The following is a 56165-nucleotide window of genomic DNA, read 5'->3' on the forward strand; positions in this document are numbered from 1 at the left end:
GGCCGCGCCAGGTACATCGCGTGGCCCCTCGGACACTGGACCAGCCTGGAGGAGCCGGGCACGTACGCGTCCGTGGCCGACGCGCCTGGAGGGTCGACCTCCGTTCTCGCTCAGTCGCATAGGGTGGCCCCTGCGGATCCAGACGGATTGACCCCGCTCCCGACCCCTGCGGAACTCCCGCTCGTTATGGGAGTGGTGGGCCTGCGCCGAATACGGCGTGGGCGGCGGCACGGAGTGAGGAGTGGATGTGGGGGATGTGGCGGTCGGCGCACGGTCCGGACAAGACGGTCCCGAAGGGAAGCCGGAGCGGTCCGACGATTCGGCTTCCCCGGCCGTAGAGGACGCGTCGAATCCCGGGAGTGACGCCGAGGACGGTGGAGCCGCGGCCGAGCGGGACGCGAAGTCGAAGAAGCAGCGCTCCTTCTGGAAGGAGCTGCCGATCCTCATCGGCATCGCCCTGGTCCTCGCGCTGCTCATCAAGACCTTCCTGGTGCAGGCGTTCTCGATCCCCTCGGACTCGATGCAGAACACGCTTCAGCAGGGTGACCGCGTCCTGGTCGACAAGCTGACCCCGTGGTTCGGTTCCGAGCCGGAGCGCGGCGAGGTCGTCGTCTTCCACGACCCCGACAACTGGCTCGCGGGTGAGCCCACGGCGAACCCGAACGCTCTGCAGACGGTGCTCAGTTGGATCGGCCTGATGCCGTCGGCCGAGGAGAAGGACCTCATCAAGCGCGTCATCGGCGTCGGGGGCGACACCGTCGAGTGCAAGGGCTCCGGCCCGCTGACCGTCAACGGCAAGGCGCTGAACGAGGAGTCGTACGTCTACCCGGGCAACACCCCGTGCAGCGTCGACGAGGACGGCGGCCAGTTCAAGGTCAAGGTGCCCAAGGGCATGATCTGGGTGATGGGTGACCACCGCCAGAACTCGAAGGACTCGCGCTACAACCAGATGGACAAGCACCACGGCATGGTCCCCGTCGACAAGGTCGTCGGGCGCGCCATCGTGAAGGCCTGGCCCATCAACCGCTGGGGCACCCTGCCCGTTCCGGACACCTTCGACCAGGACGGTCTGAGCGGCCGGGCCGCCGCGGCCGTGACCTCACCCGACGCCGTGGCGCTGGTCGGAGCCGTACCGCTGGTGCTGCTCGGGCGGCGTCGCAAGGCGTCCGAGCGGAAGACGGACGCGTCCTAGCAGGGGCGCAGCGGCCGGCAATGGTGCGTCCCGGGGCGTCTCAGCCGGTGTGGACGTGTCCCGGAGGTGTCGCGGCCGGTGCGGACCGGTCTCGGGAGGCTTTGGGACGACGCACCCGAGGGCAGCGAAAGGCTGTTTCGCTGCGCGGGCGGACGGACGGCACGACCCGAGTCCGCCCGCGTGGTCCCGGAGCCGGTGATCGTGATCCCCGGCCTGGGCTGACCGCGGACCGTACCCCCGGGTAAGGTGCGGACCCATGGGTGGCGAGAGCACGACGCGTACGGCCCCGCGCAGCGGTGGCACAGACAAGGGCCCGGCGGGCGGCCGGACCGGACAGGTGCTGTCCGGACTGGCTGTCGCGCTGGGCATTGTGCTGTTCCTCGGAGGGTTCGCCTGGGGGGCGGTGGTCTATCGGCCGTACACCGTGCCCACCAGTTCGATGACGCCGACGATCGACGCGGGCGACCGCGTGCTGGCACAGCGGGTCGACGGGGGCGAGGTCAAGCGCGGCGACGTCGTCGTCTTCAAGCAGTCGACGTGGGGCGACGTGCCCATGGTCAAGCGCGTGGTCGCCGTCGGCGGCGACAAGGTCGCCTGCTGCACCGACGGCAAGCTCACCGTCAACGGCAAGCAGATCGACGAGTCGTATCTGCCCAAGGGGTCGGCGGCCGAGCTGACGAAGATCCCGACGGTCACGGTCCCGGACGGCAATCTCTTCCTGCTCGGTGACGAGCGCAGCGGCTCCCTGGACTCCACCGCCCACCTGACCGACGCCGCCAACGGCACCGTGCCGCGCAAGGCCGTCAAGGGACGTGTCGACGCCGTCGTGTGGCCGATGAACGGCATGCTGGAGCGGCCGGCCGGCTTCGAGCCCCTGGGCAGCCTCTCCGAGCCGGGGCCCCTGCGGCTGATCGTCTCGGCGGTGATCGCCGGCGCGGTGCTCGTCCTGGGCGGCGCGGCCTACGGCCCGATCGCCAACCGGGCGCGCCGGCGGGCCGGGGCCCGCACGGAGCTCGCCGGTGCCCGCTGAGGTGCCGTACGACGCGAGTGGCGAGCACGGGCAGGACCCCTCGACCGCCGGCGCCCCCTCACCCGCCGTCGCCGACGAGGAGTACCGGGGCGGGCTGCGGAAGGTGGCCCGCGTGGTGCTGCTCGACCCCGAGGAACGCATTCTGCTGCTGCACGGGCACGAGCCAGGTGACCCCGCCGACGACTGGTGGTTCACCCCCGGCGGCGGCCTGGAGGGCGACGAGACCCGGGAGCAGGCCGCCGTCCGCGAGCTCGCGGAGGAGACCGGCATCACCGAGGTCGAACTGGGCCCGGTGCTGTGGCGGCGCATGTGCTCGTTCCCGTTCGCGGGCCGCCGCTGGGACCAGGACGAGTGGTACTACCTGGCCCGTACGACCCAGACGGTGACGGCGGCCGCCGGTCTGACGGAGCTGGAACGGCGCAGCGTCGCCGGAGCGCGCTGGTGGACGTGCCAGGAACTGACCGAGGCACATGAGACGGTGTATCCGACCAGGCTCGCCGAGCTGCTGCACAGGCTGCTCGACGAGGGTCCCCCGGCCACGCCCGAGGTCCTCGACACGGAAATCGTCTAGGGGCCCGCGGGGCTGGCGCACAATAGGGGGACGCACGGCTGAAGGGGAACATGCCATGAGCGCCGAGGACCTCGAGAAGTACGAGACCGAGATGGAGCTGAAGCTCTATCGGGAGTACCGCGATGTCGTCGGTCTGTTCAAATATGTGATCGAGACCGAACGGCGCTTCTACCTCACCAATGACTACGAGATGCAGGTGCACTCGGTCCAGGGAGAGGTTTTCTTCGAGGTGTCCATGGCGGACGCCTGGGTGTGGGACATGTACCGACCCGCACGCTTCGTGAAGCAGGTCCGCGTCCTCACGTTCAAGGACGTGAACATCGAGGAGCTCAACAAGAGCGACCTGGAGCTTCCGGGCGGCTGATGACGGGGCGCCGGCACGCTGGAAGCCGTCGGCGGTCACCCCTTGGAGTGACGTGGGGCGGTCGCCCCCGCGGGTGACGGAGTTTTCCACAATCGCACGTTCGTCCACCAAGATCCACAAGCGGGGCGGGACGGCCGCAGTGTTGGCGCCGGAGGTGGTGCCGACATGAACTCGTCCCAGGCACGCAATGCACTCGGCAGGTACGGAGAGGACCTCGCCGCCCGCCGGTTGACCGAGGCCGGCATAACGGTCCTGGCGCGCAACTGGCGCTGCGGCAGGACCGGAGAGATCGACATCGTGGCCCGTGACGGCGACGCGCTGGTGATCTGCGAGGTCAAGACCCGCAAGGCGGGCTCCTTCGAGCACCCGATGGCGGCCGTCACACCGGCCAAGGCCCAGCGCCTGCGGGGCCTCGCCGAACGCTGGGTCCAGGAACACGGAGGGGCGCCCCCCGGCGGCGTCCGCATCGATCTGATCGGCGTCGTCCTGCCCGGCCGCGGCGCGCCCGCCGTCGAGCACGCGCGGGGAGTGGCCTGATGGGATTCGCGCGTACGTGTGCGGTGGCACTGGTGGGCGTCGAGGGCGTCGTGGTCGAGGTCCAGGCCGACCTGGAGCCAGGCGTCGCGGCCTTCACCCTGGTCGGCCTTCCCGACAAGAGTCTCACCGAGAGCCGCGACCGGGTCCGGGCGGCGGTGGTCAACTCGGGCGCCGACTGGCCGCAGAAGAAGCTCACGGTGGGCCTGAGCCCGGCGTCCGTCCCCAAGGCCGGATCGGGCTTCGACGTCGCCGTCGCCTGCGCGGTGCTCGGCGCCGCCGAACGGATCGACCCACGGGTGCTCGCCGACATCGTGATGATCGGCGAACTGGGCCTGGACGGCCGGGTCCGGCCGGTGCGCGGTGTCCTGCCCGCCGTCCTTGCGGCGGCGGACGCGGGATACGAGCAGGTGGTGGTGCCGGAGTGCGCCGCCGCCGAGGCCGCGCTCGTCCCCGGGGTCTCGGTGCTCGGGGTCCGCAGCCTGCGCCAGCTGATCGCGGCCCTCACCGACGAACCGATGCCCGAGGAGGACCCGGACGAGCAGGGCCGCCCCGATCCGCTGCTGGCCGGACTGCGCGTACCCGGCACGGGGGAGGCCACCGGTCTGTACGGCACCACCCTCCCCGACCACGACCAGGGGCACGATCTCGCGGACGTCGTCGGCCAGCTGTCGGCGCGCACCGCGATGGAGGTGGCCGCGGCGGGCGGACACCACGTCTTCCTGCAGGGACCACCCGGCGCGGGCAAGACCATGCTCGCCGAGCGCATGCCGTCCCTCCTGCCGGCCCTGAACCGTCAGGAGTCCCTGGAGGTGACGGCGATCCACTCGGTCGCGGGCCTGCTGCCGCCCGGCAAACCCATGGTGGACATCCCGCCCTACTGCGCACCGCACCACTCGGCGACGATGCAGTCGCTCGTCGGCGGCGGCAGGGGCCTGGCACGACCCGGCGCCGTGTCGCTGTCGCATCGCGGCGTGCTCTTCCTCGACGAGGCGCCCGAGTTCAGCGGCTTCGTCCTCGACGCCCTCCGCCAGCCCCTGGAGGCGGGGCACGTCGTGATCGCGCGCAGCGCCGGGGTCGTGCGGTTCCCGGCGAAGTTCCTGATGGTGCTGGCGGCCAACCCCTGCCCGTGCGGACGCTTCAGCGCGATGAACGACTGCTGCGAATGCCCGCCCTCCGCCATCCGCCGCTACCAGTCCCGGCTCTCCGGACCCCTGCTCGACCGGGTCGACCTGAGGGTCGAGGTCGAGCCGGTCACCCGCTCGGAGCTGACGGCGCTCGGCGCCCGGGGCGAGTCGACGCGCACGGTGGCCGACCGGGTGCGAGCCGCCCGCGACCGGGCCGCCGGCCGTCTGTCCGGCACGCCGTGGCACACCAACGCCGAAATGCCCGGACGCGAGCTGCGCAGCCGCTGGCAGGCGCTACCCGGGGCGATGGACGAGGCGGAGCGCGGACTGGAGCGCGGCCTGCTGACCGCGCGCGGCCTGGACCGTGTGCTCCGCGTCGCGTGGACCGTAGCGGACCTGTCGGGGCACGACCGGCCCGACGCCGGTGACGTCGCCCTGGCGCTCCAGTTGCGCACCGGCGTCCCGCGCGGGGTGCCGATGACGATCGGCTCGCCGGCATGAGCGACGAGGCGCGTATGGCCCGCGTCGCCCTCGCCCGCATCATCGAACCGGGCGACGAGGTGGGCGGACGATGGCTGCGCGAGTTCGGGCCCGTGGAGGTGGCCCGGCGGCTGCTCGAAGGGGGCAGACCGCTGCCGGGGGTGACCGGGAAGCGATGGGCGGGACTGCGGGGACGGGCCGGGCGGGTGCGCCCCGAGCAGGACCTCAGCCAGGCCCGGGCCGCCGGGGTGAGGTACATCTGCCCCGGCGAGCCCGAATGGCCCGCGCAGCTCGACGACCTGGGCGATGCCCGGCCCACGGGCCTGTGGGTGCGCGGGAGCCCCAGCCTGCGGATGTGGGCGCTGCGCTCCGTCGCCGTCGTCGGCGCCCGGGCCTGCACCGAGTACGGCGCCCACATGGCCGCCTGCCTCGGCGCGGGCCTCGCGGAGCGGGGCTGGGTGGTGGTCTCCGGCGGCGCCTACGGCGTGGACGGCGCCGCGCACCGGGGAGCACTCGGGGCGGGCGGAGCCACCATCGCCGTGCTGGCCTGCGGCGTCGACCGGCCCTACCCGCGCGGACACGCCACCCTGATCACGAGAATCGCGGAACAGGGCCTCGTGGTGGGGGAGTTGCCACCCGGCGACCATCCGACACAGAGCAGATTCCTCCTGCGCAACCGTGTCATCGCCGCGCTCACCAGGGGCACGGTGGTCGTCGAGGCGGCGTATCGCAGCGGCGCACTGGTCACGGCCCGTGCGGCGCAGCGCCTCGGACGGTTCACCATGGGGGTGCCGGGCCCGGCCACGAGCGGAGCGTCGGCCGGAGTGCACGAACTGCTGCGCGGCGACGCGGTCCTCGTCTCCGACGCCGCTGACGTCGTGGAGCTGGTGGGTGACATCGGCGAGCTGGCCCCGGACCGGCGCGGGCCCGTGCTGCCACGAGATCTGCTGGACCCGGGCGCCGGACGCGTCCTGGCGGCGCTGCCGGCGCGCGGCCGGGCCGGGGTCGAGGAGATCGCCCGGGGCGCGGCGACCACGCCGGACGACGCGCTCGGGAGGCTGTACGAACTCCGAGCACTTGGTTTCGTCGAACGACACGGCGACGGCTGGAAGTTGACACGCCAGGCGATGATCCTCGTCCATGAAGATCGCCGAGGCTGCTGACCGAGCGTGTTCGGCCGTCCGGGCTAACGCCGACAGCCTTGGGATTTCCCGCAGTTGGCGTCTCGCGACAGTCACGCAGGGCGACCACCGTCACGCGGGGGCGGGTCACGTCAAGTGACTCCGCGTGAGGGTGATCCCCCTTCCTTCGCGCACTGCGACACCTCAGTCACGCTACGCTCACGAGGATTCCGGCTCAGACAGACGATTCTCGACACCAGACCGACAGGTCACTCAGGCAGCCCCAGTTCACGGCAGAACGGCACAAGGCGACGAATGCCCCAGCACACCTCCGGGTCCGACCGGGCGGCGATCCCGCCAGCCGCTCGCGACGGCGGCAGCGTGCGCCCGCCCGCTCCCGCGACACTCGACGAGTTGTGGCGGTCGTACAAGGCGACGGGTGACGACCGGCTGCGGGAGCAGTTGATCCTGCACTACTCACCGCTGGTGAAGTACGTCGCGGGTCGGGTGAGCGTCGGACTGCCCGCCAATGTCGAACAGGCGGACTTCGTCTCGTCGGGGGTGTTCGGGCTGATCGACGCGATCGAGAAGTTCGACATCGAGCGGGAGATCAAGTTCGAGACGTACGCGATCACCCGGATCCGTGGCGCGATGATCGACGAGCTGCGGGCGCTGGACTGGATCCCGCGCTCGGTGCGGCAGAAGGCCCGCAATGTGGAGCGGGCCTACGCGACGCTGGAGGCACGCCTGCGCCGCACCCCGTCGGAGGGCGAGGTGGCCTCCGAGATGGGCATCGCGGTGGAGGAACTGCACGCGGTGTTCAGCCAGTTGTCCCTGGCGAACGTGGTGGCCCTGGAGGAGTTGCTGCACGTCGGCGGCGAAGGCGGTGAACGCCTGAGTCTGATGGACACGCTGGAGGACACAGCGGCCGACAATCCGGTCGAGGTGGCCGAGGACCGAGAGCTGCGCAGATTCCTCGCGCGGGCCATCAATACGCTGCCCGACCGGGAGAAGACCGTGGTCACGCTCTACTACTACGAAGGACTCACACTCGCGGAGATCGGCAACGTGCTCGGGGTCACCGAGAGCAGAGTGAGCCAGATCCACACCAAGTCGGTGCTTCAGCTGCGGGCGAAGCTGGCGAGTTTCGGCCGCTGACGGGTGGCGGGAGCACGTCGAATCGTCCCTGCCCCGCCGGTGTCGGGGCCCCGCCACCACCGCCGGGTGGGCGGAGTGGCTGCCGTCCGGGGCGGTCCGTCCGTACAGTGGTTGACGTGCCAAGGATTCGAGCGGCCTCCGTGGCCGAGCACCGGTCGATGCAGCGAGCCGCCCTGCTGGACGCGGCGCGGTCCCTGCTGTCCGAAGGTGGGACGGAGGCGCTGACCTTCCCTGCCCTCGCCGAACGCACGGGACTCGCGAGATCGTCCGTCTACGAGTACTTCCGCTCCCGCGCGGCCGTCGTCGAGGAGCTGTGCGAGGTCGACTTCCCCGTGTGGGCGGCCGAGGTGTCCGCCGCGATGGAGCGGGCGGACACCCCCGAGAACAAGGTCGAGGCCTACGTCCGCCAGCAGCTCGCTCTGGTCGGCGACCGGCGGCACCGCGCCGTGGTCGCCATCTCCGCGAGCGAGCTCGACGCCGGAGCGCGGGAGAAGATCCGCGCAGCTCACGGCGGCCTGGTCGCGATGATCGTCGAGGCGCTCGGCGACATGGGACACGCGGAACCACGGCTGGCCGCGATGCTCCTCCAGGGGGTGGTCGACGCCGCCGTGCGCCGCATCGAGCTGGGCGCCGCGGAGGAACCCGGCGCGATCACCGACGCGGCCGTTTCCATGGTTCTGCGGGGCGTGCGGGGCTGAGCCCGGCGCCTGCCGGCGGAGGCGACGCCGGGAGTCGTGGCGCGCTGAGGCGATGCTGGGACCGGTGGCGCGCTGAGGCGACGCCGGGGCCGTTGGCGTGCGGAGGCGGTGCTGGGACCGGTGGCGCCGCGTGGACTCGACGCCGGGACCCGTCTCCCTCACGCGGCGGGTGTCCGCGGCACCCCCGCCACCGGCAGCAGGCGTGACGGGCCCGCGCGCAGCAGCCAGGGCGGGAGCAGCGACAGCGGGTCCAGATACGTACTGCCTCTCAGCAGGCCCCAGTGCAGGCACGACCTGGCACAGTGCGAGCCGCCGCCTTCGACAGTGCCGAGCAGGTCGCCTGCCGCGACCTCGTCGCCCTTGCGCACGGACGCGAGCACCGGCTCGTACGTCGTCCGCAGCGGCGGAGTGCCCGTGCCCGGCAGTTCGACGGAGACCACACCTCGGCCCGCGACCCGGCCCGCGAAGGACACCCGGCCCGCGGCGACGGCACGGACCGGCACCCCCGGGGCCGCCCCGAGGTCCACGCCGCGATGGCCCCGGGAGTACCTCGTCGCCGGCGGCTCCCAGCCCCGTACGACCGGAGGGCGCGTGCCCACGGGCCAGGCGCGGCCGACCTTCGGCACCGGGTCGGCGGCAGAAGCGTCTCCCGGATCCGAGCCGGAGTTCGAGGCCGAGACCGAGACCGAGACCGAGACCGAGACCGAGGTCGGGTCTTGGCCCGGGTCTCGATCAGGACGCGACTCCTGATCCGGCCGCGACTCCTGATCCGGGCCCGGGACTTGGCCCGGGGCTGAGTCCGGCACGCGGTCCCGGTCCCGGTCCGGGGCCGAGGCAGTGGACACGGCCGGCGCCGGGGGCGCGGGGCCGTTGGCCCGGGCGGGGGCCGACGGGCCCGCTGCGCCCAGGGCGGTCGCCACCAGGCCCAGCAACAGCCCGAGCCGCGTACGCACACATCGTTTCGCTCGCATGCCGCCACCGTGCCGCAACCAGCCGACCAGGGCCGGGATCTGTGGAGTACCGGCCGGTTGTGGACAGCGGCGTCACCCGGCGCCTCTCGGGTCCCGTACACTTCTGATGGCGATCCGGGTCACCGGGTCGACTTCGCACGCCCCGACACCTGGTCGTCAGCGACCGGTGTCAGCGCCTCTCGGTCCCTTGTGGCAAGGCGCATCGCGGGCGTCAGGCGCGCGTGCCGTCCGGCACACGCGGCACAACCGAGAACACCAAGGAGAACGGCCATGGCCGTCGTCACGATGCGGGAGCTGCTGGAGAGCGGCGTCCACTTCGGTCACCAGACCCGTCGCTGGAACCCGAAGATGAAGCGCTTCATCTTCACCGAGCGCAACGGCATCTACATCATCGACCTGCTCCAGTCGCTGTCGTACATCGACCGCGCCTACGAGTTCGTCAAGGAGACCGTCGCCCACGGCGGCACGGTCATGTTCGTCGGCACGAAGAAGCAGGCGCAGGAGGCCATCGCCGAGCAGGCCACCCGCGTCGGCATGCCGTACGTCAACCAGCGCTGGCTGGGCGGCATGCTCACCAACTTCTCCACCGTCTACAAGCGTCTGCAGCGCCTCAAGGAGCTCGAGCAGATCGACTTCGAGGACGTCGCCGCTTCCGGTCTCACCAAGAAGGAGCTTCTCGTGCTCTCGCGCGAGAAGGCCAAGCTGGAGAAGACCCTCGGTGGTATCCGCGAGATGCAGAAGGTGCCCAGCGCCGTCTGGATCGTGGACACCAAGAAGGAGCACATCGCGGTCGGCGAGGCCCGGAAGCTCAACATCCCGGTCGTCGCCATCCTCGACACCAACTGTGACCCCGACGAGGTCGACTACAAGATCCCGGGCAACGACGACGCGATCCGCTCCGTCACCCTGCTCACCCGTGTGATCGCCGACGCCGTCGCCGAGGGCCTCATCGCCCGCTCCGGCGCCGGCAAGGCCGAGGGTGACAAGGCCGCGGGCGAGCCGCTCGCCGCGTGGGAGCGCGACCTGCTCGAGGGCGAGAAGAAGGCCGACGAGGCCGAGGTCCAGACCTCCGCCGAGACGGAGAAGGTCGCCGACGCCGAGCAGGCCGACGCTCCGGCCGCCGAGGCCGAGGCTGTCGAGGCCCCCGCCGCCGAGGCTCCGGCCGCGGACGCCGAGCAGGCCTGACCCCTCACCCCTTCGGGTTTGTGAACGGCGGGGGCCCACGAAGCCCCCGCCGTTCACCCCGTAGATCTTCAGACTCCGAGAGAGATTCCAGGAATCATGGCGAACTACACCGCCGCTGACGTCAAGAAGCTCCGTGAGCTCACCGGCGCCGGCATGATGGACTGCAAGAAGGCCCTGGACGAGGCCGACGGCAACGTCGACAAGGCCGTCGAGGCGCTGCGCATCAAGGGCCAGAAGGGCGTCGCCAAGCGCGAGGGCCGCTCCGCCGAGAACGGCGCTGTGGTTTCCGTCATCGCTGACGACAACACCTCCGGTGTCCTGGTCGAGCTGAAGTGCGAGACGGACTTCGTCGCCAAGGGCGAGAAGTTCCAGGCCGTCGCCAACCAGATCGCGCAGCACGTCGCCGCGACCTCCCCGGCCGACCTCGACGCGCTCCTCGGCTCCGAGATCGAGTCCGGCAAGACGGTTCAGGCGTTCGTCGACGAGGCCAACGCCAACCTGGGCGAGAAGATCGTCCTGGACCGCTTCGCCCAGTTCTCCGGCGCCTACGTCTCGTCGTACATGCACCGCACCATGCCCGACCTGCCCCCGCAGATCGGTGTCCTGGTCGAGCTGGACAAGGCCGACGCCGACCTCGCCAAGGGCATTGCGCAGCACATCGCCGCCTTCGCGCCGAAGTACCTCTCCCGTGAGGACGTCCCGGCCGAGGTCGTCGAGTCCGAGCGCCGCGTCGCCGAGGAGACCACCCGCGCCGAGGGCAAGCCCGAGGCCGCCCTCCCGAAGATCGTCGAGGGTCGCGTCAACGCCTTCTTCAAGGAGGCCACCCTGCTGGGCCAGCCCTACGCGCTGGACCAGAAGAAGTCCGTCCAGCAGATCCTGGACGAGGCCGGTGTCGCCCTGAAGCGCTTCTCGCGCATCAAGGTCGGCATCTGAGTCCGTACCGCGATCGACGCGCGACCCCGATAGGGTCGACAGCAGTCGTCCCGGTGCGCCGGCACCCACGCGTGCGTGCCGGACGACAGCAGATCTGACGAGGAGGCCATTGCCGAGCATGGGATGCGAACGACACCCCACCGGCAATGGCCTTCTTCGTATGTGCGACACGTAAAAGAGGCGAGATCTCCATGACCACCACCCAGGCCGACAAGGGCGAGAAGACCGACGACAGCAAAGGCGCGGGACGCTTTCTGCTGAAGCTTTCCGGTGAGGCGTTCGCCGGTGGCGGCGGGCTGGGCGTCGACCCCGACGTGGTGCACAAGATCGCCCGCGAGATCGCGGCCGTCGTGCGCGGCGGCGCCCAGATCGCCGTCGTCATCGGCGGCGGCAACTTCTTCCGCGGCGCCGAACTCCAGCAGCGCGGCATGGACCGGGCCCGCTCCGACTACATGGGCATGCTCGGCACCGTCATGAACTGCCTCGCCCTCCAGGACTTCCTGGAGAAGGAGGGCATCGACAGCCGCGTGCAGACCGCCATCACCATGGGGCAGGTCGCCGAGCCGTACATCCCGCTGCGCGCCGTGCGCCACCTGGAGAAGGGCCGCGTCGTCATCTTCGGCGCCGGTATGGGCATGCCGTACTTCTCCACCGACACCACCGCCGCACAGCGCGCCCTGGAGATCGACGCCGAGGCGCTGCTGATGGGCAAGAACGGTGTGGACGGGGTCTACGACTCCGACCCCAAGACCAACCCCGAGGCAGTCAAGTTCGACTCGCTCAGCTACGGCGAGGTCATCACCCGTGACCTCAAGGTCGCCGACATGACGGCCATCACGCTGTGCCGGGACAACAAGCTGCCCATCCTGGTCTTCGAGCTCCTGGCCGAGGGCAATATCGCGCGGGCCGTCAAGGGTGAGAAGATCGGCACACTCGTGGGCGACCAGAGCGGCCGGGCCTGACGGGGACCGTCCCGGACGGGGAACCGGCCCCGGGACGGGGACGGACCCCGGCCGAGGACGGACCCTGACCGGGGGATGGACAATGTCCTGCCGGTCCGGAACCGTGCAGGAATAAGACGCGACGCAGCCGGCCGCCGACCCGATGAGGAAACAGCTGCCGGGCCTACTCAAGACACGCAGGAGCAAGTGGTGATCGAAGAGACCCTCCTCGAAGCCGAGGAGAAGATGGAGAAGGCCGTCGTGGTCGCCAAGGAGGACTTCGCCGCGATCCGCACCGGCCGTGCGCACCCGGCGATGTTCAACAAGATCGTGGCCGACTACTACGGCGCACTGACGCCGATCAACCAGCTGGCCTCGTTCGCGGTGCCCGAGCCGCGCATGGCCGTGGTGACCCCGTTCGACAAGAGCGCGCTGCGCAATATCGAGCAGGCGATCCGCGACTCCGACCTGGGCGTCAACCCCAGCAACGACGGCAGCATCATCCGGGTGGTGTTCCCCGAGCTGACCGAGGAGCGCCGCAAGGACTACATCAAGGTCGCCAAGACCAAGGGCGAGGACGCCAAGGTCTCGATTCGTTCCGTGCGCCGCAAGGCCAAGGACGCCATCGACAAGCTGATCAAGGACGGCGAGGTCGGCGAGGACGAGGGCCGTCGTGCGGAGAAGGAGCTCGACGACACCACCGCGAAGTACGTCGCACAGGTGGACGAGCTCCTGAAGCACAAGGAAGCGGAGCTGCTCGAGGTCTGATGAACGACTCTTCCTGGGGAGCACCGCCACAAGCCGGGTACTGGGGGCCGTCCGAGCAGGGGCCTGCCCAGGGGGCAGGTCCGGCGGGTCCCACGTACGATGCGCATGACGCGCAGCAGACTCGCCCCATGCCCATCGTGCCCGACGAACCCGCACACGGCGGAGACCAGGATGACGACCCGGGGGCCGCTCGGCTGAGTGGCCCCCTGTTCCGCGACGACCCATCGTCGGCGGTGCCCCTCGGGGAGCCGCCGCGCCGCCCGCAGAGCCCGCAGGAGCCCATGCCCAGCGCCGCCCCCCAGCCCGCCCCCGCACCACAGAAGAAGAGTGCGGGACGCGACCTGGGCGCGGCCATAGGTGTGGGCGTCGGGCTCGGCGTCGTGATCGTCTCGTCGTTGTTCATCGTCAAGGCCGTCTTCGTCGGCGTGGTGGCGGTCGCCGTGGTGGTGGGGCTGTGGGAACTCACCTCGCGGCTCGATGAGCGCAAGGGCATCAAGGCGCCGCTCGTTCCGCTGGCGCTCGGCGGGGCGGCCATGGTCGTCGCCGGTTACGTCCGCGGCGCCGAGGGTGCCTGGGTGGCGATGGCGCTCACCGCGCTGGCCGTCCTGGTCTGGCGGATGACGGAACCGCCCGAGGGCTACCTGAAGGACGTCACGGCGGGGGTCTTCGCGGCTTTCTACGTGCCGTTCCTGGCCACGTTCGTGACCATGATGCTGACCGCCGACGACGGGCCGCGCCGCGTCCTGACGTTCCTGCTCCTGACGGTCGTCAGTGACACGGGCGCGTACGCGATCGGCTGGCGCTTCGGCAAGAACAAGCTGGCGCCGCGCATCAGCCCCGGGAAGACCCGCGAGGGCCTGTTCGGAGCGGTCACCTTCGCGATGGCGGCCGGCGCGCTGTGCATGCAGTTCCTGATCGACGGCGGCAGCTGGTGGCAGGGTCTGGTCCTCGGCCTCGCGGTCGCGGCCAGCGCCACCCTCGGCGACCTCGGCGAGTCCATGATCAAGCGGGACCTGGGCATCAAGGACATGGGCACGCTGCTGCCGGGGCACGGCGGCATCATGGACCGGCTGGACTCCCTGCTGCCGACGGCTCCGGTGGTCTGGTTGCTCCTGGTGATATTCGTGGGCTCCGGCTGACCCCCACATCCGTCAGCGGCCTGCTGTTTTGAGGGCGTGGGCCCGCCGTTCCACGGAACGGCGGGCCCTTTGCGTGCCGTGCCGTGTGCTGCCGCCGTGCCGAGTTGTGCGCCGCCGCGAACGGTGCCTGCCGGCTCGCGGCCAACCCGCCGTGACGGCCCGCCTCCCCACCGGCCGAGGCCGTTGCGAGGTGAGCGTCGAACGCGGCGGCTGATCGCCCCGGCCGCCACGAACGGGGGGCGCATGCCACGGCCACGGTGCTCGCCGCGGCGGTTGTCGGTCCCGGCCCCAGCGATCGATGGGGTGGCCGTCCGCCAGGGCCGCCGCGTTCCGGCGGCCGCACGTGAGTCCCGCCGTCAGCAGTGGCAGAGCAGATCGACGACGACGGCCTCGGCCTGCAGGTCGTCGAGGTACGCGTTGGCCCGCTCCCAGTAGCCGTCACTCTGCCCGTCCGACCACGTGCCGTCGAGGGCGAGCAGGGCGAAGCCGGGCACGGCGCACCGGACCGCCGCCCGCCGGGCTTCCTCGTGCTCCTGCGCGAAGTACGCGATCGGATCGTTCAGCAGGAACGACATGTCGAAGTGCGGGTCGCCGGCGACGGCCCGCTGTGCCACCTCCTGCACCAGCGGCTGCGCAAGGTGGTCCTTCTTGGCGTCCTCACGGGAGTAGCCGTCGGGGTCGGAGTCGTGGCGGGCGACGAAGTGGGACAGCGGCTGGGCCTCGGGGTGCCGCGCGGTCAGTTCGTCCCAGGCGGCGAGCAGCGCGTCGTACCTGTGCGCCGACCGTCGCCGCATCGCGTCGAAGTCGAGCATTCCTCGTGGCCCGCCGGAGCACTCCAGCGGTCCGAGCGGATCGAGGTCGGCCTTCCTGCGGGGGACGGTGGAGGCCGTGAAGAGCCTGCGGTCGCCGTCGTTGGCCGGCAGGACGAGGTACGGGGTCCTCGCATCGGAGCGGATCGTCCACCAGTCCCACTCGCCGACCGGATTCCACTCGTCGGTGAGGTTGATGTCGTAGGGCGCCATGGCGGTGGCTATCGCTTCCGGAAGCTTCCGTGGCTTGGTCGGTGGCAGGCACACCGTGGCGATGAACTTGGTCATACGCGGGATCGTAGAGCCGGGGCATTCCCCGAGGTCGTGCGCCCCGCGACGCCCGCGGTCGGCCCCGCGCCGCCGCGGTGCGCGGCGGTGTACGGCGGTGCCGGCCCGGCTCAGTCGAGGACCCCGAGCTCGCTGTCCGGCCGGCAGTGCGAGCAGGCGTCGACCCCCTTGGTGAGGGCCCGCAGCGCATGGTCGCGCGGGATGCCGCGTACGCGCTTGCCGGCCATGTGGCAGCCGCCCACGTGCACCGCGACCGGCGGCCTCTCGCTGCCGATGCCCACTTCGAGCAGCCAGTCGGGCACCGGTGGCCGTGCCTGCCGGCCGCGGTCCCGCTCCACCTCGAGCCGCTCGATGTCGGCGATGCGTCGCTGTACCCGGGTGAGCGAGAGGATCAGCCAGGTCTCCAGCGTGCGGAGCCTAGGCAGGTCGGGCGGCAGGTCATCGTGCACGTGTTCGATTCTATGACCGCATCGGGTCGGGGGCACTCCTCGCCCCCGAGGGCGGTGGGCGCTGGTCTTTGTGGCCGAGCGGACGATGACGGCCGCGGTCGAAGCCGCGGCGCGCTCCACCTCGACGCCCGAACCACGCCCGCTCCACGGTGTGTGGGCCGAAGGCGGACGGGGGTGGGAGCCGGGGAAGGTGGTGGCCCGAGGCGAGAAGGCACCGGTACGCCGCGCGTGAACACCGAGCCCGTAGGGCCACTAGTCCGACTCGTTGATATATGGGCGTGTTACCCCGAACGTGCCAAATGATCCCGTGTGGCCAGTTCAAGCTCGCATCGGATGTAGGAGACATCCGAAACGCTTGACACAAGGAGCACACATGAGTCCTGAGCACAGGACACCTACGCCGTCCGGGCCCCCGCTGCGAGGCAAGCGCAGGAAGATCGGCGGGCTCGCCACAACCGCGCTGCTGGTGGCGATCGGACTGGTCACCCCCGCCGCCGCCATCGCGCACAACATGACCGGCCACGCGTCCGCCGCCGACGGTAAGTGCGACAGGCCTGGCATGGGGGCGCTGGACAAGTGCAGGGGGCCGAGGCCGCCGACCCCGACGCCGACCCCGCCCCCGCCGACGGGCTGCGACGACATCGACTCAGCGGTTCAAGGGATGACCAAGTACGTCTCGGCGGTCTGTAACGGGCAGGTGCGGGTCCTGTCCGTCAATGAGGCTGGTCCGAATCCGCCGACCCCTGTCGCCAACGGAAGCAACGTCTTCTGGCAGCTGGTGGGAGGCCCGACCAACGTATTCGACGCCACGCTGGCTACATTCGATGATGGCCTCCTGGTCACCGAGCTGACGTCAACAGGAGAGGTGTGGCAGGGGGTGTGCACCTCGACGCTGCCGCTCACGGTGCCGTGCACCTTCACGCAGATGCCCACGCCACCGAACACGTAAGAACCTGCTCGCGGCGATCGTGCGGCCGGTCGGAAGCATGCGGCGTCCGCTCACTACCGTGGCGACGTCGGCCGGCCGGGCGACACCGGGCCCCTGGCGTGCCCGTTCGACAGGCACGCCAGGGGGGCACGGGGAGCGGCCCGCCCCTGAACCCCGGAGGCCTCGTGCTTGCCGGACGGGACGACGGCGGTCGACGCGCTTGCCGATCGCCGTGGAGATGCGCCGGCGAGCATGTCTGGTGGAAGTGGTCCGACCGGCCGGATGAGCCCGTCGAGACCTGCTCGGCGCCGCAGCTGTTTCGCTGATCTCCCTCGCATCCACGACTACGGACGGTGGTAGCAGTCGACGACCGTGCATCGCTCGGGGTGGATCGAACTGCTTCAGCAGTGATCACGGCAGTCGGGCCCTGGTCCGTCCCCGGGCCGTGCGAGGTCGACCAAGGCTGACAGACGGCACCCATGGGTGACCGCCCCCACCCCGCTCTGGCCTGGGCCGGTGGAGTTGATCTGCGACACTGAAAGGGTTATGCCGAAGCCCGGAGAACTCACTTTCGTTGCCCCGCGCGGAGCCAAGAAGCCGCCGCGGCACCTTGCCGATCTCACGCCCGCCGAGCGCAAAGAGGCTGTCGCCGCCATCGGCGAGAAGCCGTTTCGCGCCAAGCAGCTCTCGCAGCACTACTTCGCGCGGTTCGCGCACGACCCCGCGGAGTGGACGGACATCCCGGCCGCGTCGCGCGGCAAGCTCCAGGAAGCGCTGCTTCCCGAGCTGATGACCGTCGTGCGGCACCTGTCCACCGACCAGGACACCACCCGCAAGACCCTGTGGCGGCTCTTCGACGGCACGCTCGTCGAGTCCGTGCTGATGCGGTACCCGGACCGGGTGACCATGTGCATCAGCTCCCAGGCCGGCTGCGGGATGAACTGCCCGTTCTGCGCCACCGGCCAGGCCGGCCTCGACCGGAACCTGTCGACCGGCGAGATCGTGCACCAGATCGTGGACGGCATGCGCGCCCTCAGGGAGGGTGAGATCCCGGGCGGCCCGGCGCGGCTGAGCAACATCGTCTTCATGGGCATGGGCGAGCCGCTCGCCAACTACAAGCGGGTGGTCGGAGCGATCCGTGCCCTCACCGACCCCGAGCCGGACGGGCTCGGACTCTCGCAGCGCGGCATCACCGTGTCGACGGTGGGACTGGTCCCCGCCATCCACCGGTTCGCCGACGAGGGCTTCAAGTGCCGGCTGGCCATCTCGCTGCACGCACCCGACGACGAGCTGCGCGACACGCTCGTGCCCGTCAACACGCGGTGGAAGGTGCGCGAGGTGCTGGACGCCGGCTGGGAGTACGCGGCCAAGTCCGGGCGCCGTCTGTCCATCGAGTACGCCCTCATCCGCGACATCAACGACCAGGCATGGCGCGGTGACCGGCTCGGGCGGCTGCTCAAGGGCAAGCCGGTGCACGTCAACCTCATCCCGCTGAACCCGACCCCGGGATCGAAGTGGACCGCCTCGCGGCCCGAGGACGAGAAGGCGTTCGTCGATGCGATCGCCGCCCACGGCGTGCCGGTGACCGTCCGGGACACCCGCGGTCAGGAGATCGACGGGGCGTGCGGACAGCTCGCGGCCACCGAGCGTTAGACCTCGGGCACGACGGCGGCCCGGCCACCGGGCGCGCCACGATCCGGGCCGCGGGGCGCCGCGATCCGGGTGGTCGGGCGCGCCACGATGCGGGCCGCCGGGCGGCACGCCGGCCGCCGCGCGACGACCCCGGAGGCCGGGCGTCGGCCCCGCGGTCACCGCGCGTCGGGCCCGCAGGCGTCAGACGGTACGCTGAGGTCTGTACGTACATCTTCATATTCCGACAGGGGAGCGCCACAGCGCTGAGAGTGCGGGACAGACCGCAGACCCTCTGAACCTTGCCCAGGTCATTCTGGGTAGGAAGTTCGGTCACCACTCAAGCTGTTGCGCCCTGCCCGGGAACTGTCAGAGGTCCCGGGCAGGGCCGCGTCTCTTCCTGGTCACCCAGGAGGAAATCAGTGAGCACCACCAGGAAGTTCGCAGCCGTGGCCGTAGGCCTGGGCCTGGTCACGCTGTCCGCGTGCGGGTCGTCGGGCGGCGGCGGCTCGGCGGACCCGAAGACCGTCACGCTCGTCAGCCACGACTCGTGGGCCGTGTCGAAGAGCGTGCTCAAGGACTTCGAGAAGCAGTCCGGCTACAAGGTCAGGGTCCTCAAGGACGGTGACGCCGGGCAGGCCGTGAACAAGGCGATCCTCACCAAGGACAACCCGCAGGGCGACGTCTTCTTCGGCGTCGACAACACCCTGCTCTCCCGCGCCCTCGACAACGGGCTCTTCCAGCCGTACGAGGCGAAGGGATCGGACCAGGTGCTTCCGCGGTACCGCGTCGATCAGGGCAAGCACCGGGCCACTCCCGTCGACTCGGGCGACATCTGCGTCAACTACGACAAGGCCTACTTCAGCGAGCACAAGCTGACGCCCCCGCAGTCCTTCGACGACCTGATCAAGCCCGAGTACAAGAACCTCCTCGTCACCGAGAACGCGTCCACGTCCTCGCCCGGCCTCGGCTTCCTGCTGGGCACCGCCGCGAAGTACGGCGACGGGGACACCTCCGGCTCGAACGGGGGAGGCTGGCAGGACTACTGGAAGAAGCTCAAGGCCAACGGCGTGAAGGTCGTCGACGGCTGGGAGCAGGCCTACGACGAGGAGTTCTCCGGGTCCGCCGGCGGCAAGAAGGCCGAGGGCGACCGGCCGCTGGTCGTCTCGTACGCCTCGTCCCCGCCCGCCGAGGTGATCTACGCCAGCCCGAAGCCGAAGACGGCGCCCACCGGGGTCGCCACCGGCACCTGCTTCCGCCAGGTCGAGTACGCGGGGCTGCTGAGCAACGCCCAGAACGCCAAGGGCGGCAGGGCGCTCATCGACTTCATGCTCACCGAGGAGTTCCAGGACGACATGCCGCTGAACATGTTCGTCTACCCGGTGCGGGAAGCCGCCCAGGTGCCCGCGGAGTTCGACCGGTACGGCCCGCAGGCCAAGAACCCCGAGACCATGGCGCCCGACAGGATCGCCGCCAACCGTGACCAGTGGGTCAAGTCGTGGACCTCGCTCGTACTGAAGTAGCCGACGCGTCCGAAGCCGCGGCCAAGGCGCCGACGCCCCGGGAGACCGGGAGCGGGCGGCACGGAGGCGGCGGCTTCGGAGGCGAGGGACGCGGCCGACGCCGCGGGGCCGGCGGGCGCGCGAACGCGGCCCGGCTCGGCCTCATGGCCGTGCCCGTCGCGTTCTTCGCCGTCTTCTTCGCCTACCCCGTCGCCGCCATCGTGGCCCGCGGTCTGAAGACCGACGGGCAGTGGAGGCTGGGGCGGATCGCGGACGTGCTCACGCAGTCCGACGTCCGGCACGTGCTCTGGTTCACCACCTGGCAGGCGCTCGCCTCGACGGCGCTCACGCTGCTGATCGCGCTCCCTGGCGCGTATGTGTTCGCGCGCTTCGATTTCAGGGGCAAGCAGGTCCTCAGAGCCGTGGTGACGGTGCCCTTCGTGCTGCCGACCGTCGTCGTCGGCACGGCGTTCCTGGCGCTGGTCGGCCGAGGCGGCCTGCTCGACGAGCTGTGGGGCGTGCGGCTCGACACCACGGTCTGGGCGATTCTGCTCGCGCACGTCTTCTTCAACTACGCGGTCGTCGTACGGACCGTCGGCGGGCTGTGGGCGCAGCTCGACCCCCGCCAGGAGGAGGCCGCGCGGATGCTCGGCGCCTCGCGGTTCGCGGCCTGGCGCAAGGTGACGTCTGCGGCGCTGAGCCCGGCCGTGGCCGCCGCCGCGCTCATGGTGTTCCTCTTCACCTTCACCTCCTTCGGCGTGGTGCAGATCCTCGGCGGCCCCACCTTCTCCACCCTCGAAGTCGAGATCTACCGGCAGACCTCGCAGATCTTCGACCTCGCCACCGCGGCGGTGCTGACGCTCATCCAGTTCGTGGCGGTGGGCGCGATCCTCGCCGTGCACGCCGGGACGGTGCGGCGCCGGGAGACCGCGCTGCGCCTGGTGGCCCCGGAGACGACCGTGCGCAGGCCGCGGGGAGCGGGCCAGTGGGCGCTGCTCTGGGGAGTGCTCGCGAGCGTCGCCGGCCTGCTCGTGCTCCCGCTCGGGGTGCTCGTCCAGCGTTCGCTCGACACCCCGGGCGGCCATGGGTTCGCCTACTACAGGGCGCTGGCCTCCGACGACGGAGGTGCCTTCCTCGTCGCGCCGGTCACGGCGATCGGCACCTCGCTGGAGTACGCCCTCGCCGCCACCGCGATCGCCGTCGTGATCGGCGGACTGGCGGCCGCCGCCCTCACCCGCCGTGACGCGGGCCGTCTCGTGCGGGGCTTCGACGCGCTGCTCATGCTGCCGCTCGGCGTCTCCGCCGTGACGGTCGGTTTCGGATTCCTCATCGCGCTCGACGAACCGCCGTTGGACCTGCGGAGCAGCTGGATCCTGGTGCCACTCGCGCAGGCGCTGGTCGGGGTCCCCTTCGTGGTGCGGACGATGCTGCCCGTGCTGCGGGCGGTGGACGGACGGCTGCGCGAGGCGGCGGCCGTGCTCGGGGCCTCGCCCTGGCGGGTGTGGCGCGAGGTCGACCTGCCGCTGGTGCGGCGGGCGCTGCTGATCGCGGCCGGGTTCGCCTTCGCCGTGTCGCTCGGCGAGTTCGGGGCGACCGTGTTCATCGCGCGGCCGGACAACCCGACGCTGCCGGTCGCGGTGGCACGTCTGCTGGGGCGGGCGGGCGATCTCAACTACGGCCAGGCGATGGCCCTTTCGACGATCTTGATGGTGGTGTGTGCGGTGGCGCTGCTGCTCCTGGAGCGGGTACGGACGGACCGGACGGGGGAGTTCTGACCATGCTCGAACTCGCAGGCGCGACCGTGCGCTTCGGCGCGCGGGCCGCGCTCGACGCCGTCGGTCTCGACGTGGCGGAGCACGAGATCGTCTGCGTGCTGGGCCCGAGCGGCAGCGGCAAGTCGACACTGCTCCGGGTCGTCGCGGGACTTCAGGTGCTGGACGCCGGGCGGGTGTGCCTGGACGGCCGGGATCTCGGCGGTGTCCCCGCGCACAAGCGGGGCGTGGGCCTGATGTTCCAGGATCACCAGCTGTTCCCGCAGCGGGACGTGGGCGGCAACGTCGCTTTCGGGCTGCGGATGCATGGCGCACCGAGGAGTGAACAGGTCGCACGGGTACGGGAGTTGCTGGAGCTCGTCGGCCTTCCGGGGGCCGCGTCCAGGCCCGTCGGGGAGCTGTCCGGCGGTGAGCAGCAGCGGGTCGCGCTGGCCCGCGCGCTCGCCCCGCGCCCTCGTCTGCTGATGCTGGACGAGCCCCTCGGCCAGCTGGACCGATCCCTGCGCGAGCGGCTCGTCGTCGAACTGCGCCAGCTGTTCGGTGAGTTGGGCACGACGGTGCTGGCCGTCACGCACGACCAGGGCGAGGCCTTCGCGCTGGCCGACCGGGTCGTGGTGATGCGGGACGGCCGCATCGCCCAGTCCGGTACGCCGCTGGAGGTCTGGCAGCGCCCCGCGGACGCCTTCGTGGCCCGCTTCCTCGGCTTCGACAACGTCGTCGAGGCGACGGTGAGCGGCGAGGCCGCGGACACGCCGTGGGGCAAGGTGCCGGTCCCGCAGGGCTCCCGGCAGGGGGCCGGCACGCTCCTCGTACGGCCCGCGGGCGTACGGCTCGTGGACCGCGCCGACGGGCTGCGCTGCACCGTCGCCGCACGCACCTTCCGGGGCACCCATGTCGCCGTACAGCTGCAACCGCAGGGCGCGCCGCGGCTCGAGGCGGCGTGCGCGCTGCGCGACGCGCCGGCGCCCGGTGACGTGGTCGGAGTGGCGTTCGACGCCGCCGAGATCGCCGTGCTCGGGGGGCCGGGCGGCGCGTAGGGTGCGCCGCGCGCCGTCGCCCGGACACCGATCCCCTGCGCCGTCGGCCGCCCCGCGGAAAGCCCGCAGACCGCGTGCGACCCGCAGACGCGCGTGTGGCCCGCCCCCGGGAAGGGGACGGGCCACACCTGCGTACGGTGGTGCGTCAGCTGGTCTTCGAGGCGCGACGGCGCATGCCGAAGAAGACCGCTCCGCCGCCGACCACGACGAGCGCGCCGGCGATACCGGCGATCATGCCGGTGTTGGAGTTCGCACCGGTCTCGGCGAGGTTGGAGTCACCGGTCGCGGGCGACGGCGAGTTGTCACCGGTCGTCGCGGGAGCGGTGGTGCTCTCGGAGGCCGACGGGGTCGGCTCGTCCGAAGGCGTCTTCGAAGGAGCGGGAGTCTCCGACGGCTCGGGGGTCTCCGAGGGCGACGGCGTCTCCGTGGACTTGCAGGCCTCGGAGGGCGCGGTCAGGTTCGGGGAGATGTCCTCGTCGACGATGTTCCCGGCCTTGATGTGCACGCGGTACACGGCCTTGGGGGACCAGTCCTCCGAGAACGTCACGGTGGCGCCCTCGCGGGTGCCGGTGACCGTCTTGGTGCCGACCAGCTTCTCGTCGGCGCCGTTCGACTCGAGGTAGACCGAGACCTCTGCGTCCTTGCCCGAGGCGTCGGTGTCGGTCACGGTGATGATGCCCTTCCCGTTGTCGTCGCAGGAGGCGACGGCCGAGAAGTCACGGATGTTGCAGGCGAGTGCGTTGCCCGCGACACCGAGCGCGAGCGCGGCCGAGGCGGATGCAACTCCGAGGATGCGCACGGAACGTGCGGTACGGCGAGATATGGACACGATTGCCCTTCACAGATTGCGCAACTGCGGGGGGTGAGGGGGGATTTGTTGTGAAGCATGCTGCGACAACAGCACCCCCAGGAGTCTCACAGGTTTATAAGCGTCACCTAAGGGCTGTCAATGCGTAGGCCCTGCCCGGACGTCGGCTTTGCCTTGTCATTAACCACCGAGGCGTTTGAGTGCCTCCGGAACGTCCTCGATACGGTCCACGAGTGTGATGCGCGACTCCATCGAGCGGTCCCGGGCCAGCGACTGGAGCAGCGGCCAGGTGGGGTACGTCTCGGTCCAATGCGCCTGGTTCACCAGGACCATGGGGGTCGGCTCGCCCCGCGACTCGTAGTAGTTCGGGGTCGCGTTGTCGAAGATCTCCTGTACGGTTCCGGCCGCGCCCGGCAGGAAGACGACGCCGGCGTTCGAGCGGGCCAGCAGGCCGTCCTCGCGGGTCGCGTTGGCGAAGTACTTGGCGATGTGCGCAGCGAACGCGTTGGGCGGCTCGTGGCCGTAGAACCAGGTGGGGATGCCGACCGACGCGCCGCCGGAGGGCCACCGCTCCCGCACGTCGAAGGCGGCGTGCGCCCAGTCCGTCACCGACGGGCCGAACGACGGTGCCTTGGCGAGCAGTTGCAGGGCCTCGCCGAGCATGCGGTCGTCGAAGGGGGCCGCGTACGCACCGAGGTTCGCGGCCTCCATCGCGCCGGGTCCGCCGCCGGTGGCGACCGTGTGACCGGCACGCGCCAGCTCCCGGCCGAGGCGCGCGGCCCCCGCGTACTCCTCGGTGCCGCGTGCCATCGCGTGGCCGCCCATCACGCCCACCACCCGTGCGCCGACGAGGAGTTCGTCGAGCGCGTCCGAGACGGCGTCGTCGTGGACGGAGCGCAGCATCGAAGCGAATATGTCCCCGTCGGCCTTGGTCTGCTGGAACCAGGCGTACGCGCGGGCGTCCGGCGTCGCCTCGTAACCCGCGTCGAGCGCCTCGAAGAGCTCGTCGGGGGAGTAGAGCACGCCACGGTACGGGTCGAAGGGCAGCCCGGGCAGGGGCGGGAAGACCAGTGCGCCCGCGGCCCGGACCGCGGCCGCAGCCTCGGGGGCCATGGGGCAGCCGAGGAAGACGGCTCCCGCGCTGTCCACGGACAGCAGCGTCTTCGTACGGTCCGTCAGGTCGACGGCCTGGACCCGGAATCCGGAGAGCGAACGGGCCGCCGCGACGACCTCGTCGAACTCGGCCAGGGACTCGATCTCACGGTCGTCGGACGTGTGTGGTGGTGTCGGCTGCACCCGGTCATGCTAGGGCCTGAACGGGCCGCACCCCGGGGGCGGGACGGAAATCCGTCCCACGCCGACCGGGGTGCGCGGGGCGTGCGGGTCAGCCCTGGACGGCCGCCGGGTCCATCCACATGACCTCCCAGGTGTGGCCGTCCGGGTCGTCGAAGGCGCGGCCGTACATGAAGCCGTGGTCCTGCGTCTCGCCGCTGGCCGAGCCGCCCGCCGCGATCGCCCCGTCGACCAGTTCGTCGACCTTCTCGCGGCTCTCGGCGCTCAGACACAGCAGCACCTCGCTGGTCTTCGTCGCGTCCGCGATCTGCTTCCTCGTGAAGTCCGCGTAGCGCTGCTTGCTCAGCATCATCGCGACGATGGTGTCGCTGATCACGACGCAGGCGCAGTCGTCGGTCGTGAACTGCGGGTTGATCGTGTAGCCGAGCTCCGTGAAGAACTTCTTCGAGGTGTCGACGTCGGCCACAGGCAGGTTCACGAAGATCATCTGCTGGTACATGCGAGGTCTCCCGTCGGTGATGTGGCGTTCGGAGAGGTAGACCGCGGGCCCGCGCGGAACTCATCGCCCGGCGCGGACCTTTTTCGTACGGGCTTTCACCGCATCAGGGGCAGTGCGGCCAGTTCGGCGATCACCCAGGTGAGCGGGGCGAACAGGGCGAACAGCGCGGCGACCCGGAGCGCCACGGCGCCGCGCAGCACGGTGGCGGGCGCCCCGAGCCGCAGCAGCGCGGCCGTGGTGTCCGCGCGCGCCTGCTTCGCCTCGACGGCGGCCGTCGCCAGCGTCAGCAGGGTGGACCCCGCGACGAGCAGGGCTCCGAGGGTGGCCAGCGGCCCGAACCCTGGCTGCTCGCCGGTGTACAGCGTCGCCATGGCGTAGCCGCCGCAGGCCACCGCGCACACCACGCCGAGCGGCTGCCCGATGCGCCGGGACTCCGCCTGGAGGACGCGTCCGGCGAGCAGCCGCAGCGCACCCGGCCGTACGGCCTGGAGCAGTCGGCCGCACAGGTAGGTGAGCGCCGGTCCCGCCATGGCGAGGCCGAGCGCGGTGAGCACCCAGCCGACCAGCACCCCGGCCGGGCCGTCGGCGAATCCGCCGGGCAGCGTGAGTCCGGCGGCGGAAGGGGAACGGCCCGCGTACGTCTCCACGGCCAGCCCCGCCGCGACGGTCGCCGCGCCCCAGGGCAGGCCGCCGGGCGTGGTCTCGACGGGCGGGAGGCGGCGCGGGTCGAACTCGACGGCCGGGCGGATCTGCCGACGGCGGCGAGCGGGGGCTTCGGCGGCCTCCGGAGTGTCCGGCGCGTCGGGTCGGGAGTCCTGGGAGTCCCGCCGGCGGCCGGCCCGCGCACGGCCCCCGTGCTCGTCGCGAACCTCCGTGTCGGCGTGGACCAGGGTGCCGCCCCGGGTGCCGTCGCGCTCCGTGTCGCCGTACGCCTCCGCGGTCCAGTGGAAGTCGGGACCCGCGTCGGCCACGTCGTCGTCGGCGACGACGTCGAGGATGTCGGAGTAGAACTGCGCGTCCGGGACGCCGGGAGCTTCCCCGCCGGCGCGTGCCGCCGTGTCGCCGTCGGCGCCCGAGGCGGCGCGCGCGCCGGTGTGTCCGATGGCGTCCGCACCGGCGTAGCCCGCCGTGGTGTCCGTCTCGGCCGTCTCCGCCGTGGCGCGTTCCGTCCGGCCGGCGGCGCGGCTCGCGGAGCCGCCCGCCGCGATCTGCCGTGCCGTGATCCAGGTGCGGCCGTAGGAGTCCACGACGCGGCGCGGCCTGCCGCCCCGCGGACGCAGCGCCACCGCGACCGCGGCGGACGCCGCGATCGGCACCAGCGCCAGCAGGGTCAGTGCCGCGGGCAGCGGCAGGGAGCTGTCCGGTGCGAGGAACTCCGCCGCCGCGCCGTCCACGGGCATGCCCGTGAGGTCGCCCCGCAGATGCAGGAACAGGAGCAGGGCGAGCAGCGAGCCGAGGGTCGTGGACAGGGCGGTGGTGGCCGCCGAGATGGCCATCAGGCGTCCCGGGCCGAGCCCGATGGCGGCGAGGCCGGGGCGCGGCCGGGTGCCGGGGTCGGTGCGGGCGACCGCTACGGCGAAGTACACGGTCGTCGCCACGGGCACCGCGCACCAGGCGAGCCGCAGAGCCGACCCGGTCGAGCCGCCCGGGTGCGTCATCGCGTACCCCAGCGTGCACAGCAGCAGGAACCCGGTGCCCGTCGAGGCGGCGGCCACCAGTAGCCGGCGGACCTGGACGAGGGGCTGTGCGCCGCGGGCTAGACGGAGAGCGAGCACGCGGCCCGGCCTTCCGTCTCGGTGACCGGGGGCAGGTGGACGGTGTTCACGCGTCGTCCGTCGAGGAGCGACACCGTGCGGTCGGCCAGGGCCGCGGTGTCCGCGTCGTGTGTGGCGAGGACGACGGTGATGCCGTGCGAGCGGGCGGCCGCGGTGAGCGTGCGCAGTACATGGGTGCGGTCGGCGCGGTGCAGGGAGGCGGTCGGCTCGTCGGCGAAGAGCACGGTGGGGGCGGGGACGAGGGCTCGCGCGATCGCGACGCGCTGCCGCTCGGCCTGGAGGAGGGTGTGCGGGCGCTTGCGGGCGCAGCCCCCGATGTCGAGCCGTTCCAGCCACTCCAGGGCGGTGGTCTTGGCGGCCCTGCGTCCGGTGCCGCTCAGCATCAGCGGCAGCGCGGCGTTCTCCCAGGCGTTCAGCTCGGGGATCAGCACGGGGGCCGGGTCGATCCAGCCGAAGCGGTCGCGGCGCAGGCGTTCGCGGCTGAGCGCGCCCATGGTGTGCACGGGCACGCTGTTGAACCAGACCTCGCCCTCCTGCGGCAGCAGCTGGCCCGACAGACACTGGAGCAGGGTCGTCTTGCCGCTGCCGCGCGGGCCGCCGACGGCGAGGATCTCGCCCTCTCGGACACCGAGCGAGACACCGCTGAGCGCGGGCGAGCCGTTGTGATTGACGTGCAGGGCGCGTGCCCAGAGCACGTTGTTGTCCGGCGGGGCCACCATCGCGTACACCTCGGTTCAGATCTGATTTGCCAGGCCAAGTCCCCCGGACGGGGGAACGAAGGCGGGGCCGATCGGTCACTGGGCACGCTAGGGAGTCGGGGCCGGGGGGCCGGACAGCACGCGGCCCCGGACCGCCCATTCTCACTCGAACGGGGGGCACCGGGGCCGGGGTTGATCACCAGGGCGAAGATCGGGGCTTCGCCGGGGCGCCGTGGCCGCGAGGGCGCGGCCAAGGGGCGCGCCCTCGGGCGCACGGCCCGCGCGTGGATCAGAGCTTGGCCCACGCCTCCGTCAGCACCTGACGGATGATCCCCTCGATCTCGTCGAAGGTCGACTGGTCGGAGATCAGCGGCGGCGACAGCTGGATGACCGGGTCACCGCGGTCGTCGGCGCGGCAGTACAGGCCGTACTCGAAGAGCTTCTTGGACACGAAGCCGTAGAGCACGCGCTCCGACTCCTCGTCCGTGAAGGTCTCCTTGGTGGCCTTGTCCTTCACGAGCTCGATGCCGTAGAAGAAGCCGTTGCCGCGGACGTCGCCGACGATCGGCAGGTCGTGCAGCTTCTGGAGGGTGCTGAGGAAGGCGCTCTCGTTGTCCAGCACGTGCTGGTTGAGGCCCTCGCGCTCGAACAGGTCGAGGTTGGCGAGGCCCACCGCCGCGGAGACCGGGTGGCCGCCGAAGGTGTAGCCGTGCAGGAAGGTGTTGTCGCCCTTGTAGAACGGCTCGGCGATGCGGTCGGAGACGATGCACGCGCCGATCGGGGAGTAGCCCGAGGTCATGCCCTTGGCGCAGGTGATCATGTCCGGCACGTAGCCGAACTTGTCGCAGGCGAACGTGGTGCCCAGGCGGCCGAAGGCGCAGATGACCTCGTCCGAGACGAGCAGCACGTCGTACTGGTCGCAGATCTCCCGCACCCGCTGGAAGTAGCCGGGCGGCGGCGGGAAGCAGCCGCCGGCGTTCTGCACCGGCTCCAGGAAGACGGCGGCGACCGTCTCCGGGCCCTCGAAGAGGATCTGCTGCTCGATCTGGTCGGCGGCCCAGCGGCCGAAGGCCTCCGGGTCGTCGCCGTGGATCGGGGCGCGATAGATGTTCGTGTTGGGCACCTTGTGCGCGCCGGGTACCAGCGGCTCGAAGGGGGCCTTCAGGGCCGGCAGGCCGGTGATGGACAGGGCGCCCTGCGGGGTGCCGTGGTAGGCGACCGCACGCGAGATGACCTTGTACTTGGTGTGGTGGCCGCGCAGCTTCCAGTACTGCTTGGCGAGCTTCCACGCGGTCTCGACGGCCTCGCCGCCTCCGGTGGTGAAGAAGACCTTGTTCAGGTCGCCGGGCGCGTGGTGGGCGAGGCGCTCGGCCAGCTCCACGGCCTTGGGGTGGGCGTAGGACCACACGGGGAAGAAGGCCAGCTCGGCGGCCTGCTTGGCCGCCACCTCGGCCAGCTCCTGGCGGCCGTGACCGGCCTGGACCACGAACAGGCCCGCGAGACCGTCGAGGTACTTCTTGCCCTTGTCGTCGTAGATGTAGGTGCCCTCACCCCGGACGATGGTGGGAACGGGCGCGTTCTCGTACGAGGACATGCGGGTGAAGTGCATCCACAGGTGGTCGTACGCGGTCTTGCTGAGGTCCTTGGTGCTCACGGCTATCGGGTTCCCCACATGTAGGTCTGCTTCTTGAGCTTCAGGTAGACGAAGCTCTCGGTGGAGCGCACCGCGGGCAGGGCCCGGATGCGTTTGTTGATGACGTCCAGCAGGTGGTCGTCGTCCTCGCAGACGACTTCTACGAGGAGGTCGAACGAGCCCGCGGTCATCACCACGTACTCGACTTCCGGCATGGCGGCCAGCGCGTCGGCCACCGGGTCGAGGTCGCCCTCGACGTTGATGCCCACCATCGCCTGCCGGCGGAAGCCCACGGTGAGCGGGTCCGTGACGGCGACGATCTGCATCACGCCCTGGTCGAGCAGCTTCTGGACGCGCTGGCGCACGGCCGCCTCGGACAGGCCCACGGCCTTGCCGATCGCGGCGTACGGGCGGCGTCCGTCCTGCTGCAGCTGCTCGATGATGGCGAGGGAGACGGCATCCAGCTGGGGGGTGCCGTTCCTGGACTCGCGGGAGTCCCTGGGGTCTGCGCTTCGACTGGCCACGGCCTCACTGTGCACGACGTATCGACAGTTCCGCAAGGCCGTAGCGATGAAATTCGTTGTTTGCGAGGACGTGTCTTGCGGATTTCGCAGCTCTGGCCGGACCGGGGGTGTTGAAAACGTGGATCCACGGATTAGGGTGGGCCCCTCAGGTATCTCAGGTAGTGGACACCTGGGTGTCCCAGGTAACCGGACAGCTGAGTCAACGCACATCTGACAGGAGGGCCGGGCAGTGAGCACCGAGCTGCGTCGTCTGCGCAATTACATCGACGGAGAGTTCCGCGATGCCGCCGATGGGCGGACCACGGAGGTGGTCAACCCCGCGACCGGTGAGGCGTACGCGACCGCGCCGCTCTCCGGACAGGCCGACGTCGACGCCGCGATGGCGGCCGCCGCCACGGCCTTCCCGGCCTGGCGCGACACGACGCCGTCCGAGCGCCAGAAGGCCCTCCTGAAGATCGCGGACGCCTTCGAGGAGCGGGCCGAGGAGCTCATCGCGGCCGAGGTCGAGAACACCGGCAAGCCGATCGGGCTGACCCGGTCCGAGGAAATCCCGCCGATGGTGGACCAGATCCGCTTCTTCGCGGGCGCCGCACGCATGCTCGAGGGCCGCTCGGCCGGCGAGTACATGGAGGGCATGACGTCGATCGTCCGCCGCGAGCCGGTCGGCGTCTGCGCGCAGGTCGCGCCGTGGAACTACCCGATGATGATGGCCGTGTGGAAGTTCGCCCCGGCGCTGGCGGCCGGCAACACGGTCGTCCTCAAGCCGTCGGACACCACGCCCGCCTCCACCGTCCTGATCGCCGACATCATCGGCGGCATCCTTCCCAAGGGCGTCTTCAACGTCATCTGCGGTGACCGCGACACCGGCCGCGCGATGGTCGAGCACCCGACCCCGGCGATGGCGTCCATCACCGGCTCCGTGCGCGCCGGCATGTCGGTCGCCGAGTCGGCGTCCAAGGACCTCAAGCGCGTCCACCTGGAGCTCGGCGGCAAGGCCCCGGTCGTCGTCTTCGCGGACACCGACATCGCCAAGGCCGTCGAGGACATCTCCGTCGCGGGCTTCTTCAACGCCGGCCAGGACTGCACGGCCGCCACCCGCGTACTCGTCCAGGAGTCCATCCACGACGAGTTCGTCGCCGCGCTCGCGAAGGCCGCCGCCGAGACGAAGACGGGTCAGCCGGACGACGAGGACGTGCTCTTCGGCCCCCTGAACAACCCGAACCAGCTGAAGCAGGTCTCCGGCTTCATCGAGCGCCTGCCCGCCCACGCCAAGGTCGAGGCGGGCGGCCACCAGGTCGGCGAGAAGGGCTACTTCTACGCCCCGACCGTCGTCTCCGGCCTCAAGCAGGACGACGAGATCATCCAGAACGAGGTCTTCGGCCCGGTCATCACCGTCCAGTCCTTCACGGACGAGACCCAGGCCGTCGAGTGGGCCAACGGCGTCGACTACGCCCTCGCCTCCTCCGTGTGGACCAAGGACCACGCCCGCGCGATGCGCCTGTCGAAGTCGCTCGACTTCGGCTGCGTCTGGATCAACACCCACATCCCGCTGGTCGCCGAGATGCCGCACGGCGGCTTCAAGAAGTCCGGCTACGGCAAGGACCTGTCGGCGTACGGCTTCGACGACTACACGCGCATCAAGCACGTGATGACCTCGCTCGACGGCTGACCGCCCGCCGCCACGGGCCGATCCGCCGCCACGGCGGCCGGGCCGGCGGCCGGGCATGTGAAGCGAACAGCGCGGCCCCGGACGGGAGTCGACCGTCCGGGGCCGCGCTGCCGTGCACGGTCCGCTCGCCCGGCCCGGGCCGGTGATCGTGGTGTCGGGTCGGCGCGCGACCGCTCGACGCAGCGTCCATCGTCGGCGCGGAGCCGTCGGCGGCATGCCGCCGTCGACTACTGCTACGAGCCGGAGGTCGCGCCGAGTCGGCCGCCTGGGTCAACTACGTCTGTCCGGTCCCCGCCGCTCAGGACGTCCTCGCTCCTCCAAGGACGAGGACACCGCCGTCCTCGCCGAGGACCCGCCGGTCTTCCCGGACGCGGCCATGGGCAAGCGGCTCGCGATCGCCCGGGACATCGAGTCCGGCGAGCGCGCCGAGTGCGCGAAGCGCTGGACGCCGTCGCCGGGCCCCAGCCACGGTGCCGGCCGGGCCGTCGAGCCCCGTCCGCGCTTCGCGCCTGCCGGCGCGTCCCCTCTACTTGAGGCCGCTGAGCATGACGCCGCGGATGTAGTGCTTCTGCAGCAGCAGGAAGAGGATCAGGACCGGCAGGACGCTCAGCACGAGGCCGGCCATGACGATGGGCATCGTGCGGGTCGGGTCGACGTGGTCCTGAAGGAGCTGGATGCCGACGGGCAGGGTCATCACGTCCGGGTTGGCGGTCGACACGAGCAGCGCCCAGATGTACTCGTTCCAGGCGTCGACGAAGGTCAGCAGCCCGAGCGTCACCACCACCGGCTTGGTCTGCGGCACCACGATTCGCCACCACACGGCGAACTCGCCGGCCCCGTCGATGCGTGCGGCCTCCAGGACCTCGTCCGGGACGGAGAGCATGAACTGACGCGTCAGGAAGATCCCGAAGCCGTTGACGAGGAAGGGCATGGCCAGCGCCGCGATGCTGACGGTCAGGCCCGCACCGCCGCGGCCGAACAGGTCGTTGCCGCCAGCCAGCGGCCAGTGCACCAGGATCAGGAAGTGCGGGATGAAGAAGAGGAACGGCGGGAACATCATCGTCGACAGCACCAGACGGAAGATGAAGTTCCGTCCGGGGAAGCGGAGTTTGGCGAGCGCGTAGCCGGCCAGGGACGACGTGAGCAGCACCGATCCGGTGATCAGGGCGGTCGCGACGACGCTGTTGCGGAAGAGCACCGGCAGATCGAGCTGGTCGACCGCCGCCCGGTAGTTGGACAGGTCGAACGCCTCGGGCAGGAACCGGTACGGCAGCGTGCCCGCCTCGCCGGGCCCCTTGAAGGACGTCATCACCATGTCGAGGAACGGCACCACCGTGAGCACGGCGCCGGTCACCACCACCAGATACGACAGCCACGGGAAACGGCGGCGGATCATGCGTCCTCCCCCTTGCCCCGGAAGATCCACAACTGCACCAGGGTGACCACGAGGACCACCACGAACAGCACGAAGGCGGCGGCACTCGCGACGCCCCAGTCGCCGTAACTGAAGGCCTGCCGGTACATCTCCAGCGCGGCCACGTTGGTCGCGTCCCCCGGCCCGCCCTTGGTCATCACGATGATCAGCGCGAAGGACTGCAGGCCGGTGAGGAACTGGGTGATGCACACGAACAACAGGGACGGCCGCAGCAGCGGCAGCGTGATCCTCCAGAAGACGGTGACGGGCCCGGCGCCGTCGAGCGCGGCGGCCTCGTAGTACGACTCCGGGATGGACTTCAGCCCGGCGGTCAGGACGAGGATCGCCGAGCCGAGCGACGCCCAGGCCTGCACGACCACGACCGAGGGCAGCGCGGTGTCCGGGTCCTGGAGGAACGCCACCGAGCCGAGCCCGAGGGCGTTCAGGACGCCGTTGACCAGGCCTCCCGGCTCGTACATGTACTTCCACACGTTGCCGACGGCGACGACGGTCGTGACGATCGGCAGGAAGTACAGGGTGCGCCACAGGCCCTGGAACCGGAGCTTGTCGATGCAGGTGGCCACGAGCACCGATCCGGCGAGCGCGAGCGCCACGGTGCCCAGCGCGAACAGCAGGGTGTTGGTGAGGATCGGCGCCAGGAACGTCGACCCCTTTGCGAACAGCCCGGTGAAGTTGTCCAGGCCGACCGGATCGATGTCGCCCAGGTCGAACCCGGCCCAGCGGGACATCGACAGCAGCAGTGCGAAGCCGAGCGGCAGGATCAGGAAGACGGCGAAGAACAACAGCGTCGGCGCCAGGAAGAGATAGGCGACGGCCACCTGACGGCGCCGGGGCCGGGGCCCGGTCCGCCGGCGGACCTCGACGGGGGGCCTGGCGGACCGCGCACCGCGGGCCCGCTCCGTGGTCTCGGGCGCCAGAGTGTTCACCATGAGCGCGACACCTCCTGATCGACCTGGCGGCGGGTGGTGCGCAGTGCCTCGTCGACCGACAGCTGACCGGTCCACAGCGCCTCGATGTTCTTGCGGAGCAGCGACTTGGCCTGCTGCGCACCCGGTACGTTCGGCTCCGGCACCGCGTATCCCAGCGCGTCCAGGAAGGGGCGCAGATTCGGATCGCTGCCCTTGCCGAGGAGTGTCCGCATGTCGTCGGCGCGGCCCGTCAGGGAGCCGACCGACACCTGGAGGGTGCTCATCCGGGTCGCTGTCGCGCCCTTGCCCGCGGCCTTCACGCCCACCTTCTCGGTGTTGAGCCAGCGCAGGAACTCCCAGGCCTCGCGCGGGTGTTCGCTGGCCGCGTTGACCCCCAGCATGAAGCCGGTGGAGAGTGTGGCGCGCGTGTCGTCCGCCGCGGGCACGGGCAGCGGCGCGACGCCTACGTCACGGTAGCCCTCGCCCATCTGGGCCTTCAGGCTCCCGGTCCACCAGCCGGCACTGATGACCATGGCCACCTGCCCGGACTGGAACGCCTTGTAGACGTTGACGCCAGGGGCGCTCGCCCCCTTGGCCACCAGGCGGTGCTCCAGGTCGAACACGGCCCGGCCGGCCGGCGAGTCGATGGCGGTGCTCCTGCCGTCCGCGGCGACGAACGCTCCGCCGGCGGCGTTGAGCAGGGCGAGCGTCTGGCCGACGGTGGTGGAGTCGTCGTAGGTCGACAGCCCGAGCCCCTGGACCAGAGTGTTGCCGTACCCGTCCCGCTTCGCGGTGCGGTAGGCCGTCTCCTCCAGCTCCGGCCAGGTGCGCGGGGGGCGATCGACGCCTGCCTCGCGCAGCAGCCGCTTGTTGTAGTACAGGGCGTACGTCTGGACCTCGGTGGGGTAGCCGTAGACGGTGCCGCCCACCGACGAGGAGCCGACCGCGGCCGGGCCGTAGCCGCGCCTGATCTCCTCGGCGTGCTCGGGCGGCGCGGGCCGCAGGACGCCGGCCTGGACGAGCTGACCGTTCCACAGACAGTACGGGTGCAGGATGTCGGCGCCCTGGCCCGCGGCCTGCCGGACCATGAACGTGGTCAACAGGTCCGTGAACTCGACGGCCTTCGTCCGCACCTTGACCCGATCGTGCAGCGCGTTCCACTCGTCGACCGGACCCCGCAGGGCTGCCTCGGCCTCCCCGCTCGCGTAGTGAGAGAGCAGGGTGAGGACGATCGGATCACCGGGCCGCCCGGTGCCCTGGTGCGGTCCCGCGCATGCGGAGACGAGCAGCGCCGAGGGGAGCGCGAGCGCGAAGTGACGCCGGCTCAGGCCGCCGGTGCGGCGCGACGGCGTCATCCGGCTGCCTCCCGGCGCATCACGCGGAACACCCGGGTCGTGGTGAAACCGGTCCTGCGGTACAGGTGGCCCGCGGGGGACTGCTCGCCGGTCCACAGGAACCACGCGGAGTGCGCGCGGCGCGCCCGCATCCGCTCCAGGACCAGGTGGAGCAGGACCTTGCCGAGGCCGGTGCCGCGCATGTCCTCCAGCACGCCGAACGGACCGAACCGCTCGTCCACCTTGTCGAAGGTGCCGTGCATCGCCCAGCCGACCAGCCGGCCCGAAGGATCCCGGGCGACGACGATCCGGTCCAGCGGCGTGCCCGCGGCCAGCGACTCCCGGATCGTGCACGCCCAGTCCGGGCCGAAGTGGGTCCCGGCGAGCGCGAACAGGTCCACCAGATCGTCGTCGCGCGGTGTGGCGAAGCTGTATCCGCGAGCCGTCAGTTCGTCCCGGCGGCGCGCGACGTCCTGCGGGATGCGATAGCCGACCAGGCCGCGGTGCATCGCCGCCGCCTCGTACAGCGTGCGAAAGCCCAGGGACTCGAGGAGCCCGGCCGCCTCCGGGTACGCCTCGGCGTCCAGTCCGGGGAGGACGTAGTTCGGCGTGTACGAGGAGAAGTCCACCCGGGTGCGGCCGTGCCGGTGCAGCCAGTCCAGGGCGTCGGTCAGCAGGTGGCGGCCGAGGCCGTGGCCGCGGACGGCCGGGTCGACGAAGAAGAACGGGATCCAGCCCTGGTCCGGCTCCAGATCGGTGCCGGCCATCGGCGTCAGACGGCGCACCGCGTAGGCCGCGCCCACGATCCGGTCGCCGTCGACGGCGACCCGCAGGCCCTGCGGATCGAAGTTGGCGTCGAGCAGCACCAGGGAGCGGAAGCGGTCCGGGCTGATCGCGTCGGCCGGCGCACTACGGCGCCACGCCTCCACCAGCTGCGGGCCGTCGCCCGCCCGGAAGCCACGTGTATCGGTTTGTGAGGTCGTCGTGGATGTCGTCGTGCGGTCGGTCATCGACGGGGGTGTCCTTCCATACGCGGGTCGCGGACGGCGTCGGGCGCCGACCGCAGCCCTGCTTCGGTCCCGTGCGGGGCGCTCCGTGCCACGGCACTCGGCACGCGGTCCGCGAGGGCGAGCCGGGCGGCACCGCCGGGGCGGCAGGTCTCAGGCGTAGAGCAGCACGTCGTCCCCGGCCCACCGGCCGGGCGGCCCCGGCGGATCGCACAGCGGCAGCGGGTCGTCGCCCGCGTCGACCGTGCGGCGCAATCGGTCGGACCCCCACAGCAGGTCGACGAAATGACGGTGGCCGGTCCCCTCCGCGCCGCCGTCCGTGCCGCGCCAGGCGAACTCGTGGGGGTAGAGCCGCCGCAGCGTGGCGAGCATCGCGACGGCGGTGCGTACGGGGGCGAACGCCTCGCGGTCGGTGATGTGGAGCTGGACCCCGCGCAGCGGCCGTCCGGCGTGTTTGTGGAAGGTCGGTACATACCGCAGATCACGGAAGTGCACTCCGGGCAGGGCGAGTTCGGCGAGCGCGGGCGCGAACCGCGCGTCGATGTACGGGGCTCCGACGATCTCGAAGGGCTGCGTGGTGCCCCGGCCCTCCGAGAGATTCGTCCCCTCGAACAGGCAGGTGCCGGGGTAGACGGTGGCGGTCGCGGGCGTCGGGATGTTCGGCGAGGGCGCCACCCAGGGCAGGCCGGTGGCCTCCGCGTCCGAGGCGCGCTGCCAGCCGGCCGCCTCGACGACCGTCAAGTCGGCCGCGGTGCCCGCCATTTGGGGGACGAGCGAGGCGTTCAGGAGGCGGGCGGCCTCACCGCAGGTGAGGCCGTGCCGGACGGGCATCGGGGCGCGCCCGACGAAGCTGGCCCATCCGGGGTCGAGCAGCGGGCCCTCGCTGACGAGTCCACCGAGGGGATTCGGCCGGTCCGCGACGACGAACCGCACGCCCGTGCGGGCCGCCGAGACCAGCAGGTCGAACATGGTCCACACATAGGTGTAGAACCTCGCCCCGATGTCCTGGAGGTCGTACACCAGGGCGTCCACGCCGCTGTCGAGCAGCAGTTGGTCCAGGCGCTCGCCGTCGCACCGGTAGGTGTCGTGGACCGGCAGTCCGGTGGCGGGGTCGGCCTGCGCGGCCTCGTTCTCGCCCGCCTGGCCGGTTCCGTGCAGCCCGTGCTCGGGACCGAACAGGGCGACCAGCCGCACGCCGGCGTCGAGCAGCGCGGGCGCGGCCGGACGCAGGTCGGGGAGGACGCCGGTGTGGTTGGTCACGAGCCCGATGCGGCCGGGTCCGGCCAGTCCGGGCGAGGCGTGCAGTCGCGCGATCCCGGTCGTCACCGCGGCGCGGTCGTCCGTGCTCATCCTCTGCCCCCGTCTGCCGGTGACCTCTCTCAGCGGTAGCTGGAAATGTACTGGGATGTCCGGGAATTCTGGGGAACCGCGGGGGCACGTCGAGTCCGACGCGCCGCGGCGCGGCCGCCGATACCGGCACCCCGCCCCCTGCCGAGGTCCGGCCGGCCCGTGACCCGTACCCCTCCCTGCCGTCCCCCGGGAATTCGGACGGCCGGCGACTTTGCCCGTTCTTTACAACCTGCCCCGGTGCCGCCTCGTCTCTGCGCTCGATCCGTGATCCCGCCCGGCACCGGCCGGGCGGACCGACGAGAGAGAGCGATCCCATGCGCCGAACTGTCCTCAGCGCCGCGGCATTCGCGTGCACCGCCGTACTGGCGGGCACCGTGCCCGCGTTCGCCGACGGTGCGTCCCCGAGCCCGAGCGCCGCCCCCACCCGGGCGAGCAGCGAGCCGTCCCCGGTGCCCAGCGCCGAGCCCACCCGCGCACCGAGCCCGGTGCCCACGCGCGCGTCGAGCCCGGCGCCCACCCGCGCACCCTCCCCGGGCCAGGTCTCCGTCAGGCCGTCGGGTGCGCCCGACACCGGCGTGACGGCTGCCGAGACCCCGGGATCCGGTCCCGGGAGCGGGCTGATCGGTACAGCCGCCGCCGCGGCGCTCGTCGCGGGCGGCGGGGCGGTCTTCGTCGTACGCCGCCGCCGGGCGACCGGGGCATGACCCCGCTCTCCAGGCGCGCCTTCGGTGCGGCGACGGCGGCCGCGCTGCTCGCGGGCTGCGGCGGCCGACCGGCCCACGGGACGGCGGCCCCGCGGCACACCCGGATCGTGCCGGCGCCGTCGCGGGCCGCCTCCACGGCCCCGCACGCCCTCGCGCGTTCGGCCCCGGTCCGGCTGCGGATCCCGGCCATCGGGGTCGACACCCCGGTCATGCGGCTCGGCCTGGCGGCGGACGGCGCCGTGCAGGTGCCTCCCGTCACGGCGCACGACCGGGCGGGCTGGTACCGGCACTCCCCGACACCCGGTCAGACCGGCCCGTCGGTCATCCTCGGCCACGTCACGGTCGGGGCCTACGGTGACGGGGTCTTCCGCCGTCTGGCACGGCTGCGCCGGGGCGACCGGATCGTGGCGCGCCTGGAGAACGGCACGGCGGCGGAGTTCGCCGTCAGCGCCGTACGGACCGTCGCCAAGGCGGACTTCCCCGCGGACGACGTGTACGGGGACGTGGACCGCCCGGAGCTGCGCCTGATCACCTGCGGCGGTGCCCGGACCGGCGACGGATACCTCGACAACGTCATCGTCTTCGCCGCGCTGCGCTCCGCCACCCCCTGACCCGACGGCAGTTGTGCCGGGCCGGCGGAACGTACGCCGCCGGCCCGGCATCCTTCCCCACGAGTGCCATCACGACCATGGAGAGCGTTGAAACGGTCCCGCGACAAGGCAGCGTCCGAACTCTTCGCCGCCCTCTACCCGCGCCTGGCCGGCTGGTGCCGCCGTCTCGTCGACGACGACGAGACGGCCCACGAGATCGCCTCGGAGGCGTTCACCCGGCTGTGGGCCCGCTGGACGTCCGTCGAGGAGCCGCGCGGCTTCCTCTACGTCACCGCGGCCAACCTCGTCCGGGACCACTGGCGCAAGCTGGAGCGCGAGCGCAGGGCCGTGCGCCGTGCCACCACCGAGGCGGCCGTCCGCCCCCACACCGAACAGGCCGATCCGTCGGTGCGGTTGCTGGTGCAGTCGCTGCCCGAGCGGCTGCGCGTCCCGATCCTGCTGCACTACTACGCTGACATGCCGATCCGGGAGGTGTCCGAACTGACCGGGCGCAAGGAAGGAACCGTCAAGGCCGACCTCCACGCGGCCCGGGAACTGCTCCGTGTCCACCTGAGGAGAAGCCTTGACCACACGCTTTGACGACGGCCCGGAGTCCGGACCCGACGACCCCCTCGCGGTCATCCTGCGGCCGCCCTCCGAATTCCTCGGACCGCCCGCCGGCCGCTACGAGGCGGTCCGCCGTGCCGCGGCCCGCCGCAGGCTGCTGCGTGCCGCGGTCGGGCTCGGCGTGTCCTGCGCCGTCGCCGTCCTCGTCGCGCTGCCTCTCCACCTGGCCGCGCCCTCGGCCCCGGCCTCCCCGGCGGTCCCGTTGGCTCCGCCGCCCGCCGACGGCCGTACGGCAGCTCCCGCCCCGTCGCCGCCCCCCACTCCGTCCGCGTCGCCCGTCCCCTCGCGGCCCACCGGCGCGGTCACGTCCCGCCCCACCCCGAGCCGACAGAACGGGCAGTCCCGCGCCCCGGACGGCCGGGTCGTGCCCACCCCCGCCGCCTCGCCCACGCCGACCGTCGCGCCGTCGGCGGCCCGGAGCCGGGCGGGCACACCCGAGAGCGGCCCCCGGCGGTAGCCCCCGGCGGCAGCCGGGCCGCGGTCAGGGCGGGGTGACCCGTCGGGCGGCGTGCGTGGCGATGCGCGTGGCGACGTACTCCGTGCCGGCCACGAACCGCATCATCGGTCCGTACGTCGGGGCGGCGAGCGAGCCGGCGAAGTACAGGCCGGGAACGGAGGATTCGAAGCCCGCCTTCAGGCGAGGTGCCTTCGACCCCGGGGCGCACGCCAGGGCGCCGCGCAGCGTGGGGGACAGGAAGGGCACCGCGTCCAGGTCGAGCCGGTAGCCCGTGGCCGCGAGCACGTGGTCGACGGTGAGGACCTCGGACGCACCGCCTGGCCCGGCGACCTCCAGACGCACGCCGGACCGGGCGGCCTCGGCCCGGGTGACACGGCACGAGGTGCGCACCCGGAACACGCCCTCCACGCGGTCCCGCAGCCACCAGCCGCCCGACGGCCCGAGCGCCCGCCGGAACAGCAGCATCCGGACCGCGGCGGGCAGCCGCCGCACCGCGCCCGGAGCCCTGCACACCGCGGCCAGGATCCAGCCCGTGCCCAGCGGTGAACAGGGGCGGGCCAGCCGCCGCCACCGGGCGCGGCCCGGCTCCGGCGTCCTGCCCCACAGCACGTGGTCCTCGCGGACCAGTACCTGCACCTCGGCGCCGGCCTCGTGCAGCAGCGCGGCGCTCTCCAGCGCGGACTGGCCGCCGCCGATCACGGCGACGCGCCGGCCGGCGTACGGCGACAGGTCGCTGTGATGGCTCGTGTGCGACACGAGAGCCCCGCGCCCCGCCCCGCCGGGGCACAGGTGCATCAACTCCGCCGGGACATGGGCGAGTCCGTTCAGGCCGGTGGCCACGACGACGGCCGCGGCGGCCAGTTCCCGGCCGTCGTCCAGCCGGACCGTGAACCCGGAGTCCGTCGCGGCCCGGTCGACGCTCACGACCCGGGCGGGGTCCACCTCGCCGACGTGGTGCTTCTGGAACCACTGCCCGTAGCGCACGAAGACGTCGCACGGGATCGGCGTGAGCTCGGTCAGTTGCGGCTCGCCTTGTGCGCGGCGGAAGTCCGCCAGCCGGGCACCGGGTACCGGGGCGGACAGATCGACGGCGTCCGGTGTCGACTTCAGGAACATTCCGGTGGCCATGGCGTGCCGCCAACTGCCCAGCGTCTCACCGAAGACGAGTACCGGTACGCCGGTGGCCCGCAGGTGCGCCGCCACCGACAGCCCGTACGGGCCGGCCCCGATCACGACGAGCGGAGGCGGCCCACTCCCCGCGAACGCCCGCTCCCGGGCGAGGCGTTGCTCAGGAAGTGACTGCGTCATGGATCCCCCCGCTGGTCCCCGCGCCGCCTTCCCCAAGGCGGCGCGACACGTCGGGATGGCGCGTCCGCAGAGCTCTCGTCGCGCCTGTCCCCCCTCCGCCGCCCAGTGTCACCCATATCCCGCCGTCGCACAGCGATATCGGCCCACGTTGCCCAAAAATGGTCGAACCGTGAACATACGACGCCTCGCGGTTCCCCCCCCGGCCCCATCGGGCAGGGCAGACGCGTACGCGGGGGCGCCGGGCGCCGTCGGCGGACCCGGAGCGTCTCGGGCCGACAGGGGGCCGGAGCCTGCACCGGCCCCCTGAAGCGGCGTCAGCCCTGGCCGAGCAGCCCGTTCATCTCGGTGATCTCGGCGTTCTGGGCCGTGATGATGTCGTCGGCCATCGACGTGGCAGGGCCGGACCCGCCCTTGGCCTTCTCGGTGCCGGCCATCTCGACGGCGCCCTTGTGGTGCTCGACCATCATGGTCAGGAACATGGTGTCGAACTCCTTGCCGGAGGCGGCCTTCAGCGCGTCCATGTCCTTCGTGGACATCATTCCGGACATGCCGGAGTGGCCGGAGTGGTCCATGCCGGGCATGCCGGCCGCGGCACCCGCGGCCGGCACCTTCGCGCCCCAGGACCTCAGCCAGCCGGTCATGGTCGTGATCTCCGGGCCCTGGGCCTTCTCGATACGTGCGGCGAGGTCCTTGACCTCGGCGGAGGCGGCCCGGTGGGAGGCGAGCGCCGCCATCTCCACTGCCTGCCGGTGGTGCGGGATCATGCCCTGCGCGAAGGAGACGTCCTGCGCGTTGTGGGGGCCGCCGACCGGGTCGGCGCTGGCGGACGGGGACGCCACGGAGTGACCTGAGTGGCCGCCGTCGCCTCCGCAGGCGGTGAGGACGAGCGCGGCGGTCGCGGCGACGGCGACGAGAGCGGCGCGGCGTGCGCGGGTGGACTTGTCGGACATGCGTGAACTCCTGCAAGGGGAAGGTGACGTACTGATCCGGGCGTGCCTGAGCACCGCGCCGGTGTCGGCGCGGTGCCGGGTGCCTCTAGATCCGCAGGAGTTGGAGTTCGGCGAGTGAGGGTGGCGCGCGTGCGCCGTCGGGCGTATCGGCCGACGACGGGCACGCGGCGTGGGCGCGGGCGGGGACGGCCGACGGGTCGGGCGCGAGCGCGGGCAGCACCGGTCCGCCGCCGACGGCCCCCGACGCGCAGGTCGAGTCGGCGTGCCGGACGTGGCTTGTGCCGCAGTGGCCGTCGGGGCAGTCGTCGTGCGGGGTGGCGGTGGCCGCCATGGGCCGGGCGTGATCGTGCTCCGGGACGCCGCCGCCGGGGGCGAGGGCGTGCATGCCCAGCAGTCCGGCGAGCAGGCCGAGGACGAGCAGCGCCCGCCACCGCCGCACGGGCGGCCGGGCGGTGGGGGCCTGCTCGCGGCTCTTCATCGGGTTCATCCTAGGGCCTGTCAGAACAGCGCCCGGCGTCGCCCGGAGGGCGGCCCGGCATCACGCCCGGCGTCGCCCGGAGGACGGCCCGGCGGCGTCAGGTGCGCGCGCCCGGCGCGTCCGGGCCGGGGAGGTGACCGGCGCCGCGTCCGGTGCGCCGAGCGTGCGTGCGGGGCCCCGTCGGGCGGGCGGGACAGGCCGGTCGGGCCGTGCGCGGCACGCGCACGCCGGGCCGCAGAGGGGCCGTCGTGGAGCAGGGCCTTCGCCCCATAAGGCTGCCTTATGAGGTCATAGCCCGGACCCGACTACTGACTTAGGCTTGCCTTAGCTTAGGCTTCCCGTCGAGTCCGCCTGCCCCTGCTCGAAGGGAACCTGATCATGCCTCGCCCTCTGCGGGTAGCCATTGTCGGAGCCGGCCCGGCCGGGATCTACGCCGCCGACGCGCTGCTGAAATCCGCAGTGGCCGCCGAGCCCGGAGTGTCCATCGACCTCTTCGAGCGGATGCCGGCCCCGTTCGGTCTGATCCGTTACGGCGTCGCGCCCGACCACCCCCGCATCAAGGGCATCGTGACGGCCCTGCATCAGGTGCTCGACAAGCCGCAGATCAGGCTCTTCGGCAACGTCGACTACCCGCGGGACCTCAACCTGGACGACCTGCGCGCGTTCTACGACGCGGTGATCTTCTCCACGGGCGCCACAGCGGACCGGGCGCTCGACATACCCGGCATCGACCTCGACGGCTCGTACGGCGCGGCGGACTTCGTCTCCTGGTACGACGGGCACCCGGACGTGCCGCGGACCTGGCCGCTCGACGCGCGCAAGGTCGCCGTCCTCGGCGTCGGCAACGTGGCGCTCGACGTGGCACGCGTGCTGGCCAAGACCGCGGACGAGCTGCTGCCGACCGAGATCCCGCCGAACGTCTACGAGGGCCTCAAGGCGAACCAGGCCCTGGAGGTCCACGTCTTCGGCCGTCGCGGCCCCGCCCAGGCGAAGTTCAGTCCGATGGAGCTGCGGGAGCTCGACCACTCGCCGAACATCGAGGTCATCGTCGACCCCGAGGACATCGACTACGACGAGGGCTCCATCGCCACCCGGCGCGGCAACAAGCAGGCCGACATGGTCGCCAAGACCCTGGAGAACTGGGCCATCCGCGACACCGGGGATCGTCCGCACAAGCTCTTCCTGCACTTCTTCGAGTCGCCCTCCGAGATCCTCGGGGAGGACGGCAAGGTCGCCGGACTGCGCACCGAACGCACCGCCCTCGACGGCACCGGCAACGTGAAGGGCACCGGCGAGTTCAAGGACTGGGAGGTCACCGCCGTCTACCGCGCCGTCGGTTACCTCTCCGACAGCCTGCCCAAGCTGCCCTGGGACGTCGACTCGGGCACGGTCCCCGACGAGGCCGGCCGCGTGATCGAGGACAGCGGGGAGCACCTCCGGTCGACGTACGTCACCGGCTGGATCCGGCGCGGCCCGGTGGGTCTGATCGGTCACACCAAGGGCGATGCCAACGAGACGGTCGCCAGCCTGCTGGACGACCACGCGAACGGCCGGCTGCACACCCCGGTGTCGCCCGAGCCGGAGGCCGTGGACGCGTTCCTCGCGGAGCGGGAGGTGCGCTTCACCACGTGGGACGGCTGGTATCGGCTCGACGCCGCGGAGAAGGCGCTGGGGGAGCCGCAGGGCCGCGACCGCGTGAAGATCGTCGAGCGTGAGGACATGCTCGAGGCGAGCGGCGCCTAGGACTTCGGCTGAAGCGCGCGAGGCCCGGACCATGACGGTCCGGGCCTTCGTCGTTCCCGGTGCGGCCGGTACGCGACTCGGCCGAGGGCAGTTTTGAACACGTTCAAGAATGGGCGTACGCTGCTGCCATGAGCGACAGAGCCGCCCTCCTCAAGGGCATCCGCGCATGGCTGGTCTTCTTTGTCGTCTGCCTGGTGCTCAGCGGCGCCACGGCCTTCCCCCTGGTGCACGAACTGCGCTGGACGGAAGACCTGTTGAGGTCCCTGTCCGTGCCCGAACACCTGCCCGCCCTGACGGACTGGATCGAGCGGGTGCGGCAGGGGCTGGACGCCGCCGACTCCGACTACCCGTTCCTGCTGTACGGCACGGACTGGCTGGCCTTCGCCCACCTGATGATCGCGACCGCCTTCTGGGGGCCCTACCGCGACCCGGTCCGCAACATCTGGGTCGTCGAGTTCGGCATGATCGCCTGCGCCGGCATCGTTCCTCTCGCCCTGATCTGCGGGCCGATCCGCGGAATTCCCTTCTGGTGGAGCGTGATCGACATGTCCTTCGGTGTCCTCGGAGTGATCCCGCTCCACATCGTCCGCAAGAGGATCAAGCGGCTGGAGGCGCTCACCGCGAACCCCGCTCCTTCGCCGGCTCCCGGTCCGCACGTCCCTCCGGCTCCGGCTGCCTGAGCGCGGCCATCGCGATCCGCTGGGCCACCGGGTTCATGGACTCGCCTTTCGCGTCGGTGGAGTTCACCGAGTAGACGAGGGTGCGCGACAGGTCCCGGGTGGCCGCGACGGCCGTGCTGTAGCCGTAGCGGGCACCCGACTTGAGCCAGTAGACCGCGCCGCCGTACTCGAAGCGCTGCAGCCCCGCGCTCATGTCGGCGCCCTCGATGCCCGTCGGCACGGTGAACATCTCCTCCAGCTGCGGTCCGGGAACGAGGTCCCCGCGGAAGAGGCGGGTGATCAGCCGTTCCAGGTCGGCGGTCGTCGAGATCATGTCGCCGGCCGCCCACCGGTCCGCCTGGTTCCAGTCGGTGACATCGAGGAACTCCGTCGTGCCGTCCGCCTTCCGCACGGCCTGGTACCCGTGGTTGTGCCGCCCCTGGATACGGGGATCCGTGCCGGGGAAGTACGTGTGGCGCATCCCGGCGGGCCGCAGGATCCTGCGGTCCGCCTCGTGCGCGTACGAGTGGCCGGTCACCTTCTCGATCAGCATGCCGAGGACGGTGTAGTTGATGTTCAGGTAGTGCTGTCGGCTCGCCGGCCGGAACTCCGGCCCCTTGGCCACCGCAGAGGCCACGACCTGTCGCGGCGTGAGCGTGTCGAAGCGGTGCGCGTACGCGTCCTCGAAGGAGTCGCCGAAGCCGTCGCCCGCCTGGATGCCGCTCGTGTGGTTCAGTAACTGGCGTACGGAGACGGGCTCGAAGGCGGACGTCAGCAATCCGGGGAGACAGCGCTGCACAGGGGCGTCCAGGTCGACCCTGCCCTCGGCCGCCAGTTGGAGGACGATCGCCGCGGTGACGACCTTCGTGGTGGACCCCGCCCGGAACCGGGCGTCCGGGTCGGCCGCCCGTCCGCTCCGCAGATCGTGCACGCCCGCGCTGCCGCGCCAGGCGCCGTCGGTGCCGCCGACGCGCACGAGAGCCGCGGTCGCGTCCCCGTCCGGGAGGCCGGCCAGCGCGGCACGCAGCGCCCCGGCGTCGGGTCCGCCCGTCCGCTGCGCGTTCGCCACGGGGCCCCGGGCGGTGGGGGAGGCGAACGCGGGCGCGCTCAGCGGTCCGGCGGCGAGGCCGACACAGACAGCGGCGGCGACGACAACTGCGGTACGGCGGTGGGGCATCGGGCACTCCTGCGGGCGGTGGGGCGGTCGAGGTCGATGCCGCTCATCCTCCGGCCGCCTGCTGCGCGCCGGATCCTCACCAGGGAGGGGGCGGTCCCTGGTGCCCGCCCGAGGGTCGCCCCTAGGGGTCGTGCCGAGCCCCGCCCGCAAGACCCGTTCCTCCAGCGGCCGCTCGTGCCCGCCCTCATGCCCGGCCCGCTCGTCGGAACCCCCCCCGTGCCGTCACTCCCCGGCCCCGGCAACTGCGCCCTGACCATGGCGCTCGAACCCGCCGTCGTCGCACCCGTGGTCAACCATCCGTCACCTCCGCTGGACGACCCCGCAGGCCTGGAGATCGGCGACGAGGACGCGCCCCGTCGGCTCGCTCCTGCGCGGCCGTCCGCGCGGCGTGCGCGATGGTGTGGTCCGCGCGGACGGCACCAGGGCCTCGGTCACGGTCCGCGCGATGGCGGCCGTCACGGTCCGGGCGGCGCGCGTGACGGCTTCGCTCACGTACCGCGCGGGCCACGCGAAGGCCTCGGCCACGCCCCGCGTCGCCCGTGAACCCCGGTGGCGCGGCGGCCGGTCGTCGCCCGGTGGCCGCACGGGTCCCGCCGGCTCAGTCCCTGCGCAGGGAGCAGAGCGCGTCGATGCGGTTCGTCGTGATGGAGTCGACCCCCAGGTCGAGCAGCCGCCGCATGGAGCGGCGCGTGTCCGGCGTCCACACGGAGAGCAGGTGGCCGCCGCGGTGGACGCGGGCGGTGAGCTCCCGGGTCACCAGTCCGAAACGGTAGTTGAGCCAGCGCGGACGCACCGCGGCCAGAAGGCCGGGCCGCGGCGGCGCGAGCGTCGTCCAGGTCAGCGCGATCTCCGCGCCGGGGTCGGCGGCCCGCACCGCGAGCATCGCCTCGGCGCCCGCGCTGTAGTACACCCGCTCCTCCGCGCCGCACGTCCGGACCACGTCGACGACCGTGCGCGCCGCCCTCACGTCGACCGGGCCGGGCAGGTCGACCATGACCCGGCTGTCCCCGGTCGCGGCCAGGGCGTCGGCGAACGTCGGCACGCCGCCCCCGGTGAGCCCGCGCACCTCGGCGCAGGAGAGTGAGCGCAGCGGCCGGTCCTGCTCCCACAGGCGCTTCAGCGTCGCGTCGTGCAGTAGGACGGGTACGGCGTCGCGGGTGAGTCGTACGTCGATCTCGACCGCGTCCGCGCCCAGTCGGAGCGCGGAACGCAGGGAGTCGAGCGTGTTCTCCCGGACGCGGTAGGGGGCGCCGCGATGGGCCACGGCAGTCACGGTGCGCATGGGCCCATTGTGTCGCGTCAGGGAGTGAGCCAGGCCGAGGCGTAGGTGTCGATCTCGGCGGTGAGGCGGGATTTGCCGTCCGCGTCCAGGAACGAGGCCTCGACCGCGTTCCTGGCGAGGGCGGCGAGTCCCTGCTCGTCGAGGGAGAGGAGGCGGGCGGCGACCGCGTACTCGTTGTCGAGGTCGGTGCCGAACATCGGCGGGTCGTCGGCGTTGATGGTGACGGGCACCCCGGCCTCGACGAACTCCCTGAGAGGGTGTTCGTCGAGGGTGCGGACCGCGCGGGTGGCGATGTTGGAGGTCGGGCAGACCTCCAGCGCGATGCGGTGCTCGGCGAGGTGGGCGAGCAGCTTCGGGTCCCGGGCGGAGCTCGTGCCGTGTCCGATGCGCTCCGCGCGCAGGTCGTTCAGCGCGTCCCAGACCGTCTCGGGACCGGTCGTCTCGCCCGCGTGCGGCACGGAACGCAGTCCGGCGGCGATGGCCCGGTCGAAGTACGGCTTGAACTGCGGCCGCGGAACTCCGATCTCGGGGCCGCCGAGTCCGAAGGAGACCAGTCCCTCCGGGCGCAGCCGGTCGTCGGTGGCCAGCCGCACCGTCTCCTCCGCGGCCTCCAGCCCGGCCTCGCCCGGGATGTCGAAGCACCAGCGCAGGACGACGCCGAGCTCGGCCTCGGCCGCCTTGCGGGCGTCCTCGATCGCGTCCATGAAAGCCCGCTCGTCTATGCCGCGGCGCGTGGAGGACCACGGAGTGATCGTCAGCTCGGCGTAGCGGACCTGCTGGCGGGCCATGTCCCGCGCGACCTCGAACGTCAGCAGCCGCACGTCCTCCGGGGTGCGGACCAGGTCGACCACGGACAGGTACACCTGGATGAAGTGGGCGAAGTCCGTGAACGTGAAGTAGTCCGCGAGGGCTTCGGGGTCGGTCGGCACCTTGGAGTCGGGGTGCCGGGCGGCCAGGGCGGACACGATGCGCGGGGAGGCGGAGCCGACGTGGTGCACGTGCAGTTCGGCCTTGGGCAGTCCGGCGATGAAGGCGTGCAGATCGCGGGCGCCGTCGCGTGCGATGTGGCGGTCGGTCAAGGTTCCTCCCCGGAACGGCGTCCCCGGACCGTGGTCGACGGGACGCGGGTGATCGGCTGATCGGTGACTCGGGGATCATCGTAGGCGGACGCCCGAGCGGCCCGGCCCCGGTCCCGGGCCTTAGCATGACGGAACGTACGACTGAGGGGACTCGCGCATGCCCGACGACGCCCGGACGCCGGAAGCGCCCCGCGACGCCGCCGCCTGGGCGTCACCGGGCGGGCCGTCCCCGGACAGCGCGCCGCCCACGTCGGAACAGGCCTCCACGGCGGGCAAAGCTGCCGAGTCGGGAGAATCCCCCGTATCAGGACAGGGTCAGCCCCCGGCACCGACGGAGACCCGCGCGCCGGAACAGGCCCCCACGTCGGACCGGCCCCCTGCGTCCGGCCAGGCCCCCGCGCCGGGACATGACGACGCGTCGGGCCAGGCCCCCGCGCCGGGACAGCACGTCACCTCGAACTGGCCCGCCTCGCCGGGGGAGCACCCTGCATCAGGGGAGGCCCGCGGGTCGGTTCAGGCTCCCGAGCCGGGACAGGGCCACACCTCGGACCGGCCCGCCGGGCCAGGGGAGCACCCCGTGCCGGCCGAGTCCCGCGGGTGGCAGCCGGGGCCCGCGCCGGTGCGTGCGGGAGCGGACCCGGTGTCGCTCGGCAAGCCCGACCGCACTCCGCCGCAGGCGTTCGATCCGTGGGCTCCGCCCGCGGAGCCCACGGACACGGTGCCCTCCGGGTGGGGCTCCGCACCGGCGCCGCACCCCGTGCACGACGGGCCCACGGTCACCTCCGTGCCCGGCGCGCCAGGGCCCGGGACACCCGGCGCCTGGGACAACCCCTTCGCCCCGCCGCCGCAGTCGGCCTTCCCGGGCGGCCCGACACCGGGCCCGCCGGGCGCCCCGGGTGACCCCTTCGCGCCTCCCGCGGCCCACACTCCGTACCCGCAGCCCGCCCCGGGAGAGCCGGTTCCGCCGCCTCCGATATCCCCCGACGGCCCCGGCAGGTTCCCCTACGACCACGCGCACTACGCACCCGCCCCGCCGCATGGCTCCTACCAGGGCTTCCCCGGCTATGGATGGCCGGGGACGCCCGCGCCGAGCAATGGCATGGGCACCGCAGGTCTGGTGCTCGGCATCATCGCGGCGGCGGTGTTCTGTCTGTGGCCGCTCGCCATCGTCCTCGGCGTCCTCGGGGTGATCTTCGGGGCGATCGGGCGGCGCAAGGCGCGCCGGGGCGAGGCCACGAACCCGGGGCAGGCCCTGGCCGGGATCATCTGCGGAGCCGTCGGCATCGCTCTGGGGATCGCGATGCTCGTCTTCCTCATCGTGACGCCCGACGACGACGGCGACGGCGGCCCGGGCGGTGACGGCGGCTTCTCCACCTCGCTCGTGAGCGAGCGGTCCCGGTAGGACATCCCACGGAGACCGCTGCGTCGCGGCGGTCCATGTGGGCGACGAGGGATTCGACCGTGTCGGGTGCGCCGCGGGACGGCTGCTAGCGAAGCCGCTCCCGGGCCTCCATCAGCGCGAACCCGAGCAGATTGGGCCCCCTCCACCGGGCGGGATCGGCGGCCCGCTCGTCGTCCGCCGCCAGTCCGATGCCCCACACCCGGTCGAGCGGGCTCGCCTCGACGAGCACCCGCTCGCCGGTGCCCAGCAGGAACTCCCGCAGATCGGCGTGGGCCCGGAACTTGTGGACGCTGCCCTCGACCACGATCCCGAACCGCTCGCGCTCCCATATGACGTCGTCGAAGCCGCGCACCAGCCTTCCGGCCTTCTTGGCGAGCGCGGGGTTCGCGGCGTCCAGCGCCAGGCGCTCCGCCTCCGCGTCACCGAACAGCCGCGCCTTCGAGGCCATCATCCAGTGCTCCGCCGTCGCGTATTCGACACCTTCGACCACGAACGGTGACGGCCACCACTGGCTCAGACAGCTCGCGCCCACCCGGCCGTCCGGTCGCGGACGGTGACCCCAGAAGTGCAGGTACTTGACCCTTGCCCCCGATTCGACCTCGCTGACCAGTGCTACCCAAGAATCGATCTTCCCCATGCACGCCACTGTGGCACGCACCACTGACATTCCGTCCCGCCTTCATCGGCGGGACTCGACACCTGGTCGACAGATTCCGTCGCGTAACCAAAAGGCAACAACGGAATCACTTGTTGGCGTCCCGTGGCTCTGTCAGGATCGGCACTCAAATCGAGCTGGAGCTACGCCGGCCCCTCGCGGAGACGGGGAGGACGGCGGAGGAGAGCGACATGCACAATCCGGGCCATCGCTTCCAGGCGCAGGACCGCTTCGCGGACGGCGCGCAGTACATCGCGGGCCGGCTGACCAAGGGCACTTCCGGCCGTACGTACGCGGTCGTCGACCCCGCCACCGGCGACAAGGTCTACACGTACGAACTGGCGGGCACCGCCGACGTCGACGCGGCCGTCGCCGCCGCGCGCGAGGCGTTCCCCGGCTGGTCGGGCGCCACCCCGGGCGAGCGCTCCGACACGCTGCACCGCTTCGCCGCCGTGCTCGCCGAGCGCGCCGAGGAGTTCGCCCAGGCCGAGTCCCTCCAGTGCGGCAAACCCCTCAAGCTGACGCGCGAGTTCGACGTGCCGGGCACGATCGACAACGCCGCGTTCTTCGCGGGCGCGGCCCGGCACCTCCAGGGTCAGTCCGCGGGGGAGTACTCCGGCGACCACACGTCGTACGTCCGCCGTGAGGCGATCGGCGTCGTCGGCTCCATCGCGCCGTGGAACTACCCGCTCCAGATGGCCGCGTGGAAGATCCTCCCGGCCATCGCGGCGGGCAACACGATCGTCCTGAAGCCGGCCGAACTGACCCCGCTCACCTCGCTCCTGTTCGCCGAGGCGGCCACGCAGGCGGGGATTCCGGACGGTGTCGTCAACATCGTCACGGGCCTGGGCAAGGAGGCCGGCGAACACCTCGTCGGGCACCCCGACGTCGCGATGACCTCCTTCACCGGGTCCACCGCCGTCGGCAAGCGGGTCGCCGAGATCGCCACCTCGACCGTCAAGCGGCTGCACCTGGAACTGGGCGGCAAGGCCCCCTTCGTGGTCTTCGACGACGCCGACCTGGACGCCGCCGTGCACGGCGCGGTCGCCGGGTCGCTCATCAACACGGGCCAGGACTGCACGGCCGCCACGCGCGCGTACGTACAAAGGCCTCTCCACGACGAGTTCGTGCGCCGGACCGCCGCCCTGATGGAGAGCGTGCGGCTGGGCGACCCGTTCGCCCCCGGCACCGACCTCGGCCCGCTGATCTCGCACGCCCAGCGCGACCGCGTCGCCGGTTTCGTCGACCGGGCCCGCGGCTACGCGCGCGTGGTGACCGGCGGGGGCGCCCCCGAGGGCGACCTCAAGAGGGGGGCGTACTACGCGCCCACGCTCGTCGCCGACGCCGCCCAGGACAGCGAGATCGTGCAGGCGGAGATCTTCGGTCCGGTGCTCGTCGTGCTGCCCTTCGACACCGACGACGAGGGCATCGCCCTCGCCAACGACACCCCGTACGGGCTCGCGGCCTCCGCCTGGAGCCGCGACGTGTACCGGGCGAACCGCGCGACCCGCGAGATCAACGCGGGCTGCGTCTGGGTCAACGATCACATCCCGATCATCAGCGAGATGCCGCACGGCGGCTACAAGGCGTCCGGCTTCGGCAAGGACATGTCCGCGTACTCCTTCGAGGAGTACACACAGGTCAAGCACGTCATGTTCGACAACACCGCGGTGGCCGAGAAGGACTGGCACCGCACCATCTTCGGGGACCGGCCCTAGCCGGTGCGACGTTCGGCCACGGCCGAGCGGCAGACCAGGCCGCGACCACGGCCGCGATCCTTCCGAAAGGGCATCAGAGCATGGAGCACCACGAGCCCGAACGCCTGTCCCCGGTTCAACTGGCCGCGATGCGGCGCAGCTTCCGGAACGGCAGGGCTTCCCTCACCCGCCGTTCGCTGCTGCGCGCCTCCGCGGGCGGAGCCCTCGCCGTGGGCGGTCTCGGGGCACTGAGCGGCTGCGGGATACCCGCGGCGGGCAAGACGCAGGGCGGCACGTCCGCCGAGGACCACTCGGCCAAGGAGAAGACCGTCAACTTCTCCAACTGGACCGAGTACATGGACGTGGACGAGAGCGAGAAGCACCACCCCACGCTCGACGCGTTCGCCCGGCGGACCGGCATCAAGGTCAAGTACACCGAGGACATCAACGACAACAACGAGTTCTTCGGGAAGATCAAGCCGCAGCTGTCCGCGGGTCAGGACACCGGACGCGACATCGTCGTCCTCACCGACTGGCTGGCGGCCCGCCTGATCCGCCTGGGCTGGGTCCAGAAACTGGACCCGGCCAACCTGCCGCACGCCTACACCAACCTGTCGGCGCAGTTCCGCAACCCCGACTGGGACCCGGGCCGCGCCTACTCGTACCCGTGGCAGGGCATCTCCACCGTCATCGCCTTCAACAAGAAGGCGCTCGACGGCATCGAGGTGAAGTCGGTCTCCGACCTGCTCGACAACCCCAAGCTCAAGGGGCGCGTCGGCTTCCTGTCGGAGATGCGGGACAGCATCGGCATGACGTTGCTCGACATGGGCAAGGACCCGGAGAAGTTCACCGCCGACGACTACGACGCGGCGATCGCCCGTATCCAGAAGGGCGTCGACAAGGGCCAGATCCGGCGCTTCACGGGCAACGACTACACGTCCGACCTCACCAAGGGCGACCTGGCGGCCTGCGTGGCCTGGGGCGGTGACATCGTCCAGCTCAAGGCGGACAGCCCGGACGTCGACTTCATCATCCCGGACAGCGGATACATGACGTCGACCGACAACATGCTGATCCCGAACAAGGCGCGCCACAAGACGAACGCCGAGCGGCTCATCGACTACTACTACGAGCCCGGGCCGGCCGCCCAGCTCGCCGCGTACATCAACTACGTGTCGCCCGTCGACGGAGTGAAGCCCTACCTCGCGAAGATCGACAAATCCGCGGCGGACAATCCGCTGATCATTCCCGACAAGGCCATGGCCGCGAAATCGCATTCCTTCCGCGCACTGTCGCCGAAGGAAGAGACGGCCTACGAAGCGAAGTTCGCGAAGCTCACAGGGGCGTGACGAAGATGACGACAGACAACAGCGGCGACGTCCGCCTCGCCGGGATCAGCAAGACGTACGGCTCCTTCACGGCCGTGCACCCGCTCGACCTGACCGTGCCGCAGGGCTCGTTCTTCGCCCTGCTCGGCGCCTCCGGCTGCGGCAAGACCACCACCCTGCGCATGATCGCCGGCCTGGAGGACCCGACCTCGGGCACCGTCTTCCTCGGCGACCAGGAAGTCACCCACCTGCCGCCCTACAAGCGCCCGGTGAACACGGTCTTCCAGTCCTACGCCCTCTTCCCGCACCTCGACATCTTCGAGAACGTCGCCTTCGGTCTGCGCCGACGCGGCATCAAGTCGGTGAAGAAGCAGGTGGAGGAGATGCTCGACCTGGTGCAGCTGGGCGAGCAGGCACGCAAGAGGCCGCACCAGCTCTCCGGTGGCCAGCAGCAGCGCGTCGCCGTGGCCCGCGCGCTGATCAACCACCCCAAGGTGCTGCTCCTCGACGAGCCCCTCGGCGCCCTCGACCTCAAGCTGCGCCGCCAGATGCAGCTGGAGCTCAAGCGGATCCAGACCGAGGTCGGCATCACCTTCGTCCACGTCACGCACGACCAGGAGGAGGCCATGACGATGGCCGACACGGTCGCCGTGATGAACGCGGGCCGCGTCGAGCAGCTCGGCGCGCCCACCGACCTGTACGAGAACCCGCAGACCACCTTCGTCGCCAACTTCCTCGGCACCTCCAACCTCATCGAGGCCGAGGTCGACTCCCGCAGCGGCGACGAGATAGTCCTCAGGGCGGGCGGCGGCAAGCTCACCCTGCCCGAGGCGCGATGTTCCGCCCCGGCGGCCACCGGTGGCAAGGTGCTGGTCGGGGTGCGCCCGGAGAAGATCTCCCTCACGCACGCCGAGGACGCCGGCGAGATCCCGGCCGGCCGCAACCGCATCACGGGCCGGATCGCCGACTCCAGCTTCATCGGCGTCTCCACGCAGTACGTTATCGACAGCCCGGTCTGCCCCGAGTTCGAGGTCTACGCCCAGAACATCGACCGCGACTCCCGGCTCGTGCCCGGCGCCGAAGTCGTTCTGCACTGGAACCCGGCCCACACCTTCGGCCTGGACGCCGCTCAGGACATCGACGCGGGCGTCGAGGAGGAGGCCGCCTGATGTCGACGCTCACGGAGGCGCCGCCGCCTCTCGACCCCACCGTCGCGAAGACCCCGGAGACCAAGCCCCCGCGCAAGAGGGGCCGCCTGACGCCGTACTGGCTGCTCCTGCCCGGCATCCTGTGGCTGCTGGTCTTCTTCGCGCTGCCGATGCTCTACCAGGCCTCCACGTCCGTGCAGACGGGCTCCCTGGAGGACGGCTACAAGGTCACCTGGCACTTCGCGACCTACTGGGACGCCCTGTCCGAGTACTGGCCGCAGTTCGTGCGCTCGGTGCTCTACGCGGGCTCCGCGACGGTCCTGTGCCTGCTGCTGGGGTACCCGCTGGCGTATCTCATCGCGTTCCGCGCGGGCCGCTGGCGCAACCTGATCATGATCCTGGTGATCGCGCCGTTCTTCACCAGCTTCCTGATCCGCACGCTGGCCTGGAAGACCATCCTCGCCGACGGCGGCCCGGTCGTCGGCGCCCTCAACTCGCTGCACGTCCTGGACGTCACCGGCTGGCTCGGCATGACGTCGGGGGACCGCGTCCTGGCCACGCCCCTCGCGGTGGTCTGCGGTCTGACGTACAACTTCCTGCCGTTCATGATCCTTCCGCTCTACACCTCGCTGGAGCGCATCGACGGACGGCTGCACGAAGCGGCGGGCGACCTGTACGCCAAGCCGTTCACGACCTTCCGGAAGGTCACCTTCCCGCTGTCGATGCCCGGTGTCGTCTCCGGCACGCTGCTCACGTTCATCCCGGCCTCCGGCGACTACGTGAACGCCGAACTCCTCGGCTCCACCGACACCCGCATGATCGGAAACGTCATCCAGACGCAGTTCCTGCGTGTGCTCGACTATCCGACGGCCGCTGCCCTCTCGTTCATCCTCATGGCGGCGATTCTCCTCATGGTCACCCTCTACATCCGCAGGTCCGGGACGGAGGATCTGGTTTAAATGGCCTTCGTCAACTGGCTCAAGCGCCATCTCGTCGTCATAGCCGGACTGGTGACGCTCGGATACCTGCTCCTGCCGAACGTCATCGTCACGGTGTTCTCCTTCAACAAACCGAAGGGGCGCTTCAACTACGAATGGCAGCAGTTCTCCACGGACGCCTGGAAGGATCCGTGCGGCGTCGCCGACATGTGCGGATCGCTCTCGATCAGCCTCCAGATCGCCCTGTGGGCGACGGTCGGAGCGACCGTCCTCGGCACGATGATCGCCTTCGCGCTGGTCCGCTACCGCTTCCGCGCGCGTGGAGCGATCAACTCGCTGATCTTCCTGCCGATGGCGATGCCCGAGGTCGTCATGGCGGCCTCG

55 protein-coding genes, 2 pseudogenes and 1 riboswitch (2 of these 58 running past the window's edge) are annotated in these 56165 nt (G+C 71.6%); of the genes and pseudogenes, 34 read left to right on the top strand and 23 right to left on the bottom strand.

All coding sequences use genetic code 11. The features are described from left to right. From lepB (H305_RS0122965) to H305_RS0123010, 10 genes are all read left to right on the top strand, one after another. Positions 1-363, top strand: the end of a protein-coding gene (gene lepB / locus H305_RS0122965) for a signal peptidase I (RefSeq protein WP_028802454.1). It extends 729 nt beyond the left edge of the window; 363 of the gene's 1092 nt are visible here — the last part of the coding sequence; the start codon falls outside the window, past its left edge; its stop codon occupies positions 361-363. Further along, on the top strand, positions 248-1192 hold the full coding sequence (gene lepB, locus H305_RS46800) for a signal peptidase I (protein WP_107440080.1): 945 nt from the start codon (positions 248-250) through the stop codon (positions 1190-1192). The genes lepB (H305_RS0122965) and lepB (H305_RS46800) overlap by 116 nt, the downstream gene beginning before the upstream one ends. 256 nt (positions 1193-1448) lie before the next feature. Continuing rightward, complete coding sequence (gene lepB / locus H305_RS0122975; RefSeq protein ID WP_028802455.1) at positions 1449-2222, top strand: signal peptidase I; 774 nt, start codon at positions 1449-1451, stop codon at positions 2220-2222. A 94-nt stretch (positions 2223-2316) separates the two neighbouring features. Then, on the top strand, positions 2317-2793 hold the full coding sequence (locus tag H305_RS0122980) for an NUDIX hydrolase (RefSeq protein WP_028802456.1): 477 nt from the start codon (positions 2317-2319) through the stop codon (positions 2791-2793). Between the two features lie 55 nt (positions 2794-2848). Continuing rightward, the gene (locus tag H305_RS0122985) at positions 2849-3157 is read left to right on the top strand and encodes a DUF2469 domain-containing protein (protein ID WP_003965949.1); all 309 of its coding nucleotides are present in this window, start codon (positions 2849-2851) and stop codon (positions 3155-3157) included. Positions 3158-3322: 165 nt separating this feature from the next. Further along, the gene (locus tag H305_RS0122990) at positions 3323-3694 is read left to right on the top strand and encodes a YraN family protein (protein ID WP_028802457.1); all 372 of its coding nucleotides are present in this window, start codon (positions 3323-3325) and stop codon (positions 3692-3694) included. Beyond that, complete coding sequence (locus H305_RS0122995; protein ID WP_028802458.1) at positions 3694-5319, top strand: YifB family Mg chelatase-like AAA ATPase; 1626 nt, start codon at positions 3694-3696, stop codon at positions 5317-5319. Before H305_RS0122990 ends, H305_RS0122995 begins: the two co-directional genes overlap by 1 nt. Then, positions 5316-6461, top strand: a complete 1146-nt coding sequence (gene dprA / locus H305_RS0123000) for a DNA-processing protein DprA (RefSeq protein WP_028802459.1) — start codon at positions 5316-5318, stop codon at positions 6459-6461. Before H305_RS0122995 ends, dprA begins: the two co-directional genes overlap by 4 nt. A 273-nt stretch (positions 6462-6734) precedes the next feature. Continuing rightward, the gene (whiG, locus tag H305_RS0123005; protein WP_028802460.1) at positions 6735-7577 is read left to right on the top strand and encodes an RNA polymerase sigma factor WhiG; all 843 of its coding nucleotides are present in this window, start codon (positions 6735-6737) and stop codon (positions 7575-7577) included. Positions 7578-7717: 140 nt separating this feature from the next. Continuing rightward, the gene (locus H305_RS0123010; protein ID WP_028802461.1) at positions 7718-8275 is read left to right on the top strand and encodes a TetR/AcrR family transcriptional regulator; all 558 of its coding nucleotides are present in this window, start codon (positions 7718-7720) and stop codon (positions 8273-8275) included. A gap of 158 nt (positions 8276-8433) precedes the next feature. Here H305_RS0123010 and H305_RS49490 read toward each other — a convergent pair whose 3' ends face one another. Next, positions 8434-8901, bottom strand: coding sequence for a M23 family metallopeptidase (locus tag H305_RS49490; RefSeq protein WP_051370858.1), 468 nt, complete (start codon positions 8899-8901; stop codon positions 8434-8436). Between the two features lie 615 nt (positions 8902-9516). Between H305_RS49490 and rpsB the strand changes: the two genes are divergently transcribed. From rpsB to H305_RS0123040, 5 genes are all read left to right on the top strand, one after another. Beyond that, positions 9517-10431, top strand: coding sequence for a 30S ribosomal protein S2 (gene rpsB, locus H305_RS0123020; RefSeq protein WP_028802462.1), 915 nt, complete (start codon positions 9517-9519; stop codon positions 10429-10431). 96 nt (positions 10432-10527) lie between these two features. Beyond that, positions 10528-11364, top strand: coding sequence for a translation elongation factor Ts (gene tsf / locus H305_RS0123025; RefSeq protein WP_028802463.1), 837 nt, complete (start codon positions 10528-10530; stop codon positions 11362-11364). A 191-nt stretch (positions 11365-11555) separates the two neighbouring features. Beyond that, on the top strand, positions 11556-12326 hold the full coding sequence (gene pyrH, locus H305_RS0123030; RefSeq protein ID WP_028802464.1) for a UMP kinase: 771 nt from the start codon (positions 11556-11558) through the stop codon (positions 12324-12326). Positions 12327-12515: 189 nt separating this feature from the next. Next, positions 12516-13073 carry a ribosome recycling factor gene (gene frr, locus H305_RS0123035; RefSeq protein WP_028802465.1) on the top strand — a complete coding sequence of 186 codons (558 nt, stop codon included), beginning with the start codon at positions 12516-12518 and terminating at the stop codon, positions 13071-13073. Then, positions 13073-14212: a phosphatidate cytidylyltransferase gene (locus tag H305_RS0123040; protein WP_078629192.1), complete on the top strand. Its 1140-nt coding sequence runs from the start codon at positions 13073-13075 to the stop codon at positions 14210-14212. The genes frr and H305_RS0123040 overlap by 1 nt, the downstream gene beginning before the upstream one ends. Positions 14213-14568: 356 nt before the next feature. On the opposite strand, the gene H305_RS0123045 is transcribed toward H305_RS0123040, so the two are convergent. Together H305_RS0123045 and H305_RS0123050 are read right to left on the bottom strand one after the other, a co-directional pair. Further along, positions 14569-15309 carry a hypothetical protein gene (locus tag H305_RS0123045; protein ID WP_028802467.1) on the bottom strand — a complete coding sequence of 247 codons (741 nt, stop codon included), beginning with the start codon at positions 15307-15309 and terminating at the stop codon, positions 14569-14571. Positions 15310-15419: 110 nt separating this feature from the next. Continuing rightward, positions 15420-15758 carry a DUF6233 domain-containing protein gene (locus H305_RS0123050; protein ID WP_028802468.1) on the bottom strand — a complete coding sequence of 113 codons (339 nt, stop codon included), beginning with the start codon at positions 15756-15758 and terminating at the stop codon, positions 15420-15422. A 373-nt stretch (positions 15759-16131) separates the two neighbouring features. Here H305_RS0123050 and H305_RS0123055 point away from each other — a divergent pair, with 373 nt between their 5' ends. The 5 genes from H305_RS0123055 (at position 16132) to H305_RS0123075 (ending at position 22626) form a co-directional block, all read left to right on the top strand. Then, complete coding sequence (locus tag H305_RS0123055) at positions 16132-16707, top strand: hypothetical protein (protein ID WP_158690563.1); 576 nt, start codon at positions 16132-16134, stop codon at positions 16705-16707. A gap of 525 nt (positions 16708-17232) precedes the next feature. Next, positions 17233-18339: a 23S rRNA (adenine(2503)-C(2))-methyltransferase RlmN gene (gene rlmN / locus H305_RS0123060; protein WP_028802470.1), complete on the top strand. Its 1107-nt coding sequence runs from the start codon at positions 17233-17235 to the stop codon at positions 18337-18339. A gap of 215 nt (positions 18340-18554) precedes the next feature. After that, positions 18555-18660, top strand: a riboswitch (TPP riboswitch). A gap of 77 nt (positions 18661-18737) precedes the next feature. Next, positions 18738-19838, top strand: a complete 1101-nt coding sequence (locus H305_RS0123065) for a thiamine ABC transporter substrate-binding protein (RefSeq protein ID WP_028802471.1) — start codon at positions 18738-18740, stop codon at positions 19836-19838. Between the two features lie 143 nt (positions 19839-19981). Next, a complete protein-coding gene (locus tag H305_RS0123070) occupies positions 19982-21592 on the top strand; it encodes an ABC transporter permease (RefSeq protein ID WP_051370860.1) in 1611 nt (536 codons plus the stop codon). Between the two features lie 2 nt (positions 21593-21594). Next, the gene (locus H305_RS0123075) at positions 21595-22626 is read left to right on the top strand and encodes an ABC transporter ATP-binding protein (protein WP_028802473.1); all 1032 of its coding nucleotides are present in this window, start codon (positions 21595-21597) and stop codon (positions 22624-22626) included. A 145-nt stretch (positions 22627-22771) separates the two neighbouring features. Here the strand turns inward: H305_RS0123075 and H305_RS0123080 are convergent, their stop codons facing one another. From H305_RS0123080 to H305_RS0123110, 7 genes are all read right to left on the bottom strand, one after another. Beyond that, positions 22772-23455 carry an LAETG motif-containing sortase-dependent surface protein gene (locus H305_RS0123080; protein ID WP_078629194.1) on the bottom strand — a complete coding sequence of 228 codons (684 nt, stop codon included), beginning with the start codon at positions 23453-23455 and terminating at the stop codon, positions 22772-22774. 159 nt (positions 23456-23614) lie between these two features. Further along, positions 23615-24730, bottom strand: coding sequence for an LOG family protein (locus tag H305_RS0123085; RefSeq protein ID WP_028802475.1), 1116 nt, complete (start codon positions 24728-24730; stop codon positions 23615-23617). An 88-nt stretch (positions 24731-24818) separates the two neighbouring features. Beyond that, entirely contained in the window at positions 24819-25226 is a 408-nt protein-coding gene (locus H305_RS0123090; protein ID WP_028802476.1) for a VOC family protein, read from the bottom strand. Between the two features lie 95 nt (positions 25227-25321). Then, positions 25322-27001 carry a hypothetical protein gene (locus H305_RS0123095; RefSeq protein WP_028802477.1) on the bottom strand — a complete coding sequence of 560 codons (1680 nt, stop codon included), beginning with the start codon at positions 26999-27001 and terminating at the stop codon, positions 25322-25324. Next, positions 26983-27720, bottom strand: coding sequence for an ABC transporter ATP-binding protein (locus H305_RS0123100; RefSeq protein WP_028802478.1), 738 nt, complete (start codon positions 27718-27720; stop codon positions 26983-26985). The genes H305_RS0123095 and H305_RS0123100 overlap by 19 nt, the downstream gene beginning before the upstream one ends. A gap of 268 nt (positions 27721-27988) precedes the next feature. Continuing rightward, entirely contained in the window at positions 27989-29371 is a 1383-nt protein-coding gene (locus H305_RS0123105) for an aspartate aminotransferase family protein (protein WP_028802479.1), read from the bottom strand. Continuing rightward, on the bottom strand, positions 29356-29871 hold the full coding sequence (locus H305_RS0123110; protein WP_028802480.1) for an Lrp/AsnC family transcriptional regulator: 516 nt from the start codon (positions 29869-29871) through the stop codon (positions 29356-29358). The genes H305_RS0123105 and H305_RS0123110 overlap by 16 nt, the downstream gene beginning before the upstream one ends. A gap of 214 nt (positions 29872-30085) precedes the next feature. On the opposite strand from H305_RS0123110, the gene H305_RS0123115 reads away from it, so the two are divergent. Together H305_RS0123115 and H305_RS54970 are read left to right on the top strand one after the other, a co-directional pair. After that, positions 30086-31525: a gamma-aminobutyraldehyde dehydrogenase gene (locus H305_RS0123115; protein WP_028802481.1), complete on the top strand. Its 1440-nt coding sequence runs from the start codon at positions 30086-30088 to the stop codon at positions 31523-31525. A 219-nt stretch (positions 31526-31744) separates the two neighbouring features. Then, a pseudogene (locus tag H305_RS54970) lies at positions 31745-31970 on the top strand (spermidine/putrescine ABC transporter substrate-binding protein); the annotation flags it as partial. Positions 31971-32051: 81 nt separating this feature from the next. On the opposite strand, the gene H305_RS0123120 reads toward H305_RS54970, so the two are convergent. The 5 genes from H305_RS0123120 to H305_RS0123140 all read right to left on the bottom strand — a co-directional run bounded on the left by H305_RS0123120 (position 32052) and on the right by H305_RS0123140 (position 37559). Beyond that, positions 32052-32921 carry a carbohydrate ABC transporter permease gene (locus H305_RS0123120; protein ID WP_028802482.1) on the bottom strand — a complete coding sequence of 290 codons (870 nt, stop codon included), beginning with the start codon at positions 32919-32921 and terminating at the stop codon, positions 32052-32054. After that, entirely contained in the window at positions 32918-33889 is a 972-nt protein-coding gene (locus H305_RS0123125) for a carbohydrate ABC transporter permease (protein WP_028802483.1), read from the bottom strand. Before H305_RS0123125 ends, H305_RS0123120 begins: the two co-directional genes overlap by 4 nt. Then, complete coding sequence (locus H305_RS0123130; RefSeq protein WP_199791441.1) at positions 33883-35223, bottom strand: ABC transporter substrate-binding protein; 1341 nt, start codon at positions 35221-35223, stop codon at positions 33883-33885. The genes H305_RS0123125 and H305_RS0123130 overlap by 7 nt, the downstream gene beginning before the upstream one ends. Continuing rightward, positions 35220-36212, bottom strand: a complete 993-nt coding sequence (locus tag H305_RS0123135; RefSeq protein ID WP_028802485.1) for a GNAT family N-acetyltransferase — start codon at positions 36210-36212, stop codon at positions 35220-35222. The genes H305_RS0123130 and H305_RS0123135 overlap by 4 nt, the downstream gene beginning before the upstream one ends. 150 nt (positions 36213-36362) lie before the next feature. Further along, positions 36363-37559, bottom strand: a complete 1197-nt coding sequence (locus tag H305_RS0123140; RefSeq protein WP_028802486.1) for an exo-beta-N-acetylmuramidase NamZ domain-containing protein — start codon at positions 37557-37559, stop codon at positions 36363-36365. 314 nt (positions 37560-37873) lie between these two features. Between H305_RS0123140 and H305_RS0123145 the strand changes: the two genes are divergently transcribed. The 4 genes from H305_RS0123145 (at position 37874) to H305_RS0123160 (ending at position 39937) form a co-directional block, all read left to right on the top strand. Continuing rightward, the gene (locus H305_RS0123145; RefSeq protein ID WP_028802487.1) at positions 37874-38263 is read left to right on the top strand and encodes a hypothetical protein; all 390 of its coding nucleotides are present in this window, start codon (positions 37874-37876) and stop codon (positions 38261-38263) included. Next, positions 38260-38874: a class F sortase gene (locus tag H305_RS0123150; RefSeq protein ID WP_028802488.1), complete on the top strand. Its 615-nt coding sequence runs from the start codon at positions 38260-38262 to the stop codon at positions 38872-38874. The genes H305_RS0123145 and H305_RS0123150 overlap by 4 nt, the downstream gene beginning before the upstream one ends. An 87-nt stretch (positions 38875-38961) precedes the next feature. After that, positions 38962-39453, top strand: coding sequence for an RNA polymerase sigma factor (locus H305_RS0123155; protein ID WP_028802489.1), 492 nt, complete (start codon positions 38962-38964; stop codon positions 39451-39453). After that, positions 39437-39937, top strand: a complete 501-nt coding sequence (locus H305_RS0123160; RefSeq protein WP_028802490.1) for a hypothetical protein — start codon at positions 39437-39439, stop codon at positions 39935-39937. Before H305_RS0123155 ends, H305_RS0123160 begins: the two co-directional genes overlap by 17 nt. 24 nt (positions 39938-39961) lie before the next feature. Here H305_RS0123160 and H305_RS0123165 read toward each other — a convergent pair whose 3' ends face one another. The 3 genes from H305_RS0123165 to H305_RS0123175 form a co-directional block, all read right to left on the bottom strand. Next, positions 39962-41245 carry an FAD-dependent oxidoreductase gene (locus tag H305_RS0123165; RefSeq protein WP_028802491.1) on the bottom strand — a complete coding sequence of 428 codons (1284 nt, stop codon included), beginning with the start codon at positions 41243-41245 and terminating at the stop codon, positions 39962-39964. Positions 41246-41559: 314 nt separating this feature from the next. Next, positions 41560-42195: a DUF305 domain-containing protein gene (locus tag H305_RS0123170; RefSeq protein ID WP_028802492.1), complete on the bottom strand. Its 636-nt coding sequence runs from the start codon at positions 42193-42195 to the stop codon at positions 41560-41562. An 85-nt stretch (positions 42196-42280) separates the two neighbouring features. Continuing rightward, complete coding sequence (locus H305_RS0123175) at positions 42281-42673, bottom strand: DUF6153 family protein (RefSeq protein ID WP_028802493.1); 393 nt, start codon at positions 42671-42673, stop codon at positions 42281-42283. Positions 42674-43051: 378 nt separating this feature from the next. On the opposite strand from H305_RS0123175, the gene H305_RS0123180 reads away from it, so the two are divergent. After that, positions 43052-44416, top strand: coding sequence for an FAD-dependent oxidoreductase (locus H305_RS0123180; RefSeq protein WP_028802494.1), 1365 nt, complete (start codon positions 43052-43054; stop codon positions 44414-44416). 128 nt (positions 44417-44544) lie between these two features. Continuing rightward, positions 44545-45096 (top strand): hypothetical protein, encoded by a 552-nt coding sequence (locus H305_RS46810; RefSeq protein ID WP_037765012.1) that lies wholly within the window; start codon positions 44545-44547, stop codon positions 45094-45096. Here the strand turns inward: H305_RS46810 and H305_RS46815 are convergent. From H305_RS46815 to H305_RS0123205, 4 genes and pseudogenes are all read right to left on the bottom strand, one after another. Beyond that, a complete protein-coding gene (locus H305_RS46815) occupies positions 45032-46252 on the bottom strand; it encodes a serine hydrolase domain-containing protein (protein ID WP_051370850.1) in 1221 nt (406 codons plus the stop codon). The two genes, H305_RS46810 and H305_RS46815, sit on opposite strands and share 65 nt — an antisense overlap. Positions 46253-46552: 300 nt before the next feature. Beyond that, a complete protein-coding gene (locus H305_RS53475) occupies positions 46553-46744 on the bottom strand; it encodes a hypothetical protein (RefSeq protein WP_158690564.1) in 192 nt (63 codons plus the stop codon). Between the two features lie 106 nt (positions 46745-46850). Beyond that, complete coding sequence (locus H305_RS0123200) at positions 46851-47534, bottom strand: glycerophosphodiester phosphodiesterase (protein WP_028802496.1); 684 nt, start codon at positions 47532-47534, stop codon at positions 46851-46853. 17 nt (positions 47535-47551) lie between these two features. Beyond that, positions 47552-48666 (bottom strand): annotated as a pseudogene (locus H305_RS0123205) (adenosine deaminase). Positions 48667-49190: 524 nt separating this feature from the next. Between H305_RS0123205 and H305_RS54070 the strand changes: the two are divergent. After that, the gene (locus H305_RS54070) at positions 49191-50015 is read left to right on the top strand and encodes a DUF4190 domain-containing protein (RefSeq protein ID WP_199791442.1); all 825 of its coding nucleotides are present in this window, start codon (positions 49191-49193) and stop codon (positions 50013-50015) included. An 85-nt stretch (positions 50016-50100) separates the two neighbouring features. Here the strand turns inward: H305_RS54070 and H305_RS0123215 are convergent, their stop codons facing one another. Continuing rightward, positions 50101-50682 (bottom strand): NADAR family protein, encoded by a 582-nt coding sequence (locus H305_RS0123215; RefSeq protein WP_028802498.1) that lies wholly within the window; start codon positions 50680-50682, stop codon positions 50101-50103. Between the two features lie 179 nt (positions 50683-50861). On the opposite strand from H305_RS0123215, the gene H305_RS0123220 reads away from it, so the two are divergent. From H305_RS0123220 to H305_RS0123240, 5 genes are all read left to right on the top strand, one after another. Beyond that, positions 50862-52388: a gamma-aminobutyraldehyde dehydrogenase gene (locus tag H305_RS0123220; RefSeq protein ID WP_028802499.1), complete on the top strand. Its 1527-nt coding sequence runs from the start codon at positions 50862-50864 to the stop codon at positions 52386-52388. Positions 52389-52468: 80 nt separating this feature from the next. Then, on the top strand, positions 52469-53716 hold the full coding sequence (locus H305_RS0123225) for a polyamine ABC transporter substrate-binding protein (RefSeq protein WP_028802500.1): 1248 nt from the start codon (positions 52469-52471) through the stop codon (positions 53714-53716). Positions 53717-53721: 5 nt separating this feature from the next. After that, positions 53722-54864, top strand: a complete 1143-nt coding sequence (locus H305_RS0123230; RefSeq protein WP_078629204.1) for an ABC transporter ATP-binding protein — start codon at positions 53722-53724, stop codon at positions 54862-54864. After that, on the top strand, positions 54864-55802 hold the full coding sequence (locus tag H305_RS0123235) for an ABC transporter permease (protein WP_028802502.1): 939 nt from the start codon (positions 54864-54866) through the stop codon (positions 55800-55802). Before H305_RS0123230 ends, H305_RS0123235 begins: the two co-directional genes overlap by 1 nt. Further along, positions 55803-56165, top strand: partial view of an ABC transporter permease gene (locus H305_RS0123240; protein WP_028802503.1) — the start only. 438 nt of this gene lie beyond the right edge of the window; only the first 363 of its 801 coding nucleotides appear in the window; its start codon is at positions 55803-55805; its stop codon lies beyond the right edge, outside the window.

The sequence above is a fragment of the Streptomyces sp. 142MFCol3.1 genome, assembly GCF_000424945.1.
GTDB classification, from domain to species: domain Bacteria; phylum Actinomycetota; class Actinomycetes; order Streptomycetales; family Streptomycetaceae; genus Streptomyces; species Streptomyces siamensis.

Bases quoted from the DNA above. Each gene is read 5' to 3' on its own strand.
- lepB (WP_028802455.1), top strand. From the start codon at position 1,449: ATGGGTGGCGAGAGCACGACGCGTACGGCCCCGCGCAGCGGTGGCACA.
- H305_RS0122985 (WP_003965949.1), top strand. From the start codon at position 2,849: ATGAGCGCCGAGGACCTCGAGAAGTACGAGACCGAGATGGAGCTGAAG.
- H305_RS0122990 (WP_028802457.1), top strand. From the start codon at position 3,323: ATGAACTCGTCCCAGGCACGCAATGCACTCGGCAGGTACGGAGAGGAC.
- H305_RS0122995 (WP_028802458.1), top strand. From the start codon at position 3,694: ATGGGATTCGCGCGTACGTGTGCGGTGGCACTGGTGGGCGTCGAGGGC.
- dprA (WP_028802459.1), top strand. From the start codon at position 5,316: ATGAGCGACGAGGCGCGTATGGCCCGCGTCGCCCTCGCCCGCATCATC.
- whiG (WP_028802460.1), top strand. From the start codon at position 6,735: ATGCCCCAGCACACCTCCGGGTCCGACCGGGCGGCGATCCCGCCAGCC.
- rpsB (WP_028802462.1), top strand. From the start codon at position 9,517: ATGGCCGTCGTCACGATGCGGGAGCTGCTGGAGAGCGGCGTCCACTTC.
- tsf (WP_028802463.1), top strand. From the start codon at position 10,528: ATGGCGAACTACACCGCCGCTGACGTCAAGAAGCTCCGTGAGCTCACC.
- pyrH (WP_028802464.1), top strand. From the start codon at position 11,556: ATGACCACCACCCAGGCCGACAAGGGCGAGAAGACCGACGACAGCAAA.
- H305_RS0123040 (WP_078629192.1), top strand. From the start codon at position 13,073: ATGAACGACTCTTCCTGGGGAGCACCGCCACAAGCCGGGTACTGGGGG.
- H305_RS0123045 (WP_028802467.1), bottom strand. From the start codon at position 15,309: ATGACCAAGTTCATCGCCACGGTGTGCCTGCCACCGACCAAGCCACGG.
- H305_RS0123055 (WP_158690563.1), top strand. From the start codon at position 16,132: ATGAGTCCTGAGCACAGGACACCTACGCCGTCCGGGCCCCCGCTGCGA.
- rlmN (WP_028802470.1), top strand. From the start codon at position 17,233: ATGCCGAAGCCCGGAGAACTCACTTTCGTTGCCCCGCGCGGAGCCAAG.
- H305_RS0123070 (WP_051370860.1), top strand. From the start codon at position 19,982: ATGGCCGTGCCCGTCGCGTTCTTCGCCGTCTTCTTCGCCTACCCCGTC.
- H305_RS0123075 (WP_028802473.1), top strand. From the start codon at position 21,595: ATGCTCGAACTCGCAGGCGCGACCGTGCGCTTCGGCGCGCGGGCCGCG.
- H305_RS0123090 (WP_028802476.1), bottom strand. From the start codon at position 25,226: ATGTACCAGCAGATGATCTTCGTGAACCTGCCTGTGGCCGACGTCGAC.
- H305_RS0123100 (WP_028802478.1), bottom strand. From the start codon at position 27,720: ATGGTGGCCCCGCCGGACAACAACGTGCTCTGGGCACGCGCCCTGCAC.
- H305_RS0123120 (WP_028802482.1), bottom strand. From the start codon at position 32,921: ATGATCCGCCGCCGTTTCCCGTGGCTGTCGTATCTGGTGGTGGTGACC.
- H305_RS0123125 (WP_028802483.1), bottom strand. From the start codon at position 33,889: ATGGTGAACACTCTGGCGCCCGAGACCACGGAGCGGGCCCGCGGTGCG.
- H305_RS0123130 (WP_199791441.1), bottom strand. From the start codon at position 35,223: ATGACGCCGTCGCGCCGCACCGGCGGCCTGAGCCGGCGTCACTTCGCG.
- H305_RS0123135 (WP_028802485.1), bottom strand. From the start codon at position 36,212: ATGACCGACCGCACGACGACATCCACGACGACCTCACAAACCGATACA.
- H305_RS0123140 (WP_028802486.1), bottom strand. From the start codon at position 37,559: ATGAGCACGGACGACCGCGCCGCGGTGACGACCGGGATCGCGCGACTG.
- H305_RS0123145 (WP_028802487.1), top strand. From the start codon at position 37,874: ATGCGCCGAACTGTCCTCAGCGCCGCGGCATTCGCGTGCACCGCCGTA.
- H305_RS0123150 (WP_028802488.1), top strand. From the start codon at position 38,260: ATGACCCCGCTCTCCAGGCGCGCCTTCGGTGCGGCGACGGCGGCCGCG.
- H305_RS0123165 (WP_028802491.1), bottom strand. From the start codon at position 41,245: ATGACGCAGTCACTTCCTGAGCAACGCCTCGCCCGGGAGCGGGCGTTC.
- H305_RS0123170 (WP_028802492.1), bottom strand. From the start codon at position 42,195: ATGTCCGACAAGTCCACCCGCGCACGCCGCGCCGCTCTCGTCGCCGTC.
- H305_RS0123175 (WP_028802493.1), bottom strand. From the start codon at position 42,673: ATGAAGAGCCGCGAGCAGGCCCCCACCGCCCGGCCGCCCGTGCGGCGG.
- H305_RS0123180 (WP_028802494.1), top strand. From the start codon at position 43,052: ATGCCTCGCCCTCTGCGGGTAGCCATTGTCGGAGCCGGCCCGGCCGGG.
- H305_RS46810 (WP_037765012.1), top strand. From the start codon at position 44,545: ATGAGCGACAGAGCCGCCCTCCTCAAGGGCATCCGCGCATGGCTGGTC.
- H305_RS46815 (WP_051370850.1), bottom strand. From the start codon at position 46,252: ATGCCCCACCGCCGTACCGCAGTTGTCGTCGCCGCCGCTGTCTGTGTC.
- H305_RS0123200 (WP_028802496.1), bottom strand. From the start codon at position 47,534: ATGCGCACCGTGACTGCCGTGGCCCATCGCGGCGCCCCCTACCGCGTC.
- H305_RS0123215 (WP_028802498.1), bottom strand. From the start codon at position 50,682: ATGTCAGTGGTGCGTGCCACAGTGGCGTGCATGGGGAAGATCGATTCT.
- H305_RS0123220 (WP_028802499.1), top strand. From the start codon at position 50,862: ATGCACAATCCGGGCCATCGCTTCCAGGCGCAGGACCGCTTCGCGGAC.
- H305_RS0123225 (WP_028802500.1), top strand. From the start codon at position 52,469: ATGGAGCACCACGAGCCCGAACGCCTGTCCCCGGTTCAACTGGCCGCG.
- H305_RS0123230 (WP_078629204.1), top strand. From the start codon at position 53,722: ATGACGACAGACAACAGCGGCGACGTCCGCCTCGCCGGGATCAGCAAG.
- H305_RS0123235 (WP_028802502.1), top strand. From the start codon at position 54,864: ATGTCGACGCTCACGGAGGCGCCGCCGCCTCTCGACCCCACCGTCGCG.